The sequence below is a fragment of the Nocardia arseniciresistens genome, from assembly GCF_046764875.1.
Classification (GTDB): Bacteria; Actinomycetota; Actinomycetes; order Mycobacteriales; family Mycobacteriaceae; genus Nocardia; species Nocardia arseniciresistens.
The window spans coordinates 344396-402066 of record NZ_JBKORD010000003.1 but is presented as its reverse complement, the minus strand read 5'-3'; the positions used below and the strand labels follow the sequence as shown (position 1 = coordinate 402066).

General features: G+C 66.7%; 51 protein-coding genes, 1 tRNA gene and 1 pseudogene (2 of these 53 running past the window's edge). 27 read left to right on the top strand and 26 right to left on the bottom strand.

Annotated elements, in window-relative coordinates; translation table 11 throughout:
- Positions 1–1117, bottom strand: partial view of a Re/Si-specific NAD(P)(+) transhydrogenase subunit alpha gene (locus ACLMAJ_RS07390; RefSeq protein ID WP_412012759.1) — the 5' portion only. 35 nt of this gene lie to the left of the window's left edge; 1117 of the gene's 1152 nt are visible here — the first part of the coding sequence; it begins with the start codon at positions 1115–1117; its stop codon lies beyond the left edge, outside the window.
- A 291-nt stretch (positions 1118–1408) separates the two neighbouring features.
- On the opposite strand from ACLMAJ_RS07390, the gene ACLMAJ_RS07385 reads away from it, so the two are divergent.
- The 3 genes from ACLMAJ_RS07385 to ACLMAJ_RS07375 are packed head-to-tail and all read left to right on the top strand — an operon-like array spanning position 1409 to position 3381.
- Positions 1409–1900, top strand: coding sequence for an HIT family protein (locus ACLMAJ_RS07385; protein WP_412012758.1), 492 nt, complete (start codon positions 1409–1411; stop codon positions 1898–1900).
- Positions 1897–2736, top strand: a complete 840-nt coding sequence (locus ACLMAJ_RS07380) for a maleylpyruvate isomerase family mycothiol-dependent enzyme (protein ID WP_412012757.1) — start codon at positions 1897–1899, stop codon at positions 2734–2736. Before ACLMAJ_RS07385 ends, ACLMAJ_RS07380 begins: the two co-directional genes overlap by 4 nt.
- Positions 2737–2742: 6 nt before the next feature.
- On the top strand, positions 2743–3381 hold the full coding sequence (locus ACLMAJ_RS07375) for a Type 1 glutamine amidotransferase-like domain-containing protein (protein ID WP_412012756.1): 639 nt from the start codon (positions 2743–2745) through the stop codon (positions 3379–3381).
- On the opposite strand, the gene ACLMAJ_RS07370 is transcribed toward ACLMAJ_RS07375, so the two are convergent.
- Together ACLMAJ_RS07370 and ACLMAJ_RS07365 are read right to left on the bottom strand one after the other, a co-directional pair.
- The gene (locus ACLMAJ_RS07370) at positions 3378–3878 is read right to left on the bottom strand and encodes a GtrA family protein (RefSeq protein ID WP_412012755.1); all 501 of its coding nucleotides are present in this window, start codon (positions 3876–3878) and stop codon (positions 3378–3380) included. The two genes, ACLMAJ_RS07375 and ACLMAJ_RS07370, sit on opposite strands and share 4 nt — an antisense overlap.
- 70 nt (positions 3879–3948) lie before the next feature.
- Positions 3949–4143, bottom strand: coding sequence for a hypothetical protein (locus tag ACLMAJ_RS07365; RefSeq protein ID WP_412012754.1), 195 nt, complete (start codon positions 4141–4143; stop codon positions 3949–3951).
- A 226-nt stretch (positions 4144–4369) separates the two neighbouring features.
- Between ACLMAJ_RS07365 and ACLMAJ_RS07360 the strand changes: the two genes are divergently transcribed.
- Together ACLMAJ_RS07360 and ACLMAJ_RS07355 are read left to right on the top strand one after the other, a co-directional pair.
- A complete protein-coding gene (locus ACLMAJ_RS07360) occupies positions 4370–5728 on the top strand; it encodes an FAD-binding oxidoreductase (RefSeq protein ID WP_412012753.1) in 1359 nt (452 codons plus the stop codon).
- 54 nt (positions 5729–5782) lie between these two features.
- A pseudogene (locus tag ACLMAJ_RS07355) lies at positions 5783–6076 on the top strand (GNAT family N-acetyltransferase); the annotation flags it as partial.
- A 210-nt stretch (positions 6077–6286) separates the two neighbouring features.
- Here ACLMAJ_RS07355 and ACLMAJ_RS07350 read toward each other — a convergent pair.
- From ACLMAJ_RS07350 to ACLMAJ_RS07335, 4 genes are all read right to left on the bottom strand, one after another.
- The gene (locus ACLMAJ_RS07350) at positions 6287–7447 is read right to left on the bottom strand and encodes an acyl-CoA dehydrogenase (RefSeq protein ID WP_412012844.1); all 1161 of its coding nucleotides are present in this window, start codon (positions 7445–7447) and stop codon (positions 6287–6289) included.
- Positions 7448–7617: 170 nt separating this feature from the next.
- Positions 7618–8274: a TetR/AcrR family transcriptional regulator gene (locus tag ACLMAJ_RS07345; RefSeq protein ID WP_412012752.1), complete on the bottom strand. Its 657-nt coding sequence runs from the start codon at positions 8272–8274 to the stop codon at positions 7618–7620.
- A 224-nt stretch (positions 8275–8498) separates the two neighbouring features.
- Positions 8499–8999, bottom strand: coding sequence for a 5-(carboxyamino)imidazole ribonucleotide mutase (gene purE / locus ACLMAJ_RS07340; RefSeq protein WP_412012751.1), 501 nt, complete (start codon positions 8997–8999; stop codon positions 8499–8501).
- Between the two features lie 69 nt (positions 9000–9068).
- The gene (locus ACLMAJ_RS07335; protein WP_412012750.1) at positions 9069–10244 is read right to left on the bottom strand and encodes a 5-(carboxyamino)imidazole ribonucleotide synthase; all 1176 of its coding nucleotides are present in this window, start codon (positions 10242–10244) and stop codon (positions 9069–9071) included.
- Positions 10245–10408: 164 nt separating this feature from the next.
- Between ACLMAJ_RS07335 and ACLMAJ_RS07330 the strand changes: the two genes are divergently transcribed.
- Positions 10409–10951: a GtrA family protein gene (locus ACLMAJ_RS07330; RefSeq protein WP_412012749.1), complete on the top strand. Its 543-nt coding sequence runs from the start codon at positions 10409–10411 to the stop codon at positions 10949–10951.
- Position 10952: 1 nt separating this feature from the next.
- Here the strand turns inward: ACLMAJ_RS07330 and ACLMAJ_RS07325 are convergent, their stop codons facing one another.
- Genes ACLMAJ_RS07325 through ACLMAJ_RS07315 form a run of 3 tightly spaced genes read right to left on the bottom strand, consistent with a single transcriptional unit; the run spans position 10953 to position 13540 of the window.
- On the bottom strand, positions 10953–12260 hold the full coding sequence (locus ACLMAJ_RS07325) for an ATP-binding protein (RefSeq protein ID WP_412012748.1): 1308 nt from the start codon (positions 12258–12260) through the stop codon (positions 10953–10955).
- A 1-nt stretch (position 12261) separates the two neighbouring features.
- A complete protein-coding gene (locus tag ACLMAJ_RS07320) occupies positions 12262–12939 on the bottom strand; it encodes a response regulator transcription factor (protein WP_412012747.1) in 678 nt (225 codons plus the stop codon).
- A gap of 40 nt (positions 12940–12979) precedes the next feature.
- The gene (locus tag ACLMAJ_RS07315) at positions 12980–13540 is read right to left on the bottom strand and encodes a PH domain-containing protein (RefSeq protein WP_412012746.1); all 561 of its coding nucleotides are present in this window, start codon (positions 13538–13540) and stop codon (positions 12980–12982) included.
- Positions 13541–13749: 209 nt separating this feature from the next.
- Here ACLMAJ_RS07315 and ACLMAJ_RS07310 point away from each other — a divergent pair, with 209 nt between their 5' ends.
- Complete coding sequence (locus ACLMAJ_RS07310) at positions 13750–14703, top strand: acyl-ACP desaturase (protein ID WP_412012745.1); 954 nt, start codon at positions 13750–13752, stop codon at positions 14701–14703.
- A gap of 68 nt (positions 14704–14771) precedes the next feature.
- On the opposite strand, the gene ACLMAJ_RS07305 is transcribed toward ACLMAJ_RS07310, so the two are convergent.
- Together ACLMAJ_RS07305 and ACLMAJ_RS07300 are read right to left on the bottom strand one after the other, a co-directional pair.
- Positions 14772–15572 carry a biotin--[acetyl-CoA-carboxylase] ligase gene (locus ACLMAJ_RS07305; RefSeq protein ID WP_412012744.1) on the bottom strand — a complete coding sequence of 267 codons (801 nt, stop codon included), beginning with the start codon at positions 15570–15572 and terminating at the stop codon, positions 14772–14774.
- A gap of 93 nt (positions 15573–15665) precedes the next feature.
- On the bottom strand, positions 15666–15854 hold the full coding sequence (locus ACLMAJ_RS07300; RefSeq protein ID WP_412012743.1) for a hypothetical protein: 189 nt from the start codon (positions 15852–15854) through the stop codon (positions 15666–15668).
- Positions 15855–16069: 215 nt separating this feature from the next.
- Here ACLMAJ_RS07300 and ACLMAJ_RS07295 point away from each other — a divergent pair, with 215 nt between their 5' ends.
- From ACLMAJ_RS07295 to ACLMAJ_RS07285, 3 genes are all read left to right on the top strand, one after another.
- Positions 16070–17710, top strand: a complete 1641-nt coding sequence (locus ACLMAJ_RS07295; protein WP_412012742.1) for an acyl-CoA carboxylase subunit beta — start codon at positions 16070–16072, stop codon at positions 17708–17710.
- A gap of 102 nt (positions 17711–17812) precedes the next feature.
- On the top strand, positions 17813–18142 hold the full coding sequence (locus ACLMAJ_RS07290) for an acyl-CoA carboxylase subunit epsilon (RefSeq protein WP_412012741.1): 330 nt from the start codon (positions 17813–17815) through the stop codon (positions 18140–18142).
- A 72-nt stretch (positions 18143–18214) separates the two neighbouring features.
- A complete protein-coding gene (locus tag ACLMAJ_RS07285; protein WP_412012740.1) occupies positions 18215–18850 on the top strand; it encodes a Maf family protein in 636 nt (211 codons plus the stop codon).
- Here the strand turns inward: ACLMAJ_RS07285 and ACLMAJ_RS07280 are convergent.
- Complete coding sequence (locus ACLMAJ_RS07280) at positions 18776–19594, bottom strand: helix-turn-helix transcriptional regulator (protein WP_412012739.1); 819 nt, start codon at positions 19592–19594, stop codon at positions 18776–18778. The two genes, ACLMAJ_RS07285 and ACLMAJ_RS07280, sit on opposite strands and share 75 nt — an antisense overlap.
- Positions 19595–19760: 166 nt before the next feature.
- On the opposite strand from ACLMAJ_RS07280, the gene ACLMAJ_RS07275 reads away from it, so the two are divergent.
- The 3 genes from ACLMAJ_RS07275 (at position 19761) to ACLMAJ_RS07265 (ending at position 23691) form a co-directional block, all read left to right on the top strand.
- Entirely contained in the window at positions 19761–20675 is a 915-nt protein-coding gene (locus ACLMAJ_RS07275; protein ID WP_412012738.1) for a sulfurtransferase, read from the top strand.
- Positions 20676–20829: 154 nt separating this feature from the next.
- Positions 20830–22632 carry an acetyl/propionyl/methylcrotonyl-CoA carboxylase subunit alpha gene (locus ACLMAJ_RS07270; RefSeq protein ID WP_412012737.1) on the top strand — a complete coding sequence of 601 codons (1803 nt, stop codon included), beginning with the start codon at positions 20830–20832 and terminating at the stop codon, positions 22630–22632.
- A gap of 108 nt (positions 22633–22740) precedes the next feature.
- On the top strand, positions 22741–23691 hold the full coding sequence (locus tag ACLMAJ_RS07265) for a patatin-like phospholipase family protein (protein ID WP_412012736.1): 951 nt from the start codon (positions 22741–22743) through the stop codon (positions 23689–23691).
- A gap of 99 nt (positions 23692–23790) precedes the next feature.
- Here the strand turns inward: ACLMAJ_RS07265 and ACLMAJ_RS07260 are convergent, their stop codons facing one another.
- The gene (locus tag ACLMAJ_RS07260) at positions 23791–25614 is read right to left on the bottom strand and encodes a serine/threonine-protein kinase (RefSeq protein WP_412012735.1); all 1824 of its coding nucleotides are present in this window, start codon (positions 25612–25614) and stop codon (positions 23791–23793) included.
- A gap of 172 nt (positions 25615–25786) precedes the next feature.
- Positions 25787–27247 (bottom strand): protein kinase domain-containing protein, encoded by a 1461-nt coding sequence (locus ACLMAJ_RS07255; RefSeq protein ID WP_412012734.1) that lies wholly within the window; start codon positions 27245–27247, stop codon positions 25787–25789.
- A gap of 241 nt (positions 27248–27488) precedes the next feature.
- On the opposite strand from ACLMAJ_RS07255, the gene ACLMAJ_RS07250 reads away from it, so the two are divergent.
- Together ACLMAJ_RS07250 and ACLMAJ_RS07245 are read left to right on the top strand one after the other, a co-directional pair.
- A complete protein-coding gene (locus ACLMAJ_RS07250; protein WP_412012733.1) occupies positions 27489–27917 on the top strand; it encodes a DUF1707 SHOCT-like domain-containing protein in 429 nt (142 codons plus the stop codon).
- Positions 27917–28261 carry a hypothetical protein gene (locus ACLMAJ_RS07245; protein ID WP_412012732.1) on the top strand — a complete coding sequence of 115 codons (345 nt, stop codon included), beginning with the start codon at positions 27917–27919 and terminating at the stop codon, positions 28259–28261. Before ACLMAJ_RS07250 ends, ACLMAJ_RS07245 begins: the two co-directional genes overlap by 1 nt.
- A 247-nt stretch (positions 28262–28508) precedes the next feature.
- On the opposite strand, the gene lat is transcribed toward ACLMAJ_RS07245, so the two are convergent.
- Together lat and ACLMAJ_RS07235 are read right to left on the bottom strand one after the other, a co-directional pair.
- Positions 28509–29858, bottom strand: a complete 1350-nt coding sequence (gene lat, locus ACLMAJ_RS07240) for an L-lysine 6-transaminase (RefSeq protein WP_412012731.1) — start codon at positions 29856–29858, stop codon at positions 28509–28511.
- A gap of 66 nt (positions 29859–29924) precedes the next feature.
- Entirely contained in the window at positions 29925–30377 is a 453-nt protein-coding gene (locus ACLMAJ_RS07235) for an Lrp/AsnC family transcriptional regulator (protein WP_412012730.1), read from the bottom strand.
- Between the two features lie 109 nt (positions 30378–30486).
- Between ACLMAJ_RS07235 and amaB the strand changes: the two genes are divergently transcribed.
- Entirely contained in the window at positions 30487–32016 is a 1530-nt protein-coding gene (gene amaB, locus ACLMAJ_RS07230) for an L-piperidine-6-carboxylate dehydrogenase (RefSeq protein ID WP_412012729.1), read from the top strand.
- A 63-nt stretch (positions 32017–32079) separates the two neighbouring features.
- Positions 32080–32153: transfer RNA gene (locus ACLMAJ_RS07225), tRNA-Met, on the top strand.
- 382 nt (positions 32154–32535) lie between these two features.
- Here ACLMAJ_RS07225 and ACLMAJ_RS07220 read toward each other — a convergent pair.
- On the bottom strand, positions 32536–33135 hold the full coding sequence (locus ACLMAJ_RS07220; protein WP_412012728.1) for a LysR family transcriptional regulator: 600 nt from the start codon (positions 33133–33135) through the stop codon (positions 32536–32538).
- 64 nt (positions 33136–33199) lie between these two features.
- Here ACLMAJ_RS07220 and ACLMAJ_RS07215 point away from each other — a divergent pair, with 64 nt between their 5' ends.
- On the top strand, positions 33200–36331 hold the full coding sequence (locus tag ACLMAJ_RS07215; RefSeq protein ID WP_412012727.1) for an ATP-binding protein: 3132 nt from the start codon (positions 33200–33202) through the stop codon (positions 36329–36331).
- Here ACLMAJ_RS07215 and ACLMAJ_RS07210 read toward each other — a convergent pair.
- The 4 genes from ACLMAJ_RS07210 to ACLMAJ_RS07195 form a co-directional block, all read right to left on the bottom strand.
- Entirely contained in the window at positions 36328–37125 is a 798-nt protein-coding gene (locus ACLMAJ_RS07210; protein ID WP_412012726.1) for an ABC transporter permease, read from the bottom strand. The genes ACLMAJ_RS07215 and ACLMAJ_RS07210 overlap by 4 nt on opposite strands.
- Entirely contained in the window at positions 37122–38072 is a 951-nt protein-coding gene (locus ACLMAJ_RS07205) for an ATP-binding cassette domain-containing protein (RefSeq protein WP_412012725.1), read from the bottom strand. The genes ACLMAJ_RS07210 and ACLMAJ_RS07205 overlap by 4 nt, the downstream gene beginning before the upstream one ends.
- Before the next feature lie 421 nt (positions 38073–38493).
- Positions 38494–39621, bottom strand: coding sequence for an acyl-CoA dehydrogenase family protein (locus tag ACLMAJ_RS07200; RefSeq protein WP_412012724.1), 1128 nt, complete (start codon positions 39619–39621; stop codon positions 38494–38496).
- Positions 39622–39729: 108 nt separating this feature from the next.
- Positions 39730–43203 carry an indolepyruvate ferredoxin oxidoreductase family protein gene (locus ACLMAJ_RS07195; RefSeq protein ID WP_412012723.1) on the bottom strand — a complete coding sequence of 1158 codons (3474 nt, stop codon included), beginning with the start codon at positions 43201–43203 and terminating at the stop codon, positions 39730–39732.
- Between the two features lie 167 nt (positions 43204–43370).
- Here ACLMAJ_RS07195 and ACLMAJ_RS07190 point away from each other — a divergent pair, with 167 nt between their 5' ends.
- Both ACLMAJ_RS07190 and ACLMAJ_RS07185 read left to right on the top strand, forming a co-directional pair.
- Positions 43371–43559 (top strand): hypothetical protein, encoded by a 189-nt coding sequence (locus tag ACLMAJ_RS07190; RefSeq protein ID WP_412012722.1) that lies wholly within the window; start codon positions 43371–43373, stop codon positions 43557–43559.
- A 308-nt stretch (positions 43560–43867) separates the two neighbouring features.
- Complete coding sequence (locus ACLMAJ_RS07185; protein ID WP_412012721.1) at positions 43868–45055, top strand: lipase family protein; 1188 nt, start codon at positions 43868–43870, stop codon at positions 45053–45055.
- Between the two features lie 107 nt (positions 45056–45162).
- On the opposite strand, the gene ACLMAJ_RS07180 is transcribed toward ACLMAJ_RS07185, so the two are convergent.
- Entirely contained in the window at positions 45163–46002 is an 840-nt protein-coding gene (locus ACLMAJ_RS07180) for an SDR family oxidoreductase (protein ID WP_412012720.1), read from the bottom strand.
- Positions 45999–46946, bottom strand: a complete 948-nt coding sequence (locus ACLMAJ_RS07175) for a patatin-like phospholipase family protein (protein WP_412012719.1) — start codon at positions 46944–46946, stop codon at positions 45999–46001. Before ACLMAJ_RS07175 ends, ACLMAJ_RS07180 begins: the two co-directional genes overlap by 4 nt.
- A gap of 69 nt (positions 46947–47015) precedes the next feature.
- Between ACLMAJ_RS07175 and ACLMAJ_RS07170 the strand changes: the two genes are divergently transcribed.
- Positions 47016–47648, top strand: a complete 633-nt coding sequence (locus ACLMAJ_RS07170; protein WP_412012718.1) for a TetR/AcrR family transcriptional regulator — start codon at positions 47016–47018, stop codon at positions 47646–47648.
- On the opposite strand, the gene ACLMAJ_RS07165 is transcribed toward ACLMAJ_RS07170, so the two are convergent.
- The gene (locus ACLMAJ_RS07165) at positions 47638–48183 is read right to left on the bottom strand and encodes a histidine phosphatase family protein (protein ID WP_328409656.1); all 546 of its coding nucleotides are present in this window, start codon (positions 48181–48183) and stop codon (positions 47638–47640) included. The two genes, ACLMAJ_RS07170 and ACLMAJ_RS07165, sit on opposite strands and share 11 nt — an antisense overlap.
- A gap of 139 nt (positions 48184–48322) precedes the next feature.
- On the opposite strand from ACLMAJ_RS07165, the gene ACLMAJ_RS07160 reads away from it, so the two are divergent.
- The 6 genes from ACLMAJ_RS07160 to ACLMAJ_RS07135 all read left to right on the top strand — a co-directional run bounded on the left by ACLMAJ_RS07160 (position 48323) and on the right by ACLMAJ_RS07135 (position 57266).
- The gene (locus tag ACLMAJ_RS07160; RefSeq protein ID WP_412012717.1) at positions 48323–53209 is read left to right on the top strand and encodes an ATP-dependent helicase; all 4887 of its coding nucleotides are present in this window, start codon (positions 48323–48325) and stop codon (positions 53207–53209) included.
- A gap of 63 nt (positions 53210–53272) precedes the next feature.
- Positions 53273–54049 carry a DNA-formamidopyrimidine glycosylase family protein gene (locus tag ACLMAJ_RS07155; protein ID WP_412012716.1) on the top strand — a complete coding sequence of 259 codons (777 nt, stop codon included), beginning with the start codon at positions 53273–53275 and terminating at the stop codon, positions 54047–54049.
- A 135-nt stretch (positions 54050–54184) separates the two neighbouring features.
- A complete protein-coding gene (locus ACLMAJ_RS07150) occupies positions 54185–54526 on the top strand; it encodes a hypothetical protein (protein ID WP_412012715.1) in 342 nt (113 codons plus the stop codon).
- A 464-nt stretch (positions 54527–54990) separates the two neighbouring features.
- Positions 54991–55191 (top strand): hypothetical protein, encoded by a 201-nt coding sequence (locus ACLMAJ_RS07145; protein ID WP_412012714.1) that lies wholly within the window; start codon positions 54991–54993, stop codon positions 55189–55191.
- Between the two features lie 93 nt (positions 55192–55284).
- Positions 55285–55959, top strand: coding sequence for a winged helix-turn-helix domain-containing protein (locus ACLMAJ_RS07140; protein WP_412012713.1), 675 nt, complete (start codon positions 55285–55287; stop codon positions 55957–55959).
- On the top strand, positions 55956–57266 hold the full coding sequence (locus ACLMAJ_RS07135; RefSeq protein ID WP_412012712.1) for a sensor histidine kinase: 1311 nt from the start codon (positions 55956–55958) through the stop codon (positions 57264–57266). The genes ACLMAJ_RS07140 and ACLMAJ_RS07135 overlap by 4 nt, the downstream gene beginning before the upstream one ends.
- A 17-nt stretch (positions 57267–57283) precedes the next feature.
- On the opposite strand, the gene ACLMAJ_RS07130 is transcribed toward ACLMAJ_RS07135, so the two are convergent.
- Positions 57284–57671, bottom strand: partial view of a glycerol-3-phosphate dehydrogenase/oxidase gene (locus tag ACLMAJ_RS07130; protein WP_412012711.1) — the final stretch only. 1346 nt of this gene lie beyond the right edge of the window; 388 of the gene's 1734 nt are visible here — the last part of the coding sequence; its start codon lies off the right edge, out of view; its stop codon occupies positions 57284–57286.

Here is a 57671-nt window from a genome sequence, read left to right as displayed (position 1 = left end):
GCAAGCCTCGCTCACGTGTGACACAGGAATCGGCGAGCACCTGATCGTCGAAGTCGGGCGCGAGCTTCCCGTCGGCCAACATCAGTTCCAGCAGCGCCGAAATGTTCTTCGAGTACAGCTCGCTGGCGTGCTCGGGCATCGTGGCAGGCAAATTCAGCGGCGAGGCGATAGTGACCTGGTGCTTGACGACGGTTTCACCGGGCTCGGTGAGCTCGCAGTTGCCGCCGGTCTCACCGGCCAGATCGACGATCACGCTGCCAGGCTTCATACCCTCGACCGCCGCGGCGGTCACCAGGCGCGGGGCGGGGCGACCAGGCACAAGCGCGGTGGTGATCACCACATCGAAACTCTTGATCGCGTTCTCCAAAGCCTGCTGTTGCTCGGCCTTCTCCGCATCGGTGAGCTCGCGGGCGTACCCGCCCTCGCCTGCGGCGTCGATACCGAGATCGAGCCACTGCGCACCGACCGAGCGCACCTGATCGGCGACCTCGGGACGCACGTCGTAGCCGGTGGTACGGCCACCGAGACGCTTGGCTGTTGCCAGCGCCTGCAAACCGGCGACACCGACACCGAGCACCAGCACCGTCGCGGGCTTCACGGTGCCCGCCGCGGTGGTGAGCATCGGGAAGAAGCGCGTCGATTCCGACGCCGCGAGCAGCACGGCCTTATAACCGGCGACATTCGCCTGCGAGGACAACGCGTCCATCACCTGGGCACGTGAGATGCGCGGGATGGCTTCGACCGCGAAGGCCTGTACCCCCGCGGATTTCAGCGCGCTGATCTGGTTCTCGGCGTTGCGCGGGGCGAGGAACCCGATGAGCGTCTGTCCGCTCGACAGCTTCTTCACCTCGGCGTCACTCGGCGGTGCCACCTTCACGACCACCTCGGCCGACCATGGGTCGCCGATCGTCGCGCCTGCGTCTATATAGGCGGCGTCAGGAATGAGCGCGCCGAGACCGGCGCCCGCTTCGACCACCACTTCCACGCCGTGCTTGCGCAGGCTGGGGATGATCTTGGGCACCAATGCGACACGCCGTTCGCCCGCGTTAGACTCGCGTACGACTCCGACCCGCGCTCCGCGCGGCGATTGATCGCCTACGCTCTGCGTTGTCTCCACTTGTCAGACTTCCTTTTCTGGCTGAGCTTCAAGCAACCGGACGACCGCCGGACGATGTTACTTCAGAGTAAGTTCGTCCAAATCCTCGCAACTGTACCCGGCTCGCCGTGAGCGTAGCTGAGATGCCCATCACAGACCGATGCCGGATTCCACCGGTATGCCGGTTTCGAGGCGTTCGGGCGGACATGGGCGGTGGTCAGCGACGCGAGACGCCACGGGGCAGTGACGTGCGTCATGCCGAATGCCTGATTCGGGGTATGCCGCGCTCCTCGTACGCCGTATGGTCGGCATGTGAACGACTGCGTCTTCTGCCGAATAACGGCGGGCGAAGCGCCGGCGACGAAGGTCTACGAGGACGACACACTGTGCGCCTTCCTCGATATCCGCCCCATCGCCCGCGGCCACACGCTGGTGATCCCGAAACGGCACGCCACCGAACTCGAGGATCTGGATGCCGACCTCGGCGCACACATCTTTCGGGCAGGACATCGGCTGGCGCTGGCGATTCGGCGCAGTAGCCTGGCCGCCGACGGCGCCAATCTCGTACTCAACGACGGCACCGCGGCCTTCCAAACCGTGCCACACGTGCACCTGCACGTGATCCCACGCAAGCACGGCGACAAACTCAGCTTCGCGGCCGGACTACTGCTGCGCCGCCCGCACGACCCCACATCCACCGCCGCAGCCATCAAGGGCGGGATCGCGGCACTGGATAACGAAGATCAGTCGAGCACCAGCGAGGCGGAGCCATCGGGCCGCGCCGAGGAAGGAACCCCAGGATGACCGACCCGACCCTGGACCGGACGGAGCTGATCGGCGCGCTGTCCGAACAGTGGGACGCGATCGCGGCGCTGGTCGCGGACCTCGACGAGGACCGCTGGCACACACCGACCGCGCTGCCGGGCTGGACCGTGTTCGATGTGGTCGCCCACGTCGTCGGCACCGAATCGTGGCTACTCGGCGAGCGCCCGCCCCCGCACGATCCGATCAGGGAGAAGATCGATGTGCGCGCGCTGCCCCACGTGCGCAACGAGACCGCGGTGCTCAACGAGATCTGGGTCGACCGGCTGCGCCCGCTGCCGGGTCCCCGGCTGCTCGAGCTCTACCGCGATGTCATCGACCGCAGGCGCAAGGCGCTCACGGCGCTCGGCGACACCGAATGGCAGGCGGAAACCCCTTCGCCGATCGGCCAGGTCGGCTACGGCCGGTTCATGCGGGTGCGGCTGTTCGACTGCTGGATGCACGAATTGGATATCGCCGACGCGCTCGGTGTGTCCATCGACGAGGGCGGCAAGCGCGGCGAGCTGGCGTTGACGGAGTTCGCCGGTTCGATTCCGCGCGTGGTCGTCAAGCGTGGCAAAGCAAAGGACGGCGCACGGATCACCTTCGAACTGACCGGCCCTCTGGCAAGGACGCTGCATATCAAGGTGGACGGCCGCGCGGCCTATGTCGATGCGTTCGACGCGCCCGCCGACGTCGAGATCGGCTTGGACTCAGGGCTTTTCGCCCGCCTCGGTGGCGGCCGGACCGATGCCGACGGGCACCGCGACGACATTACGATCGGCGGCGACGAGCAGCTCGGCCTGCAGCTGGTGCGCAATCTGGCCTTCACGATCTGAGCCGCGATGCGACTGTTCCTGTCCAGCTACCGGTTCGGGGCGCACTACGACCGGCTCGCCGCGCTCGTCGGCGAGCCGGGCCGAGTCGCGTTGATTCCCAACGCATGTGACGCCTGGCCCGCGGTATGGACAAGCGCGATCACCAGCGACGCGGTGCCACTGCGCAAGCTGGGCTACACCCCCGAAACACTCGATCTGCGCGACTATGTCGGACGCGCGACGGAACTGGAGCGGACGCTCGCCGAATATCCACTGGTGTGGGTACGCGGTGGCAATACCTTTGTGCTGCGCGCCCAATTCGCCCGCAGTGGAGCCGATCTGGCGCTGCGTAAGCTGCTGGCCGCGGACGCGCTGGTGTACGCGGGCTACAGCGCGGGGGCCTGCATCATGGGCCCGGATCTGCACGGCCTCGACGATGTGGACGATCCCGCCGAGGTGGCACCGACCTGCGGCATCGAACCACAGTGGGACGGAATGGGATTGGTCGAGCGCCGGATCGTGCCGCACATCGACTCCGCGACAGATCCCGACGGCTACGGCAAGCGGCTTGCCGCTCGTTACCGCACCGAGGGCACACCGCATTGGGCGCTCACCGATGACGATGTGGTGCTCGTCGATGGCGATCGGACCGAAGTTCTGCGTTAGCGAACTGTCGAGGACGCTTCGATGTCCCCGCGGCGGAACACCACCCAACGCATCGCGCTGTAGATGAAGACCGCTTCGCAGGCGCCCGCCAGCAGCCTGGACAGGTGGTATTCGAGGCCGATTGCGGTCAATCCGCTGCCGACACCCAGGATGAACGCGAGGTAGTTGATCGCGACCACCACCGCGTACACCGCCGCCTGCTCGCCGACCGGTGCATGCGAATGGAAATTGAAAGTGCGGTTGAGCACGAAACTCAGGCCGAAGGCGCACACATAGGCCGCCGTGACCGATAGCCAGACCGGAAGACCCCACCAGCCGTGGAACGCCGTGAGCAACGTCAGATCGACGCCGAAGGTGAAACCGTTGATCAGCGCGAAGCCGATGAAAGTCGGAGCGACAACGCGCGCGAGCCCCAGGGGCAGGCGCGCGACGATCGCCACGCACCACCGGGTGAACCTGTCCGCCACGGTATCGGTGGTTTTCGCATGGCCTTGCACGCCGCCAGCATGGCAGCGGCAGGTGTCCACAAAGTGATCACCGAGCAAACCGGCTGGTCGAGCCGCCGGGTCAGCCGATCTGAGTGAGCGGCGGACGACGATCGAGTGCCGACCACGCGGCGAGACAACGCCTGCGGGTCACGTCGTCGGCCTCGTCCAGCAGTGCGTCCAGCAGGATCAGCGGGTCGCGCCGCCACTGCTCGGTAACGGTCGCCAACGCCTGCTTGTCGAAAATACCCCCGAACGATCCAGCGCGGTCAGCCATTCGGCGAACTGGCCGGCATGAATGCGACGTAGCGCACTGTCGTCGATGCCACCGTCCACGAACTCGTGCGAGAACATCGCCGCAACCAGCTCGCGATAATCCGGTGAATCGATCTGCACCAGTGCTCCCTCCGACGCCGAGCGCGCCCGTCGTCTGAATTCTTACCACCAAACGGCAACAGCACCACCCCCCAACAGCGAGGGGTCGAGAAGCTACCGTGAACTGTGTGGAACTTCATGACCTGATCGCGCGGCTGCCCGACGGCGCGGTCCTGACCGACTCCGATCTGCTGGAGAGCTACCGGCAGGACTGGGCCCGCGATCCCGATGCGGGCACTCCGCTCGCCGTCGTGCGTGCCACCAGCACCGATGACGTCGCCGCGACGCTGCGCTTCGCGCATGAGCACACGATCCCGGTGGTGCCGCGCGGCGCGGGGTCCGGACTGTCCGGCGGTGCGACCGCCGTGGATGGCGGCATCGTGCTGAGCACCGAGCGGATGCGCACCATCAGCGTCGACCCGGTCACCCGCACCGCGATCGTGCAGCCCGGGCTGCTCAATGCCGAGGTCAAGCGTGCGGTCGCCGAACAGGGTCTGTGGTATCCGCCGGACCCCTCGTCGTTCGAGATATGTTCGATCGGCGGCAACGCCGCAACCAACGCGGGTGGTCTGTGCTGTGTGAAGTACGGCGTGACAACCGATTACGTTCTCGGCATGGAGGTGGTACTCGCCGACGGCACCGTGGTGCGACTCGGCGGTCCCCGGCTCAAGGACTCCGCGGGATTGTCGCTGACCAAGCTGTTCGTCGGCAGCGAGGGCACACTCGGGGTGATCACCGAACTGACGCTGCGGTTGCTGCCCGCCCAGCCGCCGCAGAGCACCGTCGTCGCCTCGTTCGCGACGCTGAGCGCTGCCACCGAGGCCATTCTCGGCATCACGGGGGCACTGCGACCGTCCATGCTGGAGTTCATGGACGCGGTGGCGATCAACGCGGTCGAGGACGAATTGCGGATGGGGTTGGATCGCAAGGCGGCGGGCCTGCTGGTCGCACGTTCGGACGCACCTGGCGAATTCGCCCGCCACGAGGCCGAGATCATGGTCGCGGTATGCGAGAAGGTCGGCGCCACCGAGGTCTTCCACACCGAGGACCCCGAGGAAGGCGAAGCCTTCACCGCCGCACGACGTTTCGCCATTCCCGCGGTCGAGAAGCTCGGTTCACTGCTGCTCGAGGACGTCGGTGTGCCGCTGCCGCGCCTCGGCGACATGATCAACGGTGTCGCCTCGATCGCAGAACGCAACGAGGTGATCATCTCGGTGATCGCACACGCGGGCGACGGCAACACCCACCCGCTGATCGTGCACGACCCGGCCGACGCCGCCATGACCGAACGGGCGCACACTGCCTTCGGCGAGATCATGGATCTCGCGATCGCACTCGGCGGCACCATTACCGGTGAGCACGGCGTCGGCAGGTTGAAGAAGGCCTGGCTGCCCGATCAACTCGGGCCCGATGTGATGGCACTGACCCGGCGTATCAAGGACGCGCTGGACCCGCATGGCATCCTCAACCCCGGCTCGATTCTCTAGACCAGGCACAACGACACCGCACCCGCAGGAACATTCCCGGCCGAGAAGGAGTTTCACCAGACCATGACCACCAGGCTCGAGCACAATGTCGCCGATACCCGCTACGAGATCTATATCGACGACACCCTCGCCGGGTACGCCGATTACGCCGAAGCCGAGGACACCAAGGTCCGCGACTTCCATCACACCATGACCTTCCCCGAGTTCCGCGGGCGCGGCGTGGCCGCCCAGGTGGTCGAGTACGCCCTGAAGCAGTCGCGCGGCGCGGGCTTTACGGTCATCCCCACCTGCTGGTATGTGGAGAAGTACATCGCGGAGCACCGCGAGCACGCCGACCTGGTCGCTTAACAGCGCAGCCGGACGAAGTCATTCCGACGATGCCTAGCGTCCCGCAGGTACTGCGCGAGGATCGGACCGATCACCTCGAGCGCATCCGGGCCGACCCGATGGTTGGTGATCGCACCGGTCATGTACGGACGCCAGGTTCGGTCGTTGGGGAGCTAGCCGGGGCGGTGGCCCGAGGCGAATGCCCCGGGCCACCCCGACAAATGCGCGTACTCAGCCACGCAGCAGCGCGCGCGACATCACGACGCGCTGAATCTGGTTGGTGCCCTCGTAGATTTGAGTGATCTTGGCGTCACGCATCATCCGCTCGACCGGGAAGTCGGTGGTGTAGCCGGCGCCGCCGAAGAGCTGAACGGCGTTGGTGGTGACCTCCATGGCCACGTCGGAGGCGAAGCACTTGGCGGCGGCGGAGATGAAGCCGAGGTTCTTCTCGCCGCGCTCGGCGCGGGCCGCGGAGGTGTAGACCATCAGGCGGGCCGCCTCGATCTTCATCGCCATATCGGCGAGCATGAACTGAGTGCTCTGGAAGTCGGCGATGGCGGTACCGAACTGCTTGCGATCCTTGGTGTAGGCGATCGCCGCGTCCAACGCACCCTGCGCGAGGCCGACGGCCTGCGCGCCGATGGTGGGGCGGGTGTGGTCGAGGGTCTGTAGCGCGGTCTTGAAGCCGGTGCCCGGCTCGCCGACGATGCGGTCACCCGGCACTCGACAGTTCTCGAAATACAGCTCCGCGGTGGGCGAACCCTTGATGCCGAGCTTGTGCTCCAGCGGGCCGACCACGAAGCCCTCGTCGTCCTTGTGCACGAGGAATGCCGAGATGCCGTTGGCGCCCTTGTCCGCGTCGGTCACCGCCATGACGGTGTACCAGGAAGACTTGCCACCGTTGGTGATCCAGCACTTGGAGCCGTTGATGACCCAGTCGTCGCCGTCCTTTTTGGCACGGGTTCGCATGCTCGCGGCGTCGGAACCCGCCTCACGTTCGGACAGCGCGTAGGAGGCCATCCGGCCGTCGACGAGATCCGGCAATACCTTCTGCTTGAGCTCTTCGGAGCCATTGAGGATCAGGCCCATGGTGCCGAGCTTGTTGACGGCCGGGATCAGCGACGACGAACCACAGACGCGGGCGACCTCCTCGATCACGATGCAGGTGGCGACCGAGTCCGCCCCCTGGCCGCCGTAGGCCTCCGGCACGTGCACCGCGTTGAAGCCCGAACTGTTCAGAGCGGTCAGCGCCTCCTCTGGGAAGCGGGCGTTGCCGTCGACGTCCTTGGCGTACGGGGCGATTTCCTTCTCCGCAAGCCCGCGGATGGCGGCACGCAGTTCGTCGTGGAAGTCCGCGAGCTTGAACAGGTCGAAATCGGGGTTTCCCGCCATGGGGGCACGCTCCTGGTCGTCGGTCGTGATCGCCGCGTTCCGCAGGCAACACGGAACGTCCAGCATTTCGGCACTGAGTGCCATTCGAGTCTATTGTACGCCCAGAACTTGGCGTCAAGTGCGGCTATTGCTTGGCACTGGGTGTCAGCCATAGCATATTATGACTCCGATCACAGATTACCCAGTCGACGTGTCACAAGATCTGCGACCTGTCGTGGCGGCATGTCTCGCGGAAACACCGCGACCACCATCTCCGCCGTCGCGCGGCCCGGCACCCTGGGTATCGCCGCCAACTCGACCCGCAGGTTCGCGGCGCCCGCGTCGGACTCGCCGCGCACCATCCGTCGCAAGAGATAGTTGTGCGTCGCGGTTACGGCGGCCGTGAACTGCACCCGCGCCAGATCAGGGGCTTCGGGCAGCCGCTCACGTAGATAGTCGGTGAACAGCCGCTCGTAGCGGAACACGGTCACGATCTCCCGCTCGCGCAGCGCGGGCACTCGCCGCACCACCCGATACCGTCGTTCCGCGATCTCACGCCACTGCGTGAAACGCTCGAACACCTGGACCACCGCGTCGCACACCGCCTCCCACGGATCACCGTGCGCCGCCGCGAGAAACTCCGCAGCCTGCGCCAACTGCGATTCGTGATCGGCAAAGATCACATCTTCCTTCGACCGGAATTGCCGAAAGAACGTCCGCCGCGAAATCCCCGCGGCCTCGGCGATCTCCTCCACCGACGTCGCCTCATACCCCTGCTCGGCAAACAGCCGCAGGGCCTGATCAACCACTGTCAGCCGAAACCTGGCCGTATCGTCGTCAGTTGCCACCGGATCACCGTAGGCGTACCTCCGCCTTCGCTCCAGCCATGCGCGATCTAAGGACGGACTTCATCCGACCGCGCCAACCAGGCGTACCTCCGCCTTCGCTCCAGCCATGCGCGATCTAAGGACGGACTTCATCCGACCGCGCCAACCAGGCGTACCTCCGCCTTCGCTCCAGCCATGCGCGATCTAGGGACGGACTTCATCCGACCGCGCGCCTAGACAGCCCGCTAGCCGAGCAGCTTGGTACGGAGGGCTTCGTCCTTTTGCAGAACCATCTGTTCGAGGTCGGCCTGGAACTGTTCCATGCGGGTGCGCAGGGCCGGGTCCGCGGAGGCCAGGATCCGGACGGCGAGCAGGCCCGCGTTGCGGGCACCGCCGATGGAGACGGTGGCTACCGGGACACCCGCGGGCATTTGGACGATGGAGAGCAGGGAGTCCATGCCGTCCAGATACTTCAGGGGAACGGGGACGCCGATCACCGGGAGAGCGGTGGCCGAAGCGACCATGCCGGGGAGGTGGGCGGCGCCGCCCGCGCCCGCGATGATGACCTTCAGGCCGCGGCCTGCGGCGTCACGGGCGTAGTCGAGCATGCGCTGCGGTGTGCGGTGTGCGGAGACGACGCCGACCTCGAAGCGAATACCGAACTCCGCCAAGGCTTCCGCCGCGGCTTCCATGGTCGGCCAGTCGGAGTCACTGCCCATGATCAGGCCTACTTGCGGTTCACTCATGCCTGCGCCTCGCTGCGCTCGGCTCCGGCGTGCGCGAAGCACGCTGTGTCGATCGTTCGCTCGCTGCGCTCACTCACCGTGGGGATCCCATCCGTCGGTCCAAACCGCGTGCGACATCCAATGTGCCGCGCGCTCAGCCTTTTCCCGCACCACGGCGACCTCGTCGCCGAGCACGTTGATATGCCCGATCTTGCGATCCTTGCGTTCGCCCTTGCCGTACATGTGCACCTTCGCGTCGGGGATCCTGGCGAACAGGTGGTGCAGTCGCTCGTCCATCGACATGGCGGGCGCCTCCGGTGCGCCGAGAATATTCGCCATCACGGTGACGGGCGCCAGCGCGCTGGTGTCACCGAGCGGGTAGTCGAGCACGGCGCGCAGGTGCTGTTCGAACTGTCCGGTGCGTGCGCCGTCCATGCCCCAGTGCCCGGAGTTGTGCGGGCGCATGGCCAGCTCGTTCACCAGCAGAATGCCGTCATGGGTCTCGAAGAGCTCGACGGCCATCGCGCCGACGACCCCGAGCCGTTCGGCCAGGTTCAACGCCAGCGTCTCCGCCTCGGCGGCGAGATCCTCCGACAGCTCCTGTGCCGGCGCGATCACCACCGCGCACTGTCCGTTGCGCTGCACCGTCTCCACCACCGGCCAGGTCGCCGCCTGGCCGTATGGCGAGCGGGCCACCATCGCCGACAGTTCCCGCTTCAGGTCCACCCGTGCCTCGGCCAGCAGTCGCACACCGTGCGCGAGTTGATCTCGCGCGATCGTCTCGGCCTCGGCCGCGGTCTCGGGCATCCAGACACCACGACCGTCGTAACCGCCGCGCACCGCCTTGAGCACCATGGGCCAGCCGTGCTCGTCGCCGAAGCGCACCGCGTCGGCCGCGACGGCCACCGGGACGAACGCGGGCACCGGCACCCCGAGCTCCGACAGCTTGGTGCGCATGGCCAGCTTGTCCTGCGCGTAGATCAATGCCTGCGGCGGCGGCTGCACATTGACGCCCTCGGCGACCAACGCCTCGAGGTGCTCTGTCGGCACCTGCTCATGGTCGAAGGTCAGCGCGTGCGATCCGACGGCCGCCTTGCGCAGCGCGGCCAGATCGGTGTGGCTGCCCAGCACGACCTCGGGGCTCACCTGCGCGGCCGGATCATCCTGGCTCTCGGCCAGCACCCGCAGACGCTGCCCAAGGGCGATGGCCGCCTGGTGGGTCATGCGCGCGAGCTGGCCGCCACCGACCATGGTGACCGTTGGCATGGCAGCAGGATCAAACGAACGTGGACTCACGACTGCGCCTCGCTGACGCTCGGCTCCGTCATGAACCGGGCTGCTGTGCTGATGGTTCGCTCGCTTCGCTCCCTCACGTCGTGCAATCTTGTCACGTCGATGCGCAATAACCGCTACCGGTACACTCGGGCCTTGTGTCATTCGTCGACGACGTGGTCAACGTCCTCCCCCAACCACTGCGGGAGATCGCGTACCGCCACCATGAGCTGATCAAATTCGCCATCGTCGGCGCTACCACCTTCGTGATCGACAGCGGCATTTTCTACGGGCTGAAGTTGACGGTTCTGGATACGAAGCCGGTCACCGCCAAGATCATTTCCGGTGTCATCGCCGTGATCGCGTCCTACATCCTCAACCGCGAATGGTCGTTCAAGAATCGTGGCGGGCGCGAACGTCATCACGAGGCGCTGTTGTTCTTCGGCGTCAGCGGTGTCGGAGTTGTGCTCGCCTTCCTGCCGCTGTGGGTGTCGAGCTACATTTTCGATCTGCGCCAACCCAATGTGAGCTTCACCGTCGAGAACATCGCGGACTTCATCAGCGCGTTCATCATCGGCAACCTGCTACAGATGGCCTTCCGCTTCTGGACCATGCGCCGCTGGGTATTCCCCGATGAAATGAAGGAGATCGTCGAGGAATTCGAGGATCTTCTCGAGGAAGAGCAGCTCGGCCACAGCTGATTCAGCGCGGTTCCTGCACACCGCCCGCCGACCGGATGGGCGTGATCGCCCCGAGGAACACCGCGAACAACGCGGGTCTGCGCCGTTGCAGTTCCAAACGTCCACCATCGGCCTCGATCAGCGCCCTCGCCAAAGCCAGCCCGACGCCGGTGGACCCACCGGCCGAGAAGCCCCGGTCGAAGATATGCGGTGCGAGTTCGTCACGAACTCCCTCGCCCTCGTCGGCCACCTCGACACACACCAGCGGCTCCCGATCACGGCCGGGCCGCACCGTGCGCACCGACACGGTGCAGGTGCCGCCGCCGTGCATCAGGGCATTGTCGACGAGCACCGCGACCGCCTCGCGCAGCCGCGACCCGGTGATCGGCGCGGACAGCGTCTCGTCACCGATCAACGCCAACGTCCTGCCCGCCTCGCCGAACGGGTGTGTCCATTCTGTGACGACCCCGCGCAGCTCGGCCATCACCGGCACGGGGTCGCGGTCGGTCGCGTCCTCGTCTCGCGAAGCTCGGACCAGGTCGTCGATCGCCTCGGTGAGCCGGTCGACCTGAGCCATCGCCTCCTCGGCCTCGTGCACGACGGCGGGATCGGTGTGCGTGGACAACTCGTCCAGCCGCAGCCGCACCGCGGTCAGCCTGCTGCGCAGCTGATGCGACACATCCGCGACAAGCGCATGTTCGCGCTGTAGGCGTCCGGCGATCTCGACGGTGGCCGAGTCGAGCACATCGGAGACCCTGTCGAGCTCGGAAATGCCGTGCCTGCGTGGATCGGGCCGGAAGTCGCCCTTCGCCAGGCGCGCGGCCCTTGCCGCCACGTCGCGCAGCGGATCGGCGACCCGACCCGCGGTGACCATCGCGACCGACACCGCGGCACCGAGCGAGGCGAGCACCGCGAGTGCTACCACGGCAATGGCCTGGCGCTGCCTGATGTGCATCGGCCCGGCGGGCACCTCCAGGCGCAGCGATCCGGCGGTTCCCATCGACAGCGACTCCACCAGGGGGTCACCGACCCGATCCACGCCGATGTCCAGGCGCGAGGCGTTGTCATGCGGCGCGGGATAGACGATGGTCAGCCTGCCCCCCGAGGGCACCAGCGGGCGCACCGATCGCTCGTCCAGTCCGCCGGTCACCATCCCGTCGCCGTGCTCTTGCGTGATGATCTCGGCAGCGATTCGTTCCAGCCTGCTCTGCAGATCGTTGCGGGTGATGTCCTCGACCCACAACCAGGCGGTGTAGATCAGCGGAACGCCGAGCACCACCGTGGTGATGGTCAACACGGTGAGAATGGACCGCAGAATTCTGCGCCGCACGTCAGTCGGTGTTCAGCCGGAAGCCGACACCGCGGACGGTGACGATGCGTCGCTCGGCCATCGGGCCCTCGTCGCCGATCTTGCGACGCAGCCACGACATATGCATGTCCAAGGTCTTGGAACCGCGCAGCTCGGCGTCGCCCCACACCTCACGCAGGATGGTCTCGCGCGCCACCACCTGACCCGCGCGATCGATCAGCACCTTGAGCAGTTCGTATTCCTTGTTGGCCAAACCGATCTCGACGCCGTTCACCAGCACCCGGCGGGCCGCGGGCTCCAGCCTGATACCGCCGACCTCCACGATGTCGTCACCGATTCCACTGCGCCGCAACAAGGCTCGCACTCGGGCCAAAAGCTCGGCGAGGCGGAACGGCTTGCCGACGTAGTCGTCAGCGCCCGCGTCGAGGCCGACGACGAAGTCGACCTCGTCGGTGCGTGCGGTGAGCATCAGCACGGCGAGATCGGCGCCACGGGCACGCACCTGACGGCATACCTCGAGCCCGTCCATACCGGGCAGCCCGAGGTCGAGGATGAGCAGATCGTGGTTGCCCTCGAGTGCCCGCTTCAGCACCGCGGGCCCGAAACGCTCGACCGTCACCGAGTAGCCCTCGCGCCCGAGGGCGCGGGACAGCGGCGCGGCGATGGCCTCGTCGTCTTCGGCCAGGAGTACGGCGGTCATGACCTCAGATTACGGATCGGCGCGGCGGCAGCCGGGCAGCTCATCGGTAGCCGCCGCCAGGTGCCCGATTGCGGCCGTGATCGTCCCACCGCTGATCCCCGTTTCCCTGAGAGTGCTCGAACGCCTGGCGATACAGCAGGGCATGCACCTGCTGTACCTGCGGGATGTCGTCGTATTCGAGCGGTTCTTCCGAGGACGAGCCGATGATGAGCGTGCCGGTGCCGAGCAACCGGTCGAACAGGCCGTGGCGGAACTGCACACTGGAGATACGACTCATCGGGATATCGATGCCGGTGTGCGTGACGACGCCTTGACGGATCAGGACCCGCCTGTCGGTCACGATGAAATGAGTCGACTTCCAACTCATAACCCTTGCGACACAACGCCATCCGAGGATGCCGAGCCAGAGCACGAGGATGACACCGAGCAGGATCGACCGCGTGGAACCTTCGGTTTGCCGCCAGGCCAGACCACCGAGGAACCCGGCGAGCGCGGTGGCGACGATGAGCGTGACGATCGGCCAGAACAGCATTTTCCAATGCGGATGACGATGGAGAATCAACTGCTCGTCCGGCGCGAGCACCTCCTCCGGATAACCCATGCGGAAACCCTACCGTGTGCGGATGTCAGAATGCCTGGACACCAACGCGCGCCGTGCTGCACAATCGTCTCCTCGCGCAGCCGCTTTCGCGCCCGAGATTCTCCCGCTCGCACCAGATCTGTCCGCTCGACCTAGCTATGAACGCTCTACCTGCGGAAAGGCTCAAGTCCTGCTCGACAAACTTCTCGATTACAACCGTGGAGGCGTGAGTGAACAAGGATCTGACTCAGCTGGAAATCCTGACCGAACTCGAACCGGTGGCCGAAGCGAATCTGAACCGGCACCTATCGATGGCCAAGGATTGGCACCCGCACGACTACGTCCCGTGGGATGAGGGACGCAACTTCGCCGCGATGGGCGGGGTGGACTGGGCCCCGGAGCAGTCCAAGCTGAACGAGGTCGCCAAGGCCGCGATGATCACCAACCTGCTCACCGAAGACAATCTGCCCTCCTACCATCGTGAGATCTCCGAGAGCTTCTCCATGGACGGCGCGTGGGGCACCTGGGTCGGCCGCTGGACCGCCGAGGAGAACCGGCACGGCATCGTCATGCGTGACTACCTCGTCGTCACCCGTGGCATCGACCCGGTCGCGCTCGAAGAGGCCAGGATGATCCACATGACGCAGGGCGTCCGTTCGCCCGACAATTGGGGCGGCTTCCTGGTCAACGTCGCGTACGTGACCTTCCAGGAGCTGGCAACCCGGGTCAGCCACCGCAACACCGGCCGCGTCTGCAACGACCCGATCGCCGACCGCATGCTTCAGCGCATCGCCACCGACGAGAACCTGCACATGATCTTCTACCGCAACCTGTGTGGCGCGAGCCTCGACCTGGCCCCCGATCAGGCCATGGAGGCGATCGCCAATACCGTCACCTTTTTCGTCATGCCCGGCTACGGCATGCCGAACTTCCGGCGCAACGGCGTGCTGATGGCCAAGCACGGTATCTACGACCTGCGCCAGCACCTCGAGGAAGTGGTGCAGCCGGTGCTCAAGAAGTGGAACATCTTCGAACGCAACGACTTCGGTGCGCGTGGCGAAGCCGCGCGGGAGCATCTCGGGGTATTCCTGGAGAAGCTGGCAGGCGATGTGCTCAAGTTCGAAGAGCAGCGCGACCGCATGTTCGCACGGGACGCGGCACGGGGCATCATGCAGCCTGTGTGAGTTCGCTGTTCGGCGACCCCGGCGAAAGCCGGGGTCCGGCAGTGAAGGCTCCAGCCTTCCGCGGGAACTCAGCCTTCGGCGCGCAGGTGGGTGACGTCGCCCGCGGACACGGCCCGGTCACCGATCAGCAAGCGCCCGGTCGCGTCGACGTCGGTCGCCGTGCCGGTCAACGTCTGTCCGCCCGGCAACTCCGCGCGCACCCGCGCACCCAAGGTGGAACACCGCTCGCGATAGGCGGCGATCAGATCGGTAGTCGCCCAGCCCGCGTGCTGCCACGCGGTGAAGCGTCGAGCGAATTCGGTGAGCAGCGCCTGCACCAACAGCGTGCGGTCGGTGTCGACGGCACCCGCCAGCGTCAGCGAAGTGGCGTGTGGCACCGGCAGTTCTGTCTCGGTGAGGCTCACGTTCAGGCCGACGCCGATCACCACGACGGGAGCGTCGCCTGCTGTCGCGACCTCGGCCAGGATGCCTGCGACCTTGCGGCCGTCGATCAATACATCGTTCGGCCACTTGAGAGTTGCCGCCACACCCGCGGTCGCGCGCAGCGCATCGACCACCGCGACCCCGGTGAGCAGCGGCAGCCAGCCCAGCGAGGCCGGGTCGATGCCGTTCAACCGCACCAGCATCGACATCGAGAGCTGCGCGCGTGCTGGGCTCACCCAGTTTCTGGCGTGCCTGCCACGCCCCTGCTCCTGCGCTTCCGCGAGGAGCACGCTGCGATCAGCATTCGGATCCCCGGCCCGCGCGATCAGATCCGCGTTGGTGGACCCGGTCGACTCCAGCACCTCGATATGGGAGAAGAACGACAGCTCGGGTGTCTCGATGAGACTGCGCCGCAACTTCTCTGCGTCCAACGGTGGCCTGTGCACATCGGCAGGCTACTCGGTGCCGATCCGCTTACCGCGGTAGGTCGTCGGAGCCGTCGCTACCGCGGTAAGTCGCCTCGAGCCGTCGCTCGGTCGCTAGCCGACGAGGTCGTACTCGCGAATCGGTGCTCGCATGCCGGAGTTGTCCGCGCAATCGACATCATCTTCGCTCGCCTCGGCCCAGAATTCCGGGTCGAGAACGGTCGGCTGCGACCGCTCGGTTTGCCAACTGGTCCATATCGCCGCAGTGGCATGTTCAGCGACGGTTCTACCCCATTCCCACATCGCCCTGCTCCTCCCCTTGGCCGAAAATCGGACGCCTTCAGGCTATCTGGGCACCCGTTCGCCACACCAATGATTTTCTCGTGGAGAACGCGGTAATCGACCAGGAACTTTCTGGTCGATGTCACAAAGCAACGTGATCTAGCTGCGGTTTTCTACCCATCGGTAGTGGGTGCTCGGTTCGTGCAGAAGACTGGCACTCGTTACACTCCGAAGCCATGACGAGTGTCCAGCAGCAGCCCGCCTCGGAATCGGCGGGCTCCCCCGATATCCACACCACCGCTGGGAAGCTGGCTGACCTGCGGAATCGGCTGGATGAAGCCAAGCACCCGATGGGTGAGGCCGCAGTCGACAAGGTGCACGCCAAGGGCAAGATGACTGCCCGCGAGCGCATCCTCGCACTGCTCGACGAGGGCTCCTTCGTCGAGCTCGACGCGCTGGCCCGCCATCGCAGTGTGAACTTCGGGCTGGAGAACAACCGCCCGCTCGGTGACGGCGTCGTCACCGGCTACGGCACCATCGACGGCCGCGACGTCTGCATCTTCAGCCAGGACGTCACCGTGTTCGGCGGCAGCCTCGGCGAGGTCTACGGCGAGAAGATCGTCAAGGTGATGGATCTGGCGCTGAAGACCGGCCGCCCGCTGGTCGGCATCAACGAGGGCGCCGGCGCGCGCATTCAAGAGGGCGTCGTCTCGCTCGGCCTCTACGGCGAGATCTTCCACCGCAACATCCAGGCCTCCGGCGTGATCCCGCAGATCTCGCTGATCATGGGCCCCGCCGCGGGTGGCCACGTGTACTCCCCCGCACTGACCGATTTCGTGGTGATGGTGGACGGCACCAGCCAGATGTTCGTCACCGGACCCGACGTCATCAAGACCGTCACCGGCGAGGACGTCACCATGGAGGATCTCGGTGGCGCGCACACGCACATGACGAAGTCCGGTGTCGCGCACTACGTCGCCTCCGGCGAGCAGGACGCCCTCGACTACGTCAAGGATCTGCTGTCCTACCTGCCGAGCAACAACCGCGCCGAGGCGCCGAGGCTGGCGCCGACCGACCCGATCGACGGCGCCATCGAGGACTCGCTCACCGATGAGGACCGCGAGCTCGACACGATCATCCCGGACTCACCGAACCAGCCCTACGACATGCACGAGATCATCCGCCGACTGCTCGACGACGACGAGTTCCTCGAGGTGCAGGCCGAGCGCGCGATGAACATCATCTGCGGCTTCGGGCGCGTCGATGGCCGCAGCGTCGGCATCGTGGCCAATCAGCCGACCCAGTTCGCGGGCTGCCTCGATATCGACGCCGCGGAGAAGGCCGCGCGCTTCGTGCGCACCTGCGACTGCTTCAACGTCCCGATCGTCACCCTGGTGGATGTGCCCGGCTTCCTGCCCGGCACCGGCCAGGAGTACAACGGCATCATCCGGCGTGGCGCGAAGTTGCTCTACGCCTACGGTGAGGCCACTGTGGGAAAGATCACGGTCATCACCCGCAAGGCCTACGGCGGCGCCTACGACGTCATGGGTTCCAAGCACATGGGGGCCGATGTGAACCTCGCATGGCCCACCGCACAGATCGCCGTCATGGGCGCTTCCGGAGCAGTCGGCTTCGTCTACCGTAAGCAGCTGCTGGAGGCCGCCAAGAACGGAAACGACGTGGATGCGCTGCGTCTCGAGCTGCAGAACGAGTACGAGGACACCTTGGTCAATCCCTACATCGCCGCCGAGCGCGGCTATGTGGACGCGGTCATCCCGCCCTCGCACACCCGTGGCCAGATCGTCTCCGCGCTGCGCCTGCTCGAGCGCAAGATGGTGACCCTGCCGCCGAAGAAACACGGCAACATCCCGCTGTGATGGAGCGATAAACCTTCACGGGCCGCGCACACTGGATTGTGGAGACGCACTCCGGCGGGTCCAAGAGGAAGCCTGATCGAGATAGAGAGAGGATCTGGCACTGTGACGACCGTGGCAGAAGAAGATGTGTTGACCGCTGTCGAGCTGGAGCTCGCAGTCGACCCGCTCGCAGATGAGATCGAGGTGGCCGTGGATCTGGTCGCTCCGGCCGCCGAATCGGGCGAGCAGCCGTTCCTTCGCATCATCAAGGGCTCGCCGAGCGACGAGGAAGTCGCGGCACTGGTCTGTGTGCTGACGGCGGCCCTCAACGCGGGCGGCGCGAAGGGCCGGACCGGTCCTGCCGACAACTGGGGCCGGCCGACCTTCATGCACCGCGGCACTTCGCCGTTCTCGCCCTACGCGTTCCCACAGCTGTCGCACCTGCGCGACTGACGTGCCTCAGCGCAACGAGCCATCCTTCCCAGCAGCCACCGCGGGGCACGACGCGCGCGACGAGGCACAGTCGTGACCCGATTGATTCTCGCGTCCGCGTCACCTGCCCGGCGCGAGGTGCTGCGCTCGGCGGGCATCGACCCTGTCGTACGGGTTTCGGATGTCGACGAGGACGCCGTTGCCGCGGCACTGCCGGACGGCACCCTGCCACAGGTGGTCGTGGTCGAGCTGGCCAGGGCCAAAGCCCTATCGGTCGCCGCCTCGATTCCCGAATTCGCCGCGGATTGTGTTGTCGTCGGCTGTGATTCGATGCTGTTGGTCGACGGCGAGCTACAGGGCAAGCCGCACACCCCAGAGGTCGCGCGGGCGCGTTGGGCCGAGATGGCCGGGCGGAGTGCGGATCTGATCACCGGACACTGCGTGCTCCGGATGCGGGATGGAGCGGTCAGCGCCGAGGCGGTCGATTGCAGCTCCACCACCGTGCATTTCGCCAAACCCGAACCCGAGGAACTGGACGCCTACATCGCGACAGGCGAGCCGCTACAGGTAGCGGGCGCGTTCACCCTCGACGGGATGGGTGGCTGGTTCGTCGATCGAATCGAGGGCGATCCGTCCAGCGTGATCGGGATCGGTCTACCACTGCTGCGCCGACTGCTTGGCGACGTTGGGATCAGCGTTGCGCAGCTGTGGGGCCACTCGGCCCGCTGACGGCGGCGCGATTCGCTGCTCGGCGCCCGCGGCATCGGCGCCGACCGGCATTACTGTGGCCGCGTCCCGACCGTTGTCCGGTTCCCGCCGCATCTCCTGCTCGCGCCGGGCTGTCATGAGTTCCAGTCGGACCACGCACAGCTCCGGCTCGACGAAAGGGTGCAGCCGGGCATTCACCTCGCCGTGGGCGCCGCCACGGTCGAGTACCTCTTTGATCAGGCCGAGGTGCACTCCGCACACCACCTCGGAGTGCGTGCGCGCGAGTTCGCGCAGCGGGCAGGCCGTCAAATTGATCAGCACCTGCTCCTCGGTTTCGGTGGCCTGGTCGCGTTCCGGCGCGAAGCCGAGCTCCGAGAGCAGGGTCATCGTGAGGTCTTTGGCGTCTTCCAGCGATTCGACCTGTTGTTCGCCGACGTCGAGCCTGGCGCCCCATGCGCGCCCAGCGGCGATGGCAGCCTCCGAGCGGCGTCGCGGATCGGGGCCGAGCTGATCGGCGAGAACCTGCGCGAGTTCCTGATAGCCGACCGATCGCTGCACCGCGCTGTATCCGATGCGCGGGCGCCCACGGCCACGGGGTGGCTGCTGGAATTGCCGGACAAGGGACTCCTTGGTGAGCACATCCAGGTGAAACCGAACCGTGGTGACGTGCTGTCCGGTGATTCTGGCCAGTTCCTGGGCATCGAGAGGCTCGCTTGCGCCACGTAGGATCGCGAGCAGTCGCCGCCGCGGCCAAGAATCGGACATAGCTCACCCCTCCTCTTGGGAGACTTTATCGGATGCAGGTGCGATTTATTCGCTCATTCAGCCGATTTGTGATCTGACACGAGAGTCACTATCGCCTCACACCTACCATCACTGTGAGACCCGAACCGCTGTAACCACCGTCTACCACGCGTGAAGGACCCGCATCGTGCCTGTCGCCAAGGACCCTCATCCCTCGTTCGGTCCCTACGCTCATCCTCACCGACTAGTAACCACGGAGTGGCTGTCGGCAAACATCGGCACGCCAGGACTCGCGATAATCGAGTCCAACGAGGACATACTGCTCTATGACATCGGACACGTTCCAGGCGCCATCAAGATCGACTGGCGCGGCGACCTGATGGATCCGGTCACGCGTGACTATATCGACAGTGTCCGTTTTACCGAGCTTATGCGCGCAAAAGGAATCGAGCGCGACGACACGGTGGTGCTCTACGGAGACAGGGGGAATGCGCAGGCGGCGCACGCACTGTGGCTGTTCACTCTCTTCGGGCACGAAGATGTACGGCTACTCGACGGCGGCCGCGACAGGTGGATCTCCGAGGAACGCGACACCACCTTCGACACGCCCGATCTCACGCGTAGCGATTACCCCACCGTCCGACGCGACGACGGCACCGCGCGCGCCTTCCGCGAAGATGTCCTCGGCCATCTCGGCAGGCCGCTGATCGACGTGCGCTCGCCGGAGGAATACTCCGGCGAACTGATCCACCCGTCGATCAATCCCGAGGACGCCGCGCTGCGCGGCGGACATATCCCCACCGCGGTGAATATCCCATGGACCGAAACCTTCAACACCGACGGCCGATTCCGCTCCCGCGCCGAACTCGACGAGGTATACGGCGCACTGGCCGCGCAGGACGATCTGATCGTTTACAGCCGCGTCGGCGAGCGCTCCAGCCATACCTGGTTCGCGCTGACCTTCCTGCTCGGATTCGATACGGTGCGAAATTACGATGGCTCGTGGACCGAATGGGGTAACTCGGTGCGAATGCCGATCGCCAAGGGCACTGAACCCGGTGAGGCCCCTGCCGGTGCATCCCGCAAGACCCGCAGCAGGTAGGGCCCGGACCACACTCGACGCCTCGGTGTGATGTGCGACTTACTGTTCGGTAGGGCTATCCGAGTGCACCGTCTGTTGGCAGACTGCCTACACTCCCCCCAGACGTAAGTATGTCGACCACGGGGCGACCAAAAGATTGCATACAGGAGGCTCAGTGCCCAGCCATGCCAGCGCGCGGATAACGAAGGTACTCGTAGCTAATCGAGGCGAGATCGCCGTTCGCGTGATCCGGGCGGCCAAGGATGCCGGAATCGGCAGCGTCGCGGTGTACGCGGAGCCCGACGCCGACGCCCCATTCGTGAAGCTCGCCGATGAGGCGTTCGCCCTCGGCGGTCAGACCTCGGCCGAGTCGTACCTCGTGTTCGACAAGATTCTCGACGCCGCGGCCAAGTCCGGCGCCGACGCCATCCACCCCGGCTACGGATTCCTTTCCGAGAACGCCGATTTCGCTCAGGCCGTCATCGACGCCGGGCTCATCTGGATCGGGCCTTCGCCGCAGTCGATCCGCGACCTCGGTGACAAGGTCACCGCGCGCCACATCGCCGAGAAGGCGAAAGCGCCGATGGCGGCGGGCACCAAGGACCCGGTCAAGACCGCCGACGAGATCGTCGCGTTCGCCGAGCAGTACGGCGTGCCGGTCGCGATCAAGGCCGCCTTCGGTGGCGGTGGCCGCGGCATGAAGGTCGCGCACACCATCGAGGAGATCCCCGAGCTGTTCGCGTCGGCGACCCGTGAGGCGATCGCGGCCTTCGGGCGCGGTGAGTGCTTCGTCGAGCAGTACCTGGACAAGGCTCGCCACGTCGAGGCCCAGGTCATCGCCGATAAGCACGGCAACGTGATCGTCGCGGGCACCCGCGACTGCTCGCTGCAACGTCGTTTCCAGAAGTTGGTCGAGGAGGCGCCTGCGCCGTTCCTCACCGACGACCAGCGCGGACGGATCCATGCCTCCGCCAAGGCGATTTGTAAGGAAGCCGGTTACTACGGCGCTGGCACCGTCGAGTATCTGGTGCAGGGCGACACCGTCTCGTTCCTCGAGGTGAACACCCGCCTCCAGGTCGAGCACCCGGTCACCGAAGAGACCGCGGGCATCGACCTGGTGCGCCAGCAGTTCCGCATCGCCGAGGGCCACGAGCTGGAGATCACCGAAGATCCCACCCCGCGCGGACACTCCTTCGAGTTCCGCATCAACGGTGAGGACGCCGGTCGCGGCTTCCTGCCCGCCCCCGGCCCTGTCTCGGTGTACCGGGAGCCGAGCGGCCCCGGTGTGCGCGTCGACTCCGGCGTCGTCGAGGGCAGCGTGATCGGCGGACAGTTCGACTCGATGCTCGCCAAGTTGATCGTCACCGGCGAGAACCGCACCCAGGCGCTGGAGCGGGCGCGGCGCGCGCTCGCCGAGTTCCATGTCGACGGCCTTGCCACGGTCATCCCGTTCCACCGCGCGATCGTCGAGGATCCGGCGTTCATCGGTGACGGCGAGAAGTTCGACGTCTACACCAAGTGGATCGAAAACGAGTGGGTCAACAACGTCGAGCCGTTCACCCCGGGTGAAATCGCCGCCGACGAGGACGAGGATCTGCCACGGCAGAAGGTCGTCGTCGAGGTCGGTGGGCGTCGCGTCGAGGTATCACTGCCCGGTCAGTTCAGCGTCGGCAGCGGTGCCGGGGGCGCGGGCAACGGCGCCGGTGTGATCCGTAAGAAGCCCAAGCCGCGCAAGCGTGGCGGCGCTGGCGCCAATGCGGCTTCCGGTGACGCGGTCACCGCACCCATGCAGGGCACCGTGGTCAAGGTCGCGGTCGAAGAAGGCCAGTCCGTCGAGGCGGGCGATCTGATCGTGGTGCTCGAGGCCATGAAGATGGAGAACCCGGTCAACGCGCACAAGGCGGGCGTTGTCACCGGCCTTTCGGTCGAGGCGGGCGCCGCCATCACCCAGGGCACGGTGCTCGCAGAGATCAAGTAAGCGGGCGTCGCACAGCTGAGGTTGTGCACCCCTGACCGCAGATGAGCAACCGCTGGAGCGGGCGCTGGACACCTACGTCCGCGCCCGCTCTGTCGTATGGTGGGCCGGGTGACCAGTTCGCCAGCCGCCCCCTCCGTCATGGAGGTCATCCGTGGCCGCCGCGACTCCGCGACTCGCACCGACGGACATCGCCTCGCACTGGTCATCGAGGGCGGCGGCAGCCGGGGTGTCTACTCCAGCGGCATGGTGCAGGCGCTGGAGGAACTCGGCCTCGCCTCGATATTCGATGCTGTGTACGGGACTTCGGCAGGTGCGATCAACGGCGCGTGGTTGCTGTGCGGGCGCGCGCTGCCCGGCATGCGGTCCTGGACCGACCCGACGATCATGCGGCGTGCTGTCGATCCGTCCCGACTGCTGCGCGGGCGCCCGGCCTTCGACCTGAACTACCTGATCCACCAGGTGTACGACGGTGTCGAGCCGATGGACTTCCCCGCGATCCTGGCCAACCCCACCACCTTCCACCCCATCGGCACCGACATTCGCACCGGCCGCGCGGTCGACCTGCGCCGCCACATCGTCGACAAGCGCACGCTGATGACCGCGCTACGTGCCTCGGCGGGCCTGCCGATTCTGGCTGGGCCGCCCGTTGCGCTGGGCGGCTCGCAGTACCTCGACGGGGGCCTCGCCGAGACTGTGCCCATCCGCACCGCGGTCCGCGACGGCGCGACCCACGCACTGGTCCTGCGCACCCGCCGCACCGACGAACAGCGCCCACCCGCCTCCCGGCTGCATCAGATCGTCGGCGGCGGCTACCTGCGTGTCCGTGCCCCCGGCGCCTACCGCGCCTGGCTACAGCGCCCACTCCAACAGCACATCGAGGACCGCTTCCTCGCCGAACTCGGCCACACCGCCCTCCAGATCCACCCCCCAGTCGGCGCCCCCGACATCGACAGCGCGGCCCGCGACACCATCTTGCTCACCCGAGCACTCGAGATCGGCCGAAGAGCCGTCCATACCGGCCTCTCCGCTGCCCTCGACATCAGCAGCGAAACCGCCTGACACAGTTGTTCTCACGTATCGCCTCGAATCCCGTTGCGAACGAACCGAACTCCGAGCACCTCGCATGGCCGCCCCCTCGGGCGGGGTGGGAATACCGGGCTAATTCACCATTACTGTCACACCCTGGGATAGCGGGAAGTCGTGCAGCTCCAGGTGACTCGGGGTGGCGTCCGAGGCGACGTCGAAGACCAGTTGAGTGGTGGCGGACTGACCGGGGCGCAGCTCGAAGGAGTAGTCGTGGCGCTGCTGGGTGGTCTGCCACATGGTGGCGGCGGGATCGTGGTCGATGACGCGGCCCTGGGTGTCGATGAGGCGCTGACCGAAGGGGAGGAACCGCTTCGGCTGATCGGAGATGTTGTCGACCGTCACCGTGACGATCACGAAAGTGCCGCGAGCGGCATGGAATCCGACCCGAGAAATGCCGGAATCGGTATTGCTCACCACGAATTCGAACTTGCCGTCGCGGACCGCGGACCGAGCGGGCGCGGGGCCCGCGGAGCCCGGCTCCGGTGGGGGCGCGGGATTCTCCTCGGCCGACGCGGTCGGCCGCGAAGCGTTCGAGCCACCGCTCGAATCGCCCACTCGACTACCCGAAGCCAGCAGCGCGACGCACCCCGCCGCGAGCACGAAGGGCGTCAGGAACACCACGACGAGCGCACCGATCACCTTGCCGATCACACCGCCCGACCGCCGCCGTGCACGACGACGCGGCGGCGCGGCCACCGGCGGAGCAATCCACGGCCGCCCTCGTGACACCGACCAACGAAGCGGCGCCACCGCCGCCGTACGCGATCGCTTCGAATTCGACTGATATACAGCCCGTTTCGCGGGAACTGGCGGAAACACCGCACCCGGCCGCACCGGAGCGTGGGGCGCGTACGGCGAATTCTGTTGCGGAACAACAGCCCCAGCCGGAGCCAACGGAAGAGCCTGCGGCGCAAGCCGGGTCACCACCAGCGTCGGCGTCGGGCCCGGCTCTGTCAGCAACTTCGTATGCGCCTTCGGCGACCGTCGCGTGGCCGGTCTTGCCGAGTGCGGCGGCACTTCTGCCGACTGTGGTGGCACCGGCGGCGCGGGCGGCCGATCCTGCCCACTCGGGTTCGATGGCGGCTCCGCGCCGACGGCCGCGCGTGCGGCGTCGGCGAATTCGCGGGCGCTCGGGTAGCGGCGGGCCTGGTCCTTGGCCATTCCGCAGGCGATGACCGCGTCCAATGCCGTTGGTACCGCTGGATTCACCGAGGCAGCGCACGGCGGCGTCGCCATCAGGTGGTCATGCATCTGCCGAGGTGGGTCGGTGTCGCCGTACGGGCGACGGCCGGTCAAGCATTCGTACAGCACACAGGCCAGTGAGTAGATGTCGGTGCGCGCGTCGACCGTCCCGTTGAACCGTTCCGGCGCCATATACGGCCAGCTGCCGATCGCCATTCCGGTTGCGGTGACAGCGGTCTGCCCCATCCCCTTGGCGATACCGAAGTCGATCAGATACGCGTGCCCACCACTATCGATCAGGATGTTCGACGGTTTGACGTCACGATGGATCAACCCCGCCCGATGCGCCGCATCCAGACCCGAGGCCACCTGCGTCACGAAGTCGACGGCCGCGACCGGGGTCAGTGTCCGAACCCGACCCAACATTTCGGCCAGATCGATGCCGTCGATGTAATCCATCGCGAGGTACAGCCGACCGCCCTGCTCACCGAAGCCGTGAATGCGCACGATATGCGGATTCCGCAGGGTCGAGCCGAGCCTGGCCTCCCGCTCGAAGCGCAGCCGATACTCGCCATCGGCAGCCAGGTTCTCCGACAACACCTTCAGCGCGACGGTGCGCCCACCATCGGTATCGCGCGCCAGCCACACCTCCCCCATCCCGCCTCGCCCCAGCAATCGGTCGAGCCGGTACTTCCCGAACTGTTCCTCCCCCATCGCTGACCTCCCGGTAACCGCGCCGCTGCGGGTGGGGCGGCAACCCGGTGACCCCGAGCTACCCAAACCTGCTCCGACCCTAACCCCGGCACCGACCCCCGAACAGTGTGATGTCCCCTACGTACTACTACCTCCCACTCGAAACCACCCCGCCGACCCCCTCAGCACCGGTCTACTTTCCGGGTTTGCCGTGGCCCGGTTTGGCGTGGCCTGGTTTGGCGTGGCCCGGCTTGTCGTTGCGCGGCTTGTCGCTGCCGTGATCACCGTCGTCCGAATTGCCGCTGGCGCCCGCTCCCGGGTTGTCATCGCCGGTGCCGGCGTTGTTGTCGCCGATGGCCGCGCCTTCCAATGCCGGCATGTCGTTGCCCTGCGTCGGTTTGTCGGTGTGGGGCCGGGTCGGAATCCATGTCGCGAGGTGGCCGTCGCCGGGCACGCACGCGAGCGGTGTGCCGTCTGCCGCGAGGGCGCCGGCGTCGAAGGCGGGGTCGCAGGACTGCCCGGCGACCGGGATATCTGCGCGCGGCGGCCGTGCGGGTTCGATCGGGGTATGCGGCACCCGGCTTGTCGACGGCGCTGCGGCGGAATCGGTTTCGGTGACCGTGGGTCGTCCCAGCCAGATGGCGACGGCGACCACCGCGATGAGAGCCGAGATCGCAGCGGTAGCGAAACGCGGGCCGAGCACTAGTCGCGGTTCTCCCGCCTGCCGCCTCATCGCTATCAGCGGTGGCCGACTCCCAGCCGCGGACGGCACCCGCTGCGGCTGGGTCAGCACGGCGGTAGTCGGCACGGTCGCCGCCGTGATCTCGACTGTCGCGGCCTCCCGCCCGGTCACCGCGGCAAACGCGTCGGCCGCCATTTCGCCCGCGCTCGACCAGCGCAGATTCGGGTCCTTGGACAGGCCACGGGCGACGACCGTATCCAAGGCCGCGGACACGGCCGGGTTCACCGCGGCGGCACTCGGTGGGTCGGCCATCAGGTTGGCGCGCAATTGCTGCGCGGAATCGATGTCGCCGAAAGGTCGTTGCCCGGTCAGACATTCGTAGAGCACGCAGGCCAGCGAATACTGGTCGGCTCGGCCGTCGCAGCCGCCGCTGAACCGCTCCGGCGCCATGTACGCGATAGTGCCGACCACATTGCTGTCGGCCGTGATCGCGGGCTGGTCGATCCGAGATGCGGTACCGAAGTCGATCAGATGGACGTATCCATTCGCGCCCACCATGATGTTGGACGGTTTGACGTCACGATGCACCAGCCCCGCCCGATGTGCGAGGTCGAGTGCCGTGGCGGTCTGCGCGACGATCTCTACTGCCCGTACCGGCGACATCGGACCGCCGCTGCGTAGTAGAGCGGCGACATCGGTGCCCTCGATGAATTCCATGTCGATATAGAGGCGGCCCTCGAGTTCGCCGAACGTGTGGATCGGCATGATGTGCGGTCCGCGAACTTGGGCCGCCAGGCGGGCTTCCCTGGTGAACCGCTGCCGGTACGTCGGATCGGCGGCGGACGCCGCGGCAAGTATCTTCAGCGCGACGTCACGCTGGGTGAGGGTGTCGTGCGCGAGCCAGACCTCTCCGGTCCCACCGCTACCGAGCAACCGGTCGAGACGGTAGTGGCCGAACCATAGCTCGCCCATATCGAACCCTCTCACTATCCTGCTCGTCATCGAACAGGTACCCGAAATCCGCACCGTTACCGCACAACTCGAGAAACTGCTCCCGGCGACCATCCATCATTTCGCACCCGAGCAATCCGATGTCGCGGAATTCGCGCAGCACGACGTGAGCACCGAGCCGCCTCCGACATCCGAGCGCCAGCAGACACGGTAGAGCGAGACAGGCGGATCGTCATCACCGATTGGCGCTAGCCTTGCTCTTATGAGTGACGTGCCCGAGATCCGTATCGGCACCGCGGAGCGTGAGCATGCGATGCAACGACTGTCCGAACATTTCGCCGCCGGTCGGCTGAGCGTCGCCGAGTTCGACGAGCGCAGCGCGGTCGTCGTGGCCGCGATGACCCGCGGTCAGTTGGACACGGTGTTCGTGGATCTGCCCGAGCCCGTCGCGGTTGCCGCGCCACCCGCCGAGAGCGGCACCGGGTTCATGGCGGAATGGCCGGAGCGTGTGATGGCGGTGATCCCGATCGTCGCGGTCATCCTGTTCTTCGTCACCAATAGCTGGCTGTGGTTCCTGGCGATTCCACTGATGGGCGCGCTGCTGTACGGCAGCCGTCACGATCGCCACCAGGACCGGTCGCACGATCGGCGTCGGGATCGTCGCCGGGATCGTCGCGAGGACAGAGACTGATGGAACCAGTCGAGATCAACGCGGGCACCTGGTATCTGCGCGCACTACGCGCCGACGAACGCATCGACGATCGCCCCGCATTGGCCGAGGGCGGCATCACCGACCCCGACTACGTGGCGTTGCGGACCACACAGTGGGACAACGAATCGCACTACTCGTGGGCAGTATGCGAACCGACGACCGCCGAGATGGTCGCCGAGATCGGCGTGACCCCAACCGCAGGCGACACCGCCGAAATCACCGGCTGGGCCAGACCCGGCTACGGACTCGCGCTGGAGTCCGGGCTCACCTCGGTCCGCCGATTCGTCGAAGGCGGCCTCGGCCTTCGGCCATCCACGAACTGAGCACCGCGGGTGCCGACCGTTCGCTATCGCATTGCGCCGGTGGAGTAGCGGCCGATTGCTCGTGGGCACCTTTGGCCAACCGGGAGGCGGCCCAACAGGTTCCAATCGACGATGTCGACGGTGTAGACATCCCCGTGGTGGTGTCCGGAGCAACCTCCCCCCGAGGCATACCGCCCCATCCACAGCATCGACCGCCGCGCCAAGACAATCGGCGCGGCGGTCGGCGTACCCGGTATTCGTGAAGCAACTACTCCAGGTGGGTCAACACCCGATCCACCGCGTCGACCGCCGCGTCCAGTTCGGCGTCGGTGACGGTGAGTGGCGGGCGGAAGCGGATGCCGCGTTCGCCGGTGCCGAGGATCAGGACGCGCTCGTCTTCCCGCAGTTTGGTCAGTACCTGGTCGCGCAACTGCGTAGAGGACACCGTGACGGCGCACATCAGGCCGCGCCCACGGGGTTCGGTGATGCTCGGGTGGGCCACGGCGAGCCCTTCCAGCCGTCGCAGCAGGTGCTCACCGAGGGGCTTGGACCGCTCGATCAACGCGTCACCCTCGAGCACCTCGAGGATCCGCCGGGTGCGCACCATATCGGTGAGGTTGCCGCCCCAGGTGGAGTTGAGGCGGGAGCTGACGACGAACACATTGTCGGGCACCTCGTCGATGCGCCCACCCGCCATCACACCGCACACCTGGGTCTTCTTCCCGAAGGCCACCACGTCCGGCTCGACGCCGAGTTGTTGGTAGGCCCAGGTGGTTCCGGTCATGCCGACGCCGGTCTGCACCTCGTCGAGCACGAACAACGCGTCGTTCTCGCGACACAACTCCTGCATCGCCTGTAGGAATCGCGGACGCAGGTGCCGGTCACCGCCCTCGCCCTGGATCGGCTCGGTGATGAAACATGCTATGTCGTGCGGGTTTTCGTCGAATGCACGCCGCGCCTGCGCCAGCGCTTCCGCCTCGGCGGCATCGATATCGTGATCGTCGCTCAGATACGGGGCGTCGATGCGCGGCCAGTCGAACTTCGGGAAGCGCGCGACTTTGACCGGATCGGTGTTCGTCAGCGACATGGTGTAGCCGGTACGGCCGTGGAACGCCCCGGTCAGGTGCAACACCTTGGTACCGAGTTCCGGTGCGCGCCCATGGATTTCGTTGTGCCTGCTCTTCCAGTCGAACGCGGCCTTGAGCGCGCTCTCCACCGCGAGCCCGCCACCGTCGATGAAGAACAGGTGCGGTAGTCGCGGATCGCCGAGCACTCGCGCGAAAGTCGCTACGAACCGGGCCATTTCGACCGTGTAGATGTCGGAGTTGCTCGGCTTGTTGAGGGCGGCGGCGGCGAGTTCGGCGCGGAAGACTTCGTCCTCGGCCAGCGCGGGATGGTTCATCCCTAGTGCGTTCGAGGCAAAGAAGCCGAACATGTCGAGGTAGGAGCTGCCGTCTCGTTCGTCGACGATGCGGCAGCCACGCGAATTACGGAGGTCGAGCACCAAGTCGAAGCCGTCGACCAGTATATGCGCCGACAAGATTTCGTGTACCCGGGTCGCGGGGGTGACCGGTGCTATGTCACCGTCCGTGCGGGTGCGGTCCAGTTCGAGGGTCACACCGGTCAGGGTACGGAAATATTTATGGAATCTCTACAACTATTCGAACTAATTACGGCCAAATCGTTATCTGTCGTAGAATGTCTGCAAGATGATGGTGCTTCGAGTTCTGACGTTGGCGGTCGCCCTGATCTCCTGCAGCAGCTGCTCGAGGTGCCTGGGCGAGGCAACCCGCACCAGCAACACGTAGCTCTCGTCACCGGCCACCGAGTGGCATCCCTCGATACCGGGGATATGTTGCAGAACGGCAGGCGCGTCATCCGGTTGCGAGGGGTCGAGAGGAGTGATCGCGACGAATGCCGACAACAGTTGTCCAAGTGCCTCGGGGTCGACGTGCGCGGTGTAGCCCCGGATCACACCGCGCGCCTCTAATCTGCGCACCCTTGATTGCACTGCGGAGACCGATAAGCTCGCCTTCTCTGCCAGGTTCGATAACGTGGCGCGACCGTCTGCCATCAGTTCACGAATCAGCAGGCGATCGATGTCATCGAGTGCGGGTCTTGCCGGTGTATCCGCCATCAGCGAAGGCTAACTCAGCAAGCGCGACTCGTGGCGAAAACCTCTACTCGTTCACTCCCCGTAACAGCACAGTATTGTGCGCCTGCCCAAAGCGACAGCGGAGCACCCTATGACACATACGCTCGACGATCACCTCACCATGGACCTGGCAGCTCGTGCGGCGGCGCTGTTGCGCGAGCTCGGCGCCGAGCCGCCGGCTGCGGGCGCACTACCCGCACGCACACCGATAACCGGTGGCACGCTCATGACATTGCGCGCCGACTCCCTCGACGAGGTGGACGCCGCGATCGACCGCGCCGCCGAGGCCTTCCGCGGTTGGCGCACCGTTCCCGCACCCGGCAGGGCCGCGGTGGTGCGGCGGCTGGCCGAACTGCTCACTGTGCACAAGTCCGAACTCGGCGAGCTGGTCTCCCTCGAAGCGGGGAAGATCGGACCCGAGGCCCTCGGCGAGGTGCAGGAAATGATCGACATCTGCGAGTTCGCGATCGGCTTGTCGCGCCAGCTGTATGGCAAGACGATGCCCTCGGAGCGGCCGGGGCATCGACTGATGGAGACCTGGCATCCGTTGGGCGTGGTCGGTGTGATCTCCGCGTTCAACTTCCCGGTCGCGGTGTGGGCGTGGAATACCGCCGTCGCACTGGTCTGCGGTGACACGGTGGTGTGGAAGCCGTCGGAGACGACACCACTGACGGCCCTGGCCTGCCACACGCTCTTGCGCCGCGCCGCCGCCGATGTCGGCGCGGATCCCGAAGTGCACCAACTGGTTCAGGGCGGCGCCGAAGTCGGTTCGCGGCTGGTCGACGATGAGCGCGTCGCGCTGCTCAGTGCCACCGGCTCGGTCCGGATGGGACGCATTGTCGCACCGAAGGTGGCCGCGCGATTCGGGCGCTGCCTGCTGGAACTGGGCGGCAACAACGGCGCGATCGTCACGCCGTCGGCGGATCTGGAACTGGCGGCGCGCGGCATCGTCTTCTCCGCGGCGGGCACGGCCGGGCAGCGTTGTACGACGCTGCGACGGCTCATCGTGCACGCCGATGTTGTCGGACCACTGCTCGATCGGGTGGCAGGCGCGTATCAGCAACTGCGCGTTGGCAATCCGCTTGAGGACGGCGTGCTCGTCGGACCGCTGATCGATGGGCGCGCCTACCAAGGGATGCGGGCCGCGCTCGAGCGCGCCATCGCCGACGGCGGTGAGCTGGTGTGCGGCGGTGAGCGGGTCGACGGATTCGGCGACGACGCTTTCTACGTGCGTCCCGCGATTGTGCGGATGCCGGCACAGACCGCCGTGGTGCGCGAGGAGACCTTCGCCCCGATCCTCTACGTGCTGACCTATCACGACTTCGACGCCGCGATCACACTGCACAACGAGGTGCCGCAAGGACTTTCGTCCGCCGTCTTCACCGCCGACCAACGTGAGGCGGAACGCTTCCTCGCCGCCGACGGCTCCGACTGCGGCATCGCCAACGTCAATATCGGCACCTCCGGCGCCGAGATCGGCGGCGCCTTCGGCGGCGAGAAGCAAACCGGTGGCGGCCGCGAATCCGGCTCGGACTCCTGGAAGGCATACATGCGCCGCGCCACCAATACCGTCAACTACTCCGACCAACTCCCACTCGCCCAGGGCATCCAATTCGGCTGACAGCCCGCTGACCTCGCGATTAGGTCGAACGGCCATCCCATGCGTAGTGTTATGCCTACCCAACGCGGGGTGGAGCAGCTCGGTAGCTCGCTGGGCTCATAACCCAGAGGTCGCAGGTTCAAATCCTGTCCCCGCTACAACAGGTCCAGGTCAGAACGGTTTCTACCGATCTGACCTGGACCATTTTTCGGTCTATTCGACCTTTTGGTTCGAGAACACGGCGTTCTGGATGACGACGGCCATCTCCCGGCTCGGCCGCCCTCTCGTTGCGTAGGTGTTGAGGGTTTCGGTCGGGCGGGCGTGGCCGACTGGTCGGCGACCATCACGGCCGACAGCTCGGCGTCCAGGCCCAGGTCGATCAGAGGTCAACATCCGCCCAGAGGGCGGCAACAGGCACGACATCGTCGCGTACAGGAACGGGTAGATCATGGTCGTCGAAGCGAAGGGTGGCGAGCCCGTTTCTCTCACAATTTCATTGGGCCGAGGTCGCGGATTACGTCGGCCAGTGCGCGTATTCGCTCATCCTCGGCGCACCGGCACAATCTTTCCCACCTCGCGCCCCTTCGGGGTATAGAAGGGCAGATACGCGTCCTCCCAGTACTCGGGCACGGTGGTTCCGCCCGTAATCGTCGGAAAGCGGCCCAAGTCCTCCATTGACACCGAATCCCGGTTTGCCAGAACATGTTCGACCGACATGATCAATCGTTGCTCCTCACTGATACACCGTGGACCGACGGTGAGATCGGGCTCCTCCACGGGCAGCAAGGTGACGAGCACGTCGATCTCCCCGTCCCGCAGCGGTTCGAACGGATCCGTCCACGCGTTATGTCGAATTCGCAGGCCCCACTGTGGATATCGGGTTCTGAATGCCTCCCAGAACACGCGCAGCTCGTAAGAGTTGATCGCGCCGATGCGCAGTTCACCGGTCTTACCCTGCGCCGACAATCGCGCCCGCTCCACACTCTCGTGCAGGCCTCGATAGATCGGGCGCAGATCATCGCGGAGCTGCCGGCCCACCTCGGTCGGTTTCACATTCCGGCTGTTGCGTTCGAAGAGATCCGCGCCGACGCTGCGCTCCTGCTTCTTGATGGCCTGACTGACGCGAGCCGGCGACAACAACCTCAGAGGAATCCTCGTGTTTCGGCAGCCTTCGCCAGCAAGTTCCAGCCGCTACGGTAGGTCGGTGGGTATCGAGTTGACCTTGCTGGCGGATCCCGCGTTGCACGGGCAGGAAATCACCGGCGCGCGGTCGCGGGCGTTGCTGGCCTTGCTGTCAATGGATCTGCGTGCCGGGGCCAGCGCGGCGCGGCTGGTGGCGGGGTTGTGGGGTGCGGAGGGGTCGGAGAACTCCGGCAAGAAGGCATTGCAGGTGCTGGTGTCGCGGACACGGGCGCAGTTGGGGGCCGACCTCATTGCGAGCACTCCGACCGGGTATCGGTTGACGCTGAGCGCCGAGCAGATCGACGCGGCCGCGCTGGAAGTGCGGGCCGCGGCGGCCGACCGGCATGCGCGGGCGGGGGATTACCCGGCCGCGCTGGATCAGGCCGAGGCGGGCCTGGCACTGTGGGACGGGTGTGTCGAGGATGCGGATGCGGGGGATCCGTTGTCCGCGTTGCGTATCGATCGGGTGCCCGCCCATCGGAGGCTCTCGATGGTGCGGGCGATGGCCCTGGCTCGCTTGGGACAGTACGCCGAAGCCGTGCAACCCCTGACCGCGATCGCCGCCAGCGAACCGCGCAATGAGGAGGTGCTGGCGGAACTGCTGCGGGCCGTGGCCGACACCTCCGGGCCGTCGGTCGCGCTCGCCCGATACGACCGATACCGCCGGACCTTGCGCGATGAGCTCGGGGCGGACCCGGGCACTGCTGTCCAGTCGGTGTACCGGCAGCTGCTGCGCGCGAATGAACCCGTTGTGCGCCAGGGTATTCCGCACGATCCGAATCAACTGCTCGGCCGCGAGGACGACATAGCCGCCGTGACCGCGCTGCTGCGCTCCGCTCGCGTGGTTTCGCTGATCGGTCCGGGTGGTCTGGGCAAGACCCGTTTGGCGCATGCCACCGGGCGTACGGCCGAACAGCGACTGGTGCACCTGGTGCCGCTCGCCGGAATCGACGACGACAGTGCGGTCGCCGCCGAAGTAGCCGCGGCGCTCGGGATCGGCGATGCCCCTGCGGCCGGGCAGCGCAACAGTGTCGTCGCGGGTATCGCGCAAGCGCTGGGTTCGGACCCCGCCCTGCTGATTCTGGACAATTGCGAGCAGGTCTTGTCGGGTGTCGCGGCGCTGGTCAGTACGCTGGTGTCGCTGACCGCGGAACTGCGGGTGCTGATCACCAGCCGGGCTCCGCTCGGATTGTCCTCCGAGGCCGTCCATCAGGTCCCGGCCCTGGGGACGGCGACCGCAGCGGAGTTGTTCGCCCAGCGCGCCAGGGCGGTGCGATCCGATATCGAGCTGCCGCCTGACACGGTGGCGGAACTCTGTGCGCACCTGGACGGGCTGCCGCTCGCCATCGAACTTGCCGCCGCCCGAGTGCGGGTCCTGTCGGTCGCCGAAGTGTCACGCCGCCTGGTCGACCGATTCACACTGTTGCGCAATGGATCTCGGGACAACCCGGAACGCCACCGGACGTTGTACGCGGTCGTCGACTGGAGCTGGAATCTGCTCGACGCGCAGGGACGGGCCGCCATGCGGCTACTCTCGATCTTCCCCGGCGGGTTCTCCGCCGAGGCGGCGAACCATCTGCTGGGCGGGGAGCACGACGAGACGCTGGAGGTGCTCGAGCGTCTCGTCGAGCAATCGCTGTTGCAGATCGCACCGGCCGATTCCGGCACCCGGTTCCGAATGCTGGAAACCGTCAAGGATTTTGCCGCCGGTCGCCGCGCCGAAGCGGGTGAGCAAGATGCTGCGGTCGCCGGATTCCTGTCGTGGGCACGGGAGTTCGGCATCGCCCACAATGAGACGGTCTTCGCGGAATGGCCGGGTTCGAGCGCACTGCACACGGAGCAGGAGAATCTGGTGCGGGCGCTGCGATACGGGCTGGACAAGGCGGACGGGCCGACCGTCGCCGCGGTCTGGTCGGCCCTGGGTCCGTGGTGGTACGTCGGCTCGCACTATGCGCGCATCGGTGAGGTCGCCGGTGAATGTGCCCGGGTGCTTTCGCGTTACCGGCCCGAGCCCCGGTATGAGGATGCCACCCGCACCGCCGCGACAGTCTGTGCGTTGAGCGGTGTCACGCAAGGCGGGTTCGAGCTCCGGTCGCTGATGGTGCTGCGCCGTCTTCCGGTGGTGCCGGCGGACACGCTCATGCGCGCGGTGGCAACGGTTTTCGTCGCCGCACCAGAACTGCTCGGCCCCGACCCTGCCGCACTGGATCGCCTGTGCGGCAGTGACCGGCCGCTGCAAGCCGGGGTTGCGCACGCCGTCGCGAGTGTCCGCGCGGAACAGCTGGGTGACCGGGCGGAGGCGCTCGCCGCGACCTGGCGCATGCTCGCGGCCTTCGAGCGCACGCCGCACAGCTGGGTGTGCTTCCAGGCGCAGTGCCGGATCGCAAAGCTGGCGCTGCTCTCGGAGCGTGCCGAGCAAGCGCGTGACCAGCTGGAGAAGGCTTTCCGTCGGATCGAGGACCTGGGTCCGCGCCCGGATCGCGACGACCTGCTGATCGGCCTGGCCATGGCCGACCTGCAACTCGGCGATATCGAGGGCGCACAGAACTGGCTTGCGCGAGTGGCGGATTCGGCGGATCCGTTCGCTCGTCCCTACAAGCTGGTCGCGGATGCCGAAATGCGCATTGCCCGAGGCGATTTCGAGGACGGCCTGTGGCGGTGGCGCAAAATCACCGAACTGCTGGCGAGCACCGAGAATCCCTTCTACCGTCCCGATCCGCGTGGTGTGCAGGTGTGGGCGCTGGAGGGTCGCTCGGCGGCGTTGCTCGCCCACGCCCAACACCACACGCTGGATCCGATCGCGGGTCTGGTTGCGGAGCTCCCCGGTCAGGTGACCCTCCTGCTGGAGCAGCCCGCCACGCAGCCGGGCGGCCATCTGACGGAGCTGACAGCCTGTGGCGCAGTACTTCTGGCTTTGGCGATGGTGGATCTCGAACGTGGTATGGCGACCTCCGGCGCGCGCCTGATCGCGCTGGCCGAGCGCTTCGATCCGCCGCGTCAGTTCCATCCGACCATGTCGAGCAAGGCAATTCGCGCACGCGCCGAAAACGCCGATAGGGCGGCGTATGTCGAGGCTGTCTCGACATACGCCGCCCTGGATGTTTCCGATTTGCGTGCGGCCGCGCTGGCCGCGCTTGCCGAGCGGGAACGCTAGCGACCAGGCTCGCGGTTGAGCAGTGCGACCGATCCAGCGAAGGCCGCGGCGGTGATTCCGAGGCACCAGGCCATGGCAATCCAGGGGCTGTTGCCCATCTCGTTGCCCATGAGCAGACCGCGCAGCGTTTCCATGACCGGGGTGAAGGGCTGGTTCTCGGCGATCGCGGCCAGCCAGCCCGGCATGGAATCGGTGGGGACGAAGCCGCTGCCGAAGAAGGGCAGCAGCATGAGCAGCATCGGCAGATTGCTGGCGGTTTCGACGGTGTCGCTGACCAGACCCATGATGACGGCGACCCAGGTGATGGCGAAGATCAGCATGGTCAGAATCCCCAGCGCCGCAAGCCATTCGGCCGGGTTGGCATTGGGGCGGAAGCCGATGACCATGGCGACGCCGAGGACAACCACTACGCTCAGCAGGGTCTGGATGACGCTGCCCAGGACGTGACCGGTGAGCAGGGAGGGCCGGAAGATGGACATGGTGCGGAACCGCGCCACGATGCCCTGCGTCATATCGGTGGCGACCGACACCGCCGTGGCCGTGGCCGCCCCCGCCACGGTCAGCAGCAGAATGCCGGGGGTCACGTAGTTCACGTAATCGGCTCGGCCGCCGGAACTTCCGTCGAGTCCGGCGCCGAGGGTGCCGCCGAATACGTACACGAACAGGAACAGGAACAGGATCGGCCCGATGATGAGCGGCAGTGTCATGGACGGGTAGCGGACGATGTGCAACAGGCTGCGGCGCAGCATCATGAGCGAATCGGTGACGGCGTATTTCATGGTGGTGGTGCTCATCGCACGGACTCCTTCGGCTGGCCGGTGAGGGCGAGGAAAACATCGTCGAGATCGGGGGTGTGCACGGACAGCGCGCTGGCCTGGATGGAGGCGGCGCTCAGCGTGTCGAGCAGGGTGTGCAGCGAGTTGACGCCGCCGTCGCTTGGCACCTCGAGGGTCAATTCGTCTTCGTCGACGGTGACGGCTCCGAGCAGCCGTGCGGCCGCGTCGAGGGTGCGCGGTTCGGTGAACCGCAGGGTGATGTGCCCACCGGGGACCAGGTGTTTCAGCTCATCCGGCGTGCCCTCGGCGACCAACTTGCCGTGATCGAGCAGGGCGATCCGGTCCGCGAGTTGGTCGGCCTCCTCCAGGTACTGCGTGGTGAGGAAGACGGTGGTGCCGCCCGCGACGAGTTCCCGCACCAGCCGCCACACGGTCCGGCGGCTGCGCGGATCCAGTCCGGTGGTCGGCTCGTCCAGGAACAGCACCTGCGGATCCCCGACCAGCCCCATGGCGATATCGAGGCGGCGGCGCATACCGCCGGAGTAGGTCGAAGCCGGTTTCTTCGAAGCATCCACCAAATCGAACTGCTCGATCAGATCGCTGACCCGCTGTTTGCGCTGCTTGCGCCCGAGGTGATGCAGCGTCGCCATCATCGCCAGGTTCTCGGCGCCGGTGAGCAGGTTGTCGACCGCCGCGAATTGCCCGGTGACCCCGATCGCGCCGCGTACGGCATCGGGCTCGCGAATGGCGTCATGCCCGGCGACCCGCGCCTCCCCGCCGTCCGCCCCGATGAGCGTCGAGAGCATCTGCACCGTCGTGGTCTTACCCGCGCCGTTCGGACCCAGCAGCGAGAAGATGGTCCCGGCCGGCACATGCAGGTCGATCCCATCGAGTACCACGTGGTCGCCATAGGATTTCCGCAACCCGGTCGCCGTGATCGCCGGTGGACGGTGGCTGGTCGTCATGTTCTCCTCCTCGGATTCGCGACCCTCGGTCGCTGTTGAGAGAAGAGTGCGCCGCCCCGCCTTCACCACGGTCTCATCGCGGTATCACGGAGTTACCGCAACCCGTCCAGTCGTCTCGCCCCAAGGTCGGAGGCCCTTGTCACCCCCGTAGCGGGATGTGCCGCAGCACCTTCGGTCCATACCGTCCCGCCATGTGCTGTCCACGCTGGCGGCGGGGAGCGCACGGGTGATGGGGGTTGAATCGACGCCGGGTCGCCGTCGAAGGCGGTGTCGGCGAGCGTGCGGGTGTGCGGGTGTGCGGCCGTCGGGGCCGTGGACGGCGTGATGGGCCGGCAAGCGTCTTCATAGATCTTCGGCAAACGTCGCGGGCCGCTACCAGGCTGGTGCGCACAGGCTGCGCAATACGGCCGGTCGAGTAGGCTCACTCGGCTTCGGGTACTCCGAGCACTTCCTTACCGATCACGCCGGCGAGAACCTCGGTCGAGTAGGCCATCAGCTGGCCCGCTTCGGCGTCGCGCAGATGGCGTTGGATCGGTGACTGTTTGAGGTAGCCGGATGCGCCGCCGATACGGACGCCGAGTTGGGCGGTGTCCACCGCGATCTTGTTGGCAAGGTATTTGGCGCGCGCCGAGTTTGCGAAGAAGGCCGGGATGCCGTTGTCGGCTTCCCAGAGGCAGCGGTCGTACAGTGCGTGCGCGGCGGCGAGCCGGATCTGGACGTCGGCCACCTCGAACTGCACCCATTGTTGGTGCGAGAGGGGATTTTCCAGGATCACGCGCGATTGCGCGTGTGCGATCAACGCGTCCAGCGCGGCGTCGGCGACGCCGAGGGAGATCGCGGGCAGCCCTGCCGGAATCACCGCGAAGTCACCGGGTCCCGGTGCGCGGCCCCGGTATTCGGCACGCAGGAGCGTGTGGTCGAAGGACAGTAGTTGGCTGCGGGTCGCGCGCAGGCCCAAAGTGTCCCAGATCGGGATGACCGAGACGGTGTCGTCGGGGATCACCCCGAAAAACGTCGGCACATCCTCGACCCGGGCATTGACCAGCAGGTAGTCGGCGATCTCGCTCGCCGAGACGAAACGCTTGGCGCCGGTGATCGACCAACCTCCGTCGACGGGGACGGCCTCCTGTTGCGGATTGAGGAATCTGTTTCCGCTGGCCGGCTCCGACAATGCGTTCGCGAACCGCTTGCCCGCGAGGAACTCCTCGGCGAAGAACGAACCCAACGAATCCTTGGTGAACTCGGCGAGCGCGACACCGGCTCCGGCGTGCATGACCCAGATCGTCGCCACGGACGGATCGGCCTTCGCGAGGACCCGGACGAGCCGCCCGAAAGCCAGGTAGCTCAGACCGAGACCGCCTACGTGCGCTGGTAATACGGCGCGGTCGACGTCGGCGTCGTGTAGTGCGTCCAAATGCTCGACCGCGATCACCGCACGTTCGTCGTACTCCGCGGCCGTGGCGCTGAAATCGACCGCCAGCTCGGTAACTCGGTCGAGGATCTCGCGCTCGACATCACGGACTGGTCCTGGGAATTGCGCTGTGGTCACGAAAAGTTCTCCGGTGGTATGGGTTCCGCGATCGACGAGTGAGATGTCGATCAGGGTACGCAGCACCGGCCCTGATGAGCGGAAAACGCCGACAACCGCGACTACCGATTACAGCTGCGGCGGCTCGATACCCAATTCGCGCAAACCATTCTGGTAGAGCTCCACGTTGGCGAGCTTGATCTCCTCGTAGCCGCGGACGATATCGGTCAGTGCTGCGACTTTCACCGCCCGGTCGTAGTCCGCCACATCCAGCTCCGCTGCCAGTGCCGTCACCATCTCGGTGTAGTGGGCAAGCAGGGCTCGCTCCACCCGACGGACATGCGCGTAGCCGAAGGGATCGAACTTGGTGCCGCGCAGGCGCTTTCCCTTGGCGAGCACGCGTAGCGCCAGGTGGCTGCGCGGGCCGAGGCCGATCTTCTTCTTGCGGCCCATCGCACGCAGGACGGGTGGGTGCAGGCGGTAGGTGAGGTTCGCGCCCTCGGGGAGTTGGTCGGCGAGGTCGTCGAGGAAGGCCGGGTCGACGAGACGCCGGGCGACCTCGTATTCGTCCTTGTAGGCGGTGAATTTGTAGAGGCCGCGGGCGACCTGCTCGCTGAATTCGGTGCGGTCGGTGACGCGCTGCTCCGCATCCCAAATGTGTTGCACGGTCCGCACATAAGCACGCGCGACGCGGATGCCTTGGAACCCGATCAGCTCGACGGCCCGCAGTTCGATCAAGCGCCTGGTCTCGCCCGTCGCCGTTACACCGTCGAAAAGATCTGCGGGGATAGCGATTTCGGCGCGCTTGGGCCGCTGGCGAGTAGTGGCGGCCGCGAAGTCGTCCGGGTGTGCCACCGCGACGCGTCCCCAGCGGAATGCGGCGATGTTGACGGCCACGGCGACACCGTTGATCTCGATGGCCTCTTCGATCGCCGCGGCGGGCAGGCGAAGGCCGCCGATCTGATAGGCGGCGCCGACCATCAGGAAGTTCGCGGCGGCGGTGTTGCCGAACAGCACCTCCGCGGCGGCCAGTGCGTCGAACGAGCGCACCGAGCGCGAGACCCGCTCGAGCCGCGACAGCAGCGCACCCTCGTCGGGATAGGAGACGGACTTGTCGTAGACCATGTCGCCGGTCGGGGTCTTGCTGGTCGAGGCGACCGACAGCGTGCCGGCCTTCGAGCCGTAGGCCAGATTCTTGTTGTCCGTGGCCGCGAGCAGGTCGAAAGCCACGATGCAGTCGGCCGAACCCGGCGTCAGACGGTTCGCGGGCTCCAGTTCGCCGAGCGCGAATCGAAGGTGTGAGACGACCGGTCCGGCCTTCTGGCTCAGTCCGATCTGATCAAGGCTCGCCACCTCGTAACCGGCGCGCAGTGCCGCGGTGGCCAGCACCTGATTGACGGTGACTATGCCGGTGCCGCCGATGCCCGCGAGGAAGACGTTCTGGGTCGTCACGGGTGCGGACTCGACGAGATCGGGTAGCACCGCCGGCTCGGCGCGCTTGATCTTGTCGCGCTTGTTCGCCTTCGCCGGATCGGGCAGTTCCACGGTGACGAACGACGGGCAGTCGCCGTCCATGCAGCTGTAGTCGGTGTTGCAGGAGGTCTGATCGATCCTGGTCTTGCGGCCGAACTCGGTGTCGACCGGCTGGACGGACAGGCAGTTGCTCTTGACGCCGCAGTCGCCGCAGCCCTCGCAGACCGCCTCGTTGATGACCACCCGCGTCCGGCGCACCGGCAGGGTGCCGCGCTTGCGCTTGCGGCGCGCGTCGGCGGCGCAGTGCTGGTCATAGATGAGCACGGTGACGCCGGGAACCTCGCGCAGCGTGCGCTGTGCTTCGTCGAGCCGATCACGGTGCCACAGTAGGGTTCCCGCGGCGAGGTCGCGTTTGCGATATTTCTTCGGTTCGTCGGCGCAGATGATGATCTGCCGCACGCCCTCGGTACTGAGCTTGTGGGTCAGCATCGGCACCGCGAGCGCGCCTTCCGCGTCCTGCGCACCCGTCATCGCGACAACGTCGTTGTAGAGCAGCTTGTAGGTGATGTCGACGCCCGCGGCGATGCACGCTTGCACAGCGAGCTGCCCGGAGTGGAAAAACGTGCCGTCACCGATGTTCTGGAACAGATGTGGCACATCGGTGAACGGTGCCTGGCCGATCCACTGCGCGCCTTCACCGCCCATCTGGGTCAGCCCGGTGACCTTGCTGTCGTCACGACCCGACATGGTGACCATGGTGTGACAGCCGATGCCGCCACCGGCAAGCGAACCCTCCGGCACCGCGGTCGACCGGTTGTGCGGGCAGCCGCTGCAGAAGTAGGCGGCGCGCTTGGCAGGCAATACCGACAGCGACAGCGGTTGTGGCAGTGGTCGTTTCATGTCCAGATGACCTTTGAGCGCACGGCGCAACGGCGCCACGATTCGCCCCGCGGTGAGTTCACCGTCCTGGGCGAACAGCGGTAGGTTGCCGCCGTCGCGCTTGCCGATGATCTGCGGCGCGTCCGGCGTTCCGTACAGGATCTCCCGGATCTGCGTTTCGATGAATGCCGTCTTGTCCTCGACCACAATGACGCGCGACAGGCCATCGGCGAACTGCCGGACACGTTCGGGCGCAATCGGATACGGCATACCGATCCGCAGCAGCCGAACCCCCGCACGCAGCAGCGCCGCGTCGTCGACGCCGAGGTCGACGAGCGCTTGGCGGACCGCATCGAAAGTGGTACCCGTCGCGGCGATTCCGAGGGTGGCGCGCGCCGGATTCAGCTCGATGACGTCGAGCTCGTTCAGCGTGCTGTAGGCCTTGACGATTTCCCAGCGCGGGCCGTACAGATCCGCCTCGGCGACAACACTGTCCGTCGGCGCCGCCATCGGCCGCTGTAGGTAGCTGAACGGCTTTCCTTCCCAGTCGATTTCCGGGACATTGATGGCGATATCGCCCACCGTGCCGTCGACCGTCCATGCGCCATCGGCCACATCCGCCACGATCTTCAGTGCGACAAGACATCCCGAAGCGCGGGAAAGGGCGACACCGTGCAGACCCATGGTGACGATCTCGCGCGCATTGCGCGGGAACAGCACCGGAATACTCAGCGCCGCCAGCGAGCGCTCACTGACCGCGGGCACTGTCGAGGACTTGGAGGCCGGATCGTCACCGACCAGCAGCAGCACACCGCCGCGCGAATTCACGCCGTACATATTGGCGTGCCGCAAGGCATCCGTCGCGCGGTCGAGCCCTGGTCCCTTGCCGTACCAGACCCCGACGACGCCGTCATGGGTCGCGGTGCCCGAGGGCAGATCGGCCTGGCTGCCCCACACCGAAGTGGCGGCGATTTCCTCGTTGAACCCCGGCACGAAAGAAATGTCATGCTCGGCAAGAACATTCGGCATACCGTGCAACATCTTGTCGACGCCACCGAGTGGGCTGCCCTGATACCCCGAGACGAAGGTGCCCACCCGCTGCCCGGCGCGCAAATCACGGACATGCTGTTCGACCAATGCTCTGGCGATCGCCTGGACACCGGTGAGGACAACGGTCTGCGCACCGACTCGGTAACGGTCGGCAAGGTCGTACGGGGCTGAGATCAGTTCGCGGTCAGCGAGCTCGGTCATGCAGTCCACCCATCCGCTCAGCACCGATCCGGCGCTTCGCTTCGTTGAGCACTTGGTTGCCGCCATCCTGTCTCCATAGCCCTGAACGCACAATAGTGACAGAGAATATTGAGCAAAGTGCGCAATTCTGACCCTCACCAATGGGCACGGCCTATGCAGGATGTGAGGTGGCTGTGACCGCGGCCACGCTACGCACCCCGCCCAAGACCACCATCGCGCCGAGCGGTAGGCATCGTGTCGGACGAGCGACCGATGAGTTCGTCGGCGACGCGGGTAGGACTGGTTCCCCGACGGAGCACTTGACAACTTTCGGCAACCATGTGATCTTGACCAAGACCACATGGCTCAGGTTGTGAAACTGACAGTTTCAATAGAGCCATGTGCTTGTCTTCGTGAAGTCGACGATAACTTTCGCAACGGATGGTGCCGCCCATGGCGGCCGCCGGCACCCACACGAGCCGAAAGGAGGCACGAGGCCACTGCACTGCCGCGATCGGCTCGTGTTCGATCCGGCCGCCGGTTCTTTACTCCGTCTACGCGGTGAACGAGGTGGTTCGCTGCGGTTTCCCCCGTGTAGTGCCGGTCCGTCCGATGTGCTGCGACCTGAGGTGTTGTTGGCTCTGGTCCACTTTATCGGTGGCGGCTGACCCATCGAAGGAAAGCCTTGTCCAGAGTTCCCTTCAGGATCGCGATCCTGTTGTTGAGTATCGTTTCGCTCGGCCTGCTCGGTGTGCCCGCGAATGCCCAACCCCTGTATCCCACTCCGGATCCCGATCCGTTCTACACACCGCCGTCCGAGTTGGAGGCGCTGCGGCCGGGCGATGTTGTGCGGTCCCGCAAGATCGACACCGCCTTCTACGTGGGGACCGAGGGCTGGCAGATAGCCTTCCGCTCCACCAACTCACTCGGCGGCCCTGTCATGGGAGTGACCACCGTCCTGATGCCCGTCGGAGTGCGGAACCCGCCGCTGGTCTCCTATCAGGCGCTGATCAATTCCCTCGGCACCCAGTGCAACCCGTCGCGATCGCTGTTCAACGGCGAATTGCAGGACGCGGTCGGCGCGATGCTTCCGATCGGCCGCGGCTGGGCGGTCTCACTGCCCGACTACCTCGGCCCTACCTCTGCTTACGGCGCGGCGAAGCTCAGCGGCATGATGACCCTGGACAGCGTCCGAGCGGTGCAGAAGGTGAGCGAGCTCGGTCTCTCGTCGTCGCCTGTCGCGATCGCGGGTTACTCCGGCGGCGGGATGGCCACCGCGTGGGCGGCGGCGCTGCAGCCGACCTACGCTCCCGAGCTGAAACTCGCCGCGGCCGTCGCGGGCGGCATCCCCGCCGACCTCGAAGAGATGGCGCTGTCGCTGGGTTTCGCCCCGCACCCAGGATTCGGCCTCGCCTTCGCCGCGGCCATGGGCCTGGAACGCGAATACCCGAACCGACTGCCGATCTCCGATCAGCTCAACCCGAACGGCCTGTGGTTCCGGGAATTCACCCACGATGCCTGTCGTCGATTCCTGCTCTTCCACGGCGCCTTCCGCAGCGCCGAACAGATGGCGGCGACCAAGAGTCTGATGGATAGCCCCGAAGCGCGAGCGGTGTTGCGCGAGAACAGCTTGCGATACTTCGACGGCGTCCCGACAGTCCCGACCTATGTGTGGCAGGGCCGCTTCGACACCCTCACCTTTTTCAACCCGGTAGCCGAAGTGGCCGACCGCTACTGCCGCGCGGGAGCACCGGTCCAGTTCCGCCCCTACGAAATCGCCGAACACATGACAACAGCCGTCGCCGGTTTCGCCGACGCCTGGAATTACGTGGAAGCCCGCTTCCGCGGCGACCCGGTACCGACCAGCTGCTGAATTCCGCAACGATGGCGGCCCTGGAGATATTCTCCTGGGCCGCTTTTCGTTGGTGACGAGCCGTTGCCGCGCTCACGTGCCACCGAGTGAATCGCCCGCACCGGCGGCTACTCGGTGATCGAGCGGACCTGCTTTTCGTACTTCGCGCGAGTCTCGTCGTCGGCGGGATGCAGTGCGCGGTCGCCGTCGAAGAGCCTGCGTACCAGGCGAACCGCGCGTTCGGGGGCGGCGGCGAGTGCGAGGTCGATGGGGCCGAGATAGCTCGGGACCGCGACCTCGGCCTTGCGGGTACCGACGGTGTGCACGATGGCGGCGGCGACGTCTTCCGGTTCGACGGTCGGCATGCCCTTGCCGAGGGTCAAGCCCGAGGACAGGCGGGTGCGGACCGCCGAAGGCATCACGCAGCTGACGCTGACACCCTGCGGGGCGAACTCCAAACGCGTTGCCGCCGAAAGGCCTACGGCGGCGAACTTGCTCGCGTTGTAGACCGCGAGTCCGGCCACCGGGATCTTGCCAGCAAGCGATGCCACGTTGACGACGTGACCGTGGCCGCGCTCGATCATGCCGGGAACCACCGTGCGCATGCCATTGATCAGCCCCCACACGTTGATGTCCATCGTGGCGTGGCCGACGGCGTCCGGCTCGTCGAGGAAGGCGCCCGCAGGCATGACCCCCGCGTTGTTGACCAGGATGTCGATGCGACCGAAATCGGCGACCGCCTTGTCCCACTGATCGCGTGCACGCACATCGAGTTCGTAGGAACACGCACCGATCGCGGCCGCCGCGGATTCCGCCGCGACGGTGTCGACGTCGGCGATCGCGATCTCGGCGCCCTTGGCGGCGAACAACTCCGCCGTGGACCTGCCGATGCCGCGGCCCGCGCCGGTGATGAGCACCCGCGCCCCCTTCAGATCGAAGTCGGGGTAACCGTGTCCGAGAATGCTCATACGATCGCTCCTTGTTCCAGCGCCCGGCGGGTGCTGCGCAGACTGCGTTCGAAGGTGTCGCGGCGGCGGCGGCCGTCCATGAAGTTGGGTCCCATGACCGCGAGATCCTCGGCGGTGGCATCGACGCGGAGCACCTTGGTGCCAACCGCGCGCAGTTGGGCGACCTCGGCATCGAGCTCGGCGCTCATCCGGTTTCGCATCCGGCGCTCGACGAAATGGCCAGGTCCGGTCGCCGGGATCTTCCCGGTCGAGGCCATCGGGGCAAGCAGCACAACCTCATCCAGCTTTTCCGGGATCAGCAGGTCGACCGAGGCCGTCGAACCGGCGCCGCCATCGATGAAGCGGCGGCCTGCGATAGGGACCGGCGGGAACCACCCCGGCACCGCCCACGACGCCCGCAGTGCCTCGCCGAGTGTGGCCTCCGGCGCGTCGGGCGAACCGAATGCGACGCGCTCGCCGGTCGCGTAATCCATCGCAACCAGCCAGGTCGCGGGATGCGGCACCCAGGAACGCCCCGGGTTCAGGCGCTCGGCCAGGTGCTGCAACCAGCTCGGGTCACCTCCGCCGACCGGCAGCAGGCCACTGCCCGCGGTGAGCAGCGCCTGCCCGGATTCGGTGCGACGCAGGGGCAGCCGAAGCGAGCCGAGCCGCGGGCGGGGCAGCGGCGGGAAACGTCCCGGTTCGGACCGCATGTGCGCCAACAGAATCGGATTCGTCGTGGTGCCACGTTGCATCGCGACCAACTCGTCCACCCCGATGCCGCTGCCGAGCATGGTCATCATTTCCGCGCCCGCGGAGGTGCCGATCAGCACGTCCGCCTCGCGCGGATCCCAGTCCAGCACGTCGCGGGTCGCGGCGAGCGCGGCGACGATCCAGGCGGCTCCGAGCGTGCCGCCGCAGCCGATGGCCAGGCCACGCCGCGGTGACCCGTTCTTGTTACCCATGGTTCCAAACACTAGCAGAATCCAAATACCTTCGGTATCCGAAATCTATCGGTACGTAGAATCAGCCGCATGGCACGTCTGACCCGGTCCGAAAGCCAGGCCCGCACCCGCGCGGACCTGATCGCCACGGCACGCGACCTCTTCCTGGCCGAGGGCTACGCGAAAACCAGCCTGGAACGGGTCGCCGAGGAAGCGGGCTACTCGAAGGGCGCGGTCTATTCGAACTTCCGCACCAAAAAAGAGCTCGGCCTAGAGGTGCTCGGGCTCATCCATACCACCAAATTCCAAGAGGTCACCGACCTGATCGCGGCCGGCGACACCCTCGAAGACCAGCTCGAACGCTTCCAGGAGTGGGCCGAGCGGACCATCGGCGACGTCGGCTGGACCCTGCTGGAATTCGAGTTCGCCACGGTCGCCCGCGACGATCCGGAGCTGCAAGCCGCACTGGTATCGAGCCTCGGTATGGTGCGCGGCGCGGTCGCCGCGCAAGTGCAAAGCTTGGCCGACACGGTCGGAATTCCGCTGCCGATGTCGGCGCAGGACGCGGCGAGCGCGATCCTCAGCATGGGTATCGGCCTCGGCATGCAGCGTGCCATCGACCCGTCGATCCCGGCCGGGCTGATCACCGACGCACTGCGGTTGCTGGTGACCTTCGGTGACGGGCCGCCGCGGCGCGCGCAACCGAGCGCGGTCACGCCGTAAAGTGCAGCGTCCATTCCCCTCGGTAATGCAACCTGGTTACGCTGCCCGGCGGAATGTCGATCCGCCAGAACGATTTCGGCGGCGCGTCGAGGGCGACCAAGAGCGCCGCCCTGATCACCGCGGGATGGGTGATCGCGATGGTCGACATGCCTTCGGAGGCGATCTCGGCCATCCAATATCTGGTTCGCTCGACTACGTCGACCACGGATTCACCCCCGTGACCTCGGAACTGCGGGTCTGTCAGCCAGGCATACAGCTCGTCCTGCGGCACCGACATCAACTCGCCGCCGCGCCAAGCCCCCGCGTCGAGGTCGCGCAGCCGGGTGTCCTCCTCGCCGGGCAGCCCCATCAGGGCGGCGGTCTCCACGGCCCGGCGTTCTGGGCCGGTGAGGACTCGGGCGGCCGTGAGTGGCCCGCACGCGGCGATCGCCCTTCGGCCTGCTTCGGTCAGCGACTCGTCGACTGGAAAACGTGCCTTTCGCATCGCCTCGGTCATGCCATGGCTGACCAGGTCGAGTCTGAGCACCTTTTGCACGGATCGAAGCGTACGGCCCTGCGGAGGTGATCGTTGTTCGATTGCTCTGCCTTCGCTCGGACAGTTGGCAGGACGGGGCCGCCGCCGGTATGTCTTCGCGGTCCGATGAGTTGTCGGTGCCCGGGTGCAGACTGGTCCCATGGCTCAGTTCTCCACCGCGACCCAGGAGTGGTTCGACGGCGCCTTTCCCGCGCCTACCGCCGCTCAATTGGGCGCATGGAAGGCCATCGCGGCAGGTGAGCACACATTGGTGGTGGCACCGACCGGGTCGGGAAAGACATTGTCGGCGTTCCTGTGGGCAATCGATCAGCTCGCGCGTCGGCCGAAACCTGAAGGCAAGCCCCCTCGTCGCGGCACCTCGGTGCTGTATGTCTCGCCGCTCAAGGCGCTTGCGGTCGATGTGGAACGCAACCTGCGCGCACCGCTGGTCGGTGTCACGCAGACCGCGAAGCGGCTGGGGCTCGACCCACCGGAGATCACCGTCGGGGTCAGGTCCGGCGATACCAGTGCCTCCGACCGCCGCTCGATGCAGCGGACACCGCCCGACATCCTGATCACCACACCGGAATCACTGTTCCTCATGCTCACCTCCGCGGCACGGGAAACTCTCAGCGATGTGCACACGGTGATCGTGGACGAGGTGCACGCCATCGCGGGAGGCAAACGCGGCGCGCACCTGGCGTTGTCGCTGGCCCGGTTGGATCAATTGACGTCGGCGTCGCATAGCGACTCGATGACGGATGGTGTTCGGGCGACGGATGGGCGGCCGGTACAGCGGATCGGACTCTCGGCGACCGTGCGCCCGCCGGAGGAGGTTGGGCGCTTCCTTGTCGGGCACGCGCCGATCACCATCGTGTCGCCGCCGTCGCCGAAGACCTTCGATCTTTCGGTACGGGTGCCTGTCGCGGATATGACCGAGCCCGGCGACTCCGATCAGCCAGGATCCATCTGGCCGCATGTGGACGAGGCGATCGTGGATCTGGTGCTCGAGCACCACTCCTCCATCGTGTTCGCGAACTCCCGGCGGCTGGCCGAGCGGCTCACCGCGCGGCTCAACGAGTCCTACGCGGCGCGGGTAGGTGAGCCCGTCGAGACCGAACACAAGCCGCCCGCCCAGCTCGGGCCGTCCACGGAGGTGATTCACGGTGCGGGGCAACTCCTCGCGCGTGCGCACCACGGTTCGGTGAGCAAGGAACAGCGCGCGCTCATCGAGGACGACCTCAAGAGCGGACGACTGCGCTGCGTGGTGGCCACCAGCAGTCTCGAGCTCGGTATCGACATGGGCGCGGTCGATTTGGTGGTACAGGTGGAGGCGCCGCCCTCGGTGGCGAGCGGCTTGCAGCGGATCGGTCGCGCCGGACACCAGGTCGGCGAGATCTCGCGCGGCGTGCTATTCCCGAAGCACCGCACCGATGTGATCCACTGTGCGGTCGCCGCACAGCGCATGACCACTGGTCAGATCGAGGCGATCCAGATCCCGGCGCATCCGCTGGACATTCTGGCGCAGCAGACCGTTGCCGCGTGCGCGCTCGAAGCGATCGATGTCGACGCTTGGTTCGACACCGTGCGTGCCACCGGAAGTTACGCCGCGCTGCCACGCTCGGCCTACGAGTCGGTACTGGATCTGCTTTCCGGCCGTTATCCCTCCGACGAATTCGCCGAACTGCGACCGCGATTGGTGTGGGACCGCGACGCAGGCACGCTGACCGGGCGGCCCGGCGCGCAACGCCTCGCGGTGACCTCCGGCGGCGCGATCCCCGACCGCGGCATGTTCGCGGTGTACATGGTCGGTGAAAAGGCCTCGCGGGTCGGCGAACTCGACGAGGAGATGGTGTACGAATCCCGGGTCGGCGATGTGTTCGCCCTCGGTGCGACCAGCTGGCGGATCGAGGAGATCACCTTCGACCGGGTACTGGTGACGCCGGCGTTCGGCCAGCCGGGACGGCTGCCGTTCTGGCACGGCGACGGGCTGGGCCGCCCAGCGGAACTCGGCGAGGCGCTGGGCGAATTCATCCGCAAAGCCGGACAGGATTCCGCCGCGGCCCTCGCACAGCGCACGGCGGCAACCGTCGAGGCCCCTCGGAAACGACCGTCGCGCGGCAAGACCACGGCAGGCGCGGCTTCGGCTGTGCAGCCCGCCCCTTCGACACAGGGCGCGGGCTTCGACGAGATCGTCCGTGGCGCGGGTCTCGACGACAACGCGGCGACGAACCTGCTCACCCTGCTCGAGGAACAGCGCACCGCGACCGGCCAATTGCCCACCGATCGCACGCTGATCGTGGAACGGTTCCGCGACGAGCTCGGCGACTGGCGGCTGGTACTGCACTCGCCCTACGGGCAGCCCGTGCACGCGCCATGGGCGCTGGCGATCGGGGCAAGGCTGCGTGAACGGTTCGGTGTCGACGCCAGCCCGACCTCTTCCGACGACGGGATCGTGGTGCGGCTACCCGACACCACCGATGATCCGCCCGGCGCGGAGCTTTTCGTATTCGAGCCCGACGAGATCGATGAAATCGTCACCGAACAGGTCGGTGGCTCCTCGCTTTTCGCCTCCCGCTTCCGTGAGTGCGCGGCGCGGGCGCTGCTGCTGCCCCGGCGCGATCCCGGCAAGCGGGCGCCGTTGTGGCAGCAGCGCCAGCGCTCGGCGCAACTGCTCGATGTGGCGCGCAAGTTCCCGGACTTTCCGATCCTGCTGGAGACGGTGCGCGAATGTCTGCGCGACGTCTACGATCTGCCCTCGCTGCGCGATCTGCTCGGCCGGGTCGCGCGTCGTCAGCTGCGGCTTGTCGAGGTGGAGACCGCGACGCCTTCGCCCTTCGCGAATGCCCTGTTGTTCGACTACATCGGGCAGTTCATGTACGACGGCGACAGCCCGCTGGCCGAACGCCGCGCCGCCGCGCTGTCCTTGGACTCCAGCCTGCTCGCCGAACTGCTCGGGCGGGTGGAACTGCGCGAACTACTCGACGCGGCGATCATCGAGCAGACCGAACTGGAGTTGCAACGGCTGACCCCGGAACGCCGCGCCCGCGACGCCGAGGGTTTGGCCGACCTGCTGCGCCTGCTCGGGCCGCTCACCGGCGCCGAGGCGGCCGAACGGTGCGTCGTCCGTTCGGACGAGCCGGACCTCGATGCCGGGCCGGACCACGCGAGTAGCCGTCGAAGAGAACCCGTCGGTGCCCAAGACCCCGCCGAATGGTTCGCCGATCTGGTGAAATCACGTCGGGCACTGGAGGTTACCTTCGCGGGCCACACCTGGTGGGTGGCCGTGGAGGACGCGGCGCGACTGCGCGACGCGCTCGGCGTACCCCTTCCGATCGGCACGCCGGCGGCCTTCATCGAACCGGTCGCCGACCCGCTCGGTGACCTGGTCGGTCGCTACGCCCGCACCCACGGACCGTTCAGCACCGAGGCGGTGGCCGCCCGATTCGGGCTCGGCACCGCCGTCGCCGCGACCGCCCTGCACCGACTTGTCGCCGAAAAGCGGGTGGTGGAAGGTGAATTCACACCGGCGACGACCGGCTCCGAATGGTGTGACACCCAGGTCCTTCGCCGGTTGCGTCGCCGCTCGCTCGCGGCAGCGAGGCACGAGGTCGAGCCGGTGGCCACCGCGGCCTTCGGCCGTTTCCTCCCCTCCTGGCAGCACATCGGCACCGGCGAACTACGCGGCGTCGACGGTGTCGCCACCGTCGTGGAACAGCTTGCGGGCGTACCGATCCCCGCCTCGGCCTGGGAATCACTCGTGCTGCCCGCCCGCGTCCGCGACTACTCCCCCGCCATGCTCGACGAACTGATGGCCACCGGCGAGGTGATCTGGTCCGGCCACGGCGCCATCACCGCCAAGGACGGCTGGGTCGCGCTGCACCTGGCCGACCAGGCCCCCTTCACACTGCCGCCCACCGACGACATCGAACTGTCCGAGGTCCACCTGCGCCTACTCAACGCGCTCGGCGCGGCATTCGCACCATGGACTCCGATCGAGACGACCCAACCAGCGCGGACCGATGGCGCGGGCAGCGACTTCCCCGCTGCTGGACTTCGGTCGGTGGATGCGGGCGGCTCGCCACCGACGCGTCTACCACCGGTACTCCAAGGTGGGGGCGCCTACTTTTTCCGGCAGCTCTCCGATGCCACCGGGCTGCTCGACGACCCGAAAGTATCTGCCGCGCTGTGGGAGTTGGTGTGGGCGGGTGTAGTTGCCGGTGACACTTTCGCTCCCGTGCGAGGGCTGCTGTCCGGCACCGCGCGGACGACGACCGCGCACCGAATGCCGCGGCGCGCACCGCGTGGGCGGGCTTACCTGCCGCGGCCGAGCATGCCGATGCGCTCCGGACCGCCCGCGGTCGCGGGCCGGTGGTCGCTGCTGCCGGATCGGGTGTCGGACAACACCGTGCGCGCGCATGCGACCGCAGACATGCTGTTGGAGCGCTACGGCGTGTTGACCCGCGGTTCGGTCCAAAGCGAGGGCGTGCCCGGCGGATTCGCGCTGATGTACCGGGTGCTCACCGAATTCGAGGACCGTGGGCGTTGTCGCAGAGGCTATTTCATCGATTCGCTCGGCGGCGCGCAGTTCTCCACCACCGACGTGGTCGATCGGCTGCGTTCGTTCGATGCCGAACGTTCGCGCTCGGCCCAGGGCCGAGAGCAGACCGACACCGCACTCGCGCTGGCGGCCAGCGATCCCGCGAATCCTTATGGCGCAGCACTGCCCTGGCCCAAAGGCTCGCCGGAGAGCGCGGGCCACCGCCCCGGCCGCAAAGCGGGCGCGATCGTCGTACTGATCGACGGCGAACTCGCGCTCTATCTGGAACGCGGCGGCAAGACGCTGCTCACCTTCACCGAGGATCCCAACGCCCGCCAGGCCGCCGCCACCGCGCTGGCCGGTCTGGTCCGCGAACGCCGTGTCGACTCGCTGGTGATCGACAAGGTCGACGGAGAATCCGTGCACGGCAACACCTTCGCCGGTTTCCTCACCGAGGCGGGATTCTCACGGACGCCACGCGGTCTACGGCTGCGGAGACAGCCGTGACCCTCCACTGTTTGCCAGGCCACTGCGCGCCTCATCGTGCGTCGACGGTTCCAGAGTCGAACCATGCCTGAGGGCGACACCGTTTTCCTGACCGCGAGCAGGTTGCGACTTGCGCTCGAGGGAAAGACGCTGACTCGCAGCGATTTCCGGGTGCCTCGCTATGCCACCGTCGACCTGCGCGGACAGCGGATCGACAGCATCGGCAGCTACGGCAAGCACCTGTTCATCAGGACGCCGGAGGTCAGCATCCACACCCATCTGAAAATGGAGGGCGAGTGGCGCACCTACTGCACCGGGGAGCGCTGGACCCGGCCGCGGGTGACCGCGCGCCTGGTCCTCGGCGCCGATGACACCGAGGCGGTCGGCTTCTCCCTCGGCACCGTCGAGGTATTGCGCCGCACGGACGAGCACACCGCGACCGATCACCTCGGTCCCGACCTGCTCGGCGCGAACTGGGATGTCACCGAAGCGCTGCGGCGACTGACGCAGCACCCCGCGCAACCGATCGGGCTCGCGCTGCTCGACCAACGGAACCTGGCCGGCGTCGGCAATATCTATCGCAGCGAAATATGCTTCCTGCGCCGCGTGCACCCTGCCACACCCATCGCCGCCGTCCCCGACCTGCTCGCACTGGTCAACGAGGCGCACCGCGTGCTCACCAAGGCCGCCACCGAGCCGCCGTGGCGTCCATTGGCCTACGGCCGCACCCGCCGCCCGTGCCAGCGCTGCGGCACCCCGCTCGTGGTCCACCTGCTCGGCGAAACCGCACCCGCCGACCGCATCACCCAACGCGAGCGCGGCATCTACTTCTGCCCGCGCTGCCAGCCACCACCCGCCTGATGGGCGGAGCATCGGACACCGACACGCACAAAGCCGTGACTGTCGGTGTGATTTGCCATTCCATTGCTAATACTTCCGCATTGCCGCGCGACAACATCATCGGAATGCGTTAGCGAGCACTATGAGAGCAGGCAAATGATGATTGGGCCGATCAGTAGGCCGCGGCTATTAGCGATTGCCGTTCGTCTGCTCGTCACCGTCGTCGCTATCGCCGCAACCGTGGCGTTCACCTACTGCCTGCTGCGACCGACCACGCCTGCGGGCGATTCGACCACGCCCACGCCGCGCCCGCCGTCGTTACCCACCCACCATCTCGAAGGTGCCGCGAATCCGATGCCCAACAACGTCGGCCGCCTGGCCATCCCGCGCGACCAACAGCGGCTACGGGAGCTGGTGCGCGACCACGGCGCCGAGGTAACCCCGTTCTCCGCGCACAACGCCGCCGAGCTGCGGGCTCCGCAAAACGCCACGGCGTGAGTCGAATGGTCAGGCAGTACAGCCAAGCTTGTTCGGTGCTGCGCCCGGTCATCAGTTGCCGGTCGAAGACCTCGTCGATGACGCCGGTGCCGCCGATCAGCGCCTCGAACTGCGAAGTGGTTCCGAGTGGGCGGTCGAGGTACAGGTTGGTGCTCACGATGGGGGTGTAGCCGAGTTTGTCCGCGGCCGCATAGATCTCGGCATGCTCGGGCAGCGCGTCGAGCAGGCCGCCCACATTCGAATTGGAAGAACTGGCCCGACTGCATCTGGCCGACCGCGTTCGGTACCCCGACACGATGGTGCTGCGCTATCTGCGCTCCCTCGTGTCATGGGCGCTGAGCGTGGAAGCGCCCGACAATACCCACTGACCTGCGGTTTCACTGTCATCACGAAATCCTCACAGTGGGATTGGTTTTCTTGTTTCCAGCGCGGAGAACCGCGCGGAGCGAAAGGAAAACCAGACCATGAAGATCAAGACCGCAATCGCCGCAGGAATTTTCGCGATCGGGGCTGTCGCCACCGGCGCCGGTGTCGCCACCGCCGAGTACATCGGCAACTACGCGACCTACGAGGCCTGCGCCGCCGACGGCGACTCGCCCAAGACCGGCGGCACCGAGTGGCAGTGTGTCGAGGTGCCCGGCGGCTGGGACCTGCACACCTTCTGATCGATCGAATCCGAAACCGACTGGCCCGGAGGGGTCGGGCCAGTCGCGCTCCGGCCCGCACGCGGTAACTGAAATGCCGTATTCTCAGACCTCGTGCGGGTTTTGGTGGTTGAGGACGACGAGGGCCTCGGCAACGAAGTGGCGGCGGGACTACGGTCGGCGGGCTTTGCGGTGGACCTCTCGAACCACCTCGCCGACGCCGATCTCAAGGTCACCGTCAACACCTACGATTGCCTCGTCGTCGACCGCGGGCTCCCCGACGGGGACGGCCTGCACCTCGTCGCCGCGCAACGCGCCGCGGGTCGACGCGTTCCGGTATTGATACTGACCGCCCGCGACGCGCTCGCCGACCGGATCGCGGGCTTCGACAACGGTGCCGACGACTACCTGTCCAAGCCCTTCGCGCTGGCCGAGCTCGCCGCTCGGGTACGCGCACTGTGCCGTCGGCGCGAGCAGCCCGCGCACGCACGCATCGTGCTCGGTGACATCGACATCGATCTGCCACGGCGCCGCGTCCAGCGCGCAGGCATCCTGCGCTCGCTGACCCCCAAGGAATTCGCCGTGCTCGAATTGCTCGCCACCCGCGCGGGCAACGTCGTTTCCCGCTCCGAGCTCATCGAATGTTGCTGGGACGAGATGGCCGAACCCGCGTCGAACGTCGTCGACGTCGTCGTCGGGCAGTTGCGCCGCAAGCTGGGTGCTCCGCAGGTCATCGATACCGTTCGCGGCGCAGGCTTCATGATCGGAAGTGCACCGTTCGCACAGTGAATTCCCTGCTCGACGGGCCGGGCGGCAGGACCATCGGCACGGTCGCGGCCCGCCCCGCGGTAGCGAGATTGCGGCGAACCCGCTGGCACCTGACAGCACTGATAACCGCGGTCACCGCGACCGCGTTGACCATCCTCGGGCTTGTCGCGGCAACCATCGACTCGCGTTCACGCGATCACGCCATCGATAACTCCCTCGACCGCGTGGTGACCGGGCTCTACCGTGCCATCAACCTCCCGCCCGACGAGGACGCCGTCGACCTGAGCCAGATCGAGAACGACACGCTGGCCAACGGTGAAACCGCGGTCATGATCGTCAGCTCCGACGGTGACGGGAAGTGGACCGAGAGCTACGCCCACCTGCGCTCGTGGTTGCCCAAGGACGACGGTGCGGCGGCACTGGCCGACGACGCGGTCTTCGCGGACGAGACCGTCTTCCGCGACGGGTTCGACAACATGGGCCGCCCCGTCCGGATCGCGGCCACGCCGATCTCCTGGGAGAACTCCAGAGTAAAGGCGGTTGTCATCGCGGGCACGAATCCTGGTCTGTGGGACCGCGATCGGGCGCTGCTGATCTGGGGGCTCGCCGTCGGCGGCGGCACCCTGGTCGCCCTCTCCGCCATCGCGGGGCACGTGCTTTCGGGTCGGAGTATGCGCCAGGTCATGGTGATGGTCGAAGAGCAGGAGCGATTCCTCGGCGACGCGGCGCACGAACTGCGCACCCCGCTGACCACGCTGCGGCTGGTCACCGAGCCGCGCGAGCGCGCGGCTCCCGACAGCCGGCGGGCGCTGACCGACGCGCGGTCACTCGGCGATCGGATGGAGCGCATCGTCGCGGGGCTGCTCGCAAGGGCCCGCATGCAGGCGGGCGTCACCACGATGGAGAGGGTGCAACTGCTGCTGGATCAGCTCACCGAAGCGGTCGTCGAGGAGTTCCCCCAGGCGAATATCGCCGTCCAGGTGAATCCGACGGTTGTGGTCGGCGATCCGAGCCTGCTGAGCCTCGCGGTGCGCAATCTGATCGAGAACGCGATCGTGCACGGCGCGGTGAACCGCAGCGCACCGATCGAGGTACATGTGGCCGACGGGCGCGTCCGCGTCCGCGATCACGGCGCGGGAATCAATCCGCAACTGTCGAGCAACCCTTTCCAGCGCGGTGTGACCGGAGGACGTGGCAGCGGGATCGGCCTCGCGCTCGTCGCCTGGATCGCGGACCTGCATGGCGGCAGCGCGTCGATGGAACCGGCGGCGGGCGGCGGCACAATCGTCTCGATCGCCTTGCCACCGCCGCCGCTCGATCACTCCTGACTCGGTGGCCCTCGCCCTCAACTCTCGAGTGGTACCGGCTCCAGGATCTCCGGGCGTGGCTCGGGTGCGGCGATGCGCAATGCGTCGGCCGAGGCATCGTCGGGCTGGGTCTGCGAGCGGATCTCGGCCTCGACCCTTGCCTGGTACGTCTTCACCTCACGGTCGATTTCGTCGTCGTCCCAGCCCAGCACCGGTGCGACAAGCCGGGCCACCTGTTCTGCGCAGTCCGCGCCGCGATGGGAGTACTCGATGGAGATCCTGGTCCGCCTGGCCAGGATGTCCTCCAGGTGCAGCGCACCCTCCGCGGCGGCGGCATAGACGGCCTCCACTTGCAAATACGACGGTGCGTCCATAATCGGTTGCAGCAGTTCGGGTTTGCCATCGGCCATGGCCATCACCTCGTCG

Bases quoted from the DNA above. Each gene is read 5' to 3' on its own strand.
- ACLMAJ_RS07180 (WP_412012720.1), bottom strand. From the start codon at position 46,002: ATGAGCATTCTCGGACACGGTTACCCCGACTTCGATCTGAAGGGGGCG.
- ACLMAJ_RS07155 (WP_412012716.1), top strand. From the start codon at position 53,273: ATGCCTGAGGGCGACACCGTTTTCCTGACCGCGAGCAGGTTGCGACTT.
- purE (WP_412012751.1), bottom strand. From the start codon at position 8,999: ATGAGTGAACCGCAAGTAGGCCTGATCATGGGCAGTGACTCCGACTGG.
- ACLMAJ_RS07335 (WP_412012750.1), bottom strand. From the start codon at position 10,244: ATGCCAACGGTCACCATGGTCGGTGGCGGCCAGCTCGCGCGCATGACC.
- ACLMAJ_RS07235 (WP_412012730.1), bottom strand. From the start codon at position 30,377: ATGGCGGATACACCGGCAAGACCCGCACTCGATGACATCGATCGCCTG.
- ACLMAJ_RS07300 (WP_412012743.1), bottom strand. From the start codon at position 15,854: ATGTGGGAATGGGGTAGAACCGTCGCTGAACATGCCACTGCGGCGATA.
- ACLMAJ_RS07260 (WP_412012735.1), bottom strand. From the start codon at position 25,614: ATGGGGGAGGAACAGTTCGGGAAGTACCGGCTCGACCGATTGCTGGGG.
- ACLMAJ_RS07210 (WP_412012726.1), bottom strand. From the start codon at position 37,125: ATGAGCACCACCACCATGAAATACGCCGTCACCGATTCGCTCATGATG.
- ACLMAJ_RS07170 (WP_412012718.1), top strand. From the start codon at position 47,016: ATGGCACGTCTGACCCGGTCCGAAAGCCAGGCCCGCACCCGCGCGGAC.
- ACLMAJ_RS07195 (WP_412012723.1), bottom strand. From the start codon at position 43,203: ATGACCGAGCTCGCTGACCGCGAACTGATCTCAGCCCCGTACGACCTT.
- ACLMAJ_RS07375 (WP_412012756.1), top strand. From the start codon at position 2,743: ATGCGACTGTTCCTGTCCAGCTACCGGTTCGGGGCGCACTACGACCGG.
- ACLMAJ_RS07205 (WP_412012725.1), bottom strand. From the start codon at position 38,072: ATGACGACCAGCCACCGTCCACCGGCGATCACGGCGACCGGGTTGCGG.
- ACLMAJ_RS07320 (WP_412012747.1), bottom strand. From the start codon at position 12,939: ATGACCGCCGTACTCCTGGCCGAAGACGACGAGGCCATCGCCGCGCCG.
- ACLMAJ_RS07150 (WP_412012715.1), top strand. From the start codon at position 54,185: ATGATGATTGGGCCGATCAGTAGGCCGCGGCTATTAGCGATTGCCGTT.
- ACLMAJ_RS07280 (WP_412012739.1), bottom strand. From the start codon at position 19,594: ATGTCCGATTCTTGGCCGCGGCGGCGACTGCTCGCGATCCTACGTGGC.
- ACLMAJ_RS07160 (WP_412012717.1), top strand. From the start codon at position 48,323: ATGGCTCAGTTCTCCACCGCGACCCAGGAGTGGTTCGACGGCGCCTTT.
- ACLMAJ_RS07255 (WP_412012734.1), bottom strand. From the start codon at position 27,247: ATGGGCGAGCTATGGTTCGGCCACTACCGTCTCGACCGGTTGCTCGGT.
- ACLMAJ_RS07380 (WP_412012757.1), top strand. From the start codon at position 1,897: ATGACCGACCCGACCCTGGACCGGACGGAGCTGATCGGCGCGCTGTCC.
- ACLMAJ_RS07295 (WP_412012742.1), top strand. From the start codon at position 16,070: ATGACGAGTGTCCAGCAGCAGCCCGCCTCGGAATCGGCGGGCTCCCCC.
- amaB (WP_412012729.1), top strand. From the start codon at position 30,487: ATGACACATACGCTCGACGATCACCTCACCATGGACCTGGCAGCTCGT.
- ACLMAJ_RS07315 (WP_412012746.1), bottom strand. From the start codon at position 13,540: ATGGGTTATCCGGAGGAGGTGCTCGCGCCGGACGAGCAGTTGATTCTC.
- ACLMAJ_RS07145 (WP_412012714.1), top strand. From the start codon at position 54,991: ATGAAGATCAAGACCGCAATCGCCGCAGGAATTTTCGCGATCGGGGCT.
- ACLMAJ_RS07175 (WP_412012719.1), bottom strand. From the start codon at position 46,946: ATGGGTAACAAGAACGGGTCACCGCGGCGTGGCCTGGCCATCGGCTGC.
- ACLMAJ_RS07365 (WP_412012754.1), bottom strand. From the start codon at position 4,143: ATGGCTGACCGCGCTGGATCGTTCGGGGGTATTTTCGACAAGCAGGCG.
- ACLMAJ_RS07250 (WP_412012733.1), top strand. From the start codon at position 27,489: ATGAGTGACGTGCCCGAGATCCGTATCGGCACCGCGGAGCGTGAGCAT.
- ACLMAJ_RS07245 (WP_412012732.1), top strand. From the start codon at position 27,917: ATGGAACCAGTCGAGATCAACGCGGGCACCTGGTATCTGCGCGCACTA.
- ACLMAJ_RS07350 (WP_412012844.1), bottom strand. From the start codon at position 7,447: ATGGCGGGAAACCCCGATTTCGACCTGTTCAAGCTCGCGGACTTCCAC.